54 protein-coding genes (2 of these 54 only partly in view) are annotated in these 56,374 nt (G+C 66.0%); 38 read left to right on the forward strand and 16 right to left on the reverse strand.

The window, feature by feature from the left end; genetic code table 11:
• Positions 1-588 carry the 3' portion of a pirin family protein gene (locus QX126_RS25140; protein ID WP_315784376.1) on the forward strand. The gene continues 330 nt to the left of window position 1, outside the view, so 588 of the gene's 918 nt are visible here — the last part of the coding sequence; its start codon lies beyond the left edge, outside the window; its stop codon occupies positions 586-588.
• Between the two features lie 42 nt (positions 589-630).
• Positions 631-1,545 carry a phosphoribosylaminoimidazolesuccinocarboxamide synthase gene (locus QX126_RS25145; RefSeq protein WP_315784379.1) on the forward strand — a complete coding sequence of 305 codons (915 nt, stop codon included), beginning with the start codon at positions 631-633 and terminating at the stop codon, positions 1,543-1,545.
• A gap of 1,146 nt (positions 1,546-2,691) precedes the next feature.
• Here QX126_RS25145 and QX126_RS25150 read toward each other — a convergent pair.
• The 4 genes from QX126_RS25150 to QX126_RS25165 all read right to left on the reverse strand — a co-directional run bounded on the left by QX126_RS25150 (position 2,692) and on the right by QX126_RS25165 (position 5,750).
• Positions 2,692-3,369, reverse strand: a complete 678-nt coding sequence (locus tag QX126_RS25150) for a nitroreductase (protein ID WP_315784381.1) — start codon at positions 3,367-3,369, stop codon at positions 2,692-2,694.
• 207 nt (positions 3,370-3,576) lie between these two features.
• On the reverse strand, positions 3,577-4,242 hold the full coding sequence (locus QX126_RS25155) for an HAD hydrolase-like protein (RefSeq protein WP_315784382.1): 666 nt from the start codon (positions 4,240-4,242) through the stop codon (positions 3,577-3,579).
• A 141-nt stretch (positions 4,243-4,383) separates the two neighbouring features.
• Positions 4,384-5,013 (reverse strand): glutathione S-transferase, encoded by a 630-nt coding sequence (locus QX126_RS25160; protein WP_315784383.1) that lies wholly within the window; start codon positions 5,011-5,013, stop codon positions 4,384-4,386.
• A 47-nt stretch (positions 5,014-5,060) separates the two neighbouring features.
• A complete protein-coding gene (locus QX126_RS25165; protein WP_315775800.1) occupies positions 5,061-5,750 on the reverse strand; it encodes a phytanoyl-CoA dioxygenase family protein in 690 nt (229 codons plus the stop codon).
• Between QX126_RS25165 and QX126_RS25170 the strand changes: the two genes are divergently transcribed.
• Positions 5,749-5,928 (forward strand): hypothetical protein, encoded by a 180-nt coding sequence (locus tag QX126_RS25170; RefSeq protein WP_315784385.1) that lies wholly within the window; start codon positions 5,749-5,751, stop codon positions 5,926-5,928. The genes QX126_RS25165 and QX126_RS25170 overlap by 2 nt on opposite strands.
• A gap of 141 nt (positions 5,929-6,069) precedes the next feature.
• Complete coding sequence (locus tag QX126_RS25175) at positions 6,070-6,672, forward strand: hypothetical protein (protein WP_315735555.1); 603 nt, start codon at positions 6,070-6,072, stop codon at positions 6,670-6,672.
• 17 nt (positions 6,673-6,689) lie between these two features.
• On the opposite strand, the gene QX126_RS25180 is transcribed toward QX126_RS25175, so the two are convergent.
• Positions 6,690-8,183, reverse strand: coding sequence for an NAD-dependent succinate-semialdehyde dehydrogenase (locus tag QX126_RS25180; RefSeq protein WP_315784387.1), 1,494 nt, complete (start codon positions 8,181-8,183; stop codon positions 6,690-6,692).
• A gap of 153 nt (positions 8,184-8,336) precedes the next feature.
• Entirely contained in the window at positions 8,337-8,657 is a 321-nt protein-coding gene (locus QX126_RS25185) for a hypothetical protein (RefSeq protein WP_315758115.1), read from the reverse strand.
• Between the two features lie 343 nt (positions 8,658-9,000).
• Here QX126_RS25185 and QX126_RS25190 point away from each other — a divergent pair, with 343 nt between their 5' ends.
• The gene (locus QX126_RS25190; protein ID WP_315784389.1) at positions 9,001-10,194 is read left to right on the forward strand and encodes a serine hydrolase domain-containing protein; all 1,194 of its coding nucleotides are present in this window, start codon (positions 9,001-9,003) and stop codon (positions 10,192-10,194) included.
• 186 nt (positions 10,195-10,380) lie between these two features.
• On the opposite strand, the gene QX126_RS25195 is transcribed toward QX126_RS25190, so the two are convergent.
• A complete protein-coding gene (locus tag QX126_RS25195; RefSeq protein ID WP_315784391.1) occupies positions 10,381-11,382 on the reverse strand; it encodes an adenosine kinase in 1,002 nt (333 codons plus the stop codon).
• A 70-nt stretch (positions 11,383-11,452) separates the two neighbouring features.
• Here QX126_RS25195 and murJ point away from each other — a divergent pair, with 70 nt between their 5' ends.
• The 16 genes from murJ (at position 11,453) to QX126_RS25275 (ending at position 26,981) form a co-directional block, all read left to right on the forward strand.
• Positions 11,453-13,012: a murein biosynthesis integral membrane protein MurJ gene (murJ, locus tag QX126_RS25200; RefSeq protein ID WP_315784393.1), complete on the forward strand. Its 1,560-nt coding sequence runs from the start codon at positions 11,453-11,455 to the stop codon at positions 13,010-13,012.
• Between the two features lie 48 nt (positions 13,013-13,060).
• Entirely contained in the window at positions 13,061-14,113 is a 1,053-nt protein-coding gene (gene trpS, locus QX126_RS25205; RefSeq protein WP_015663202.1) for a tryptophan--tRNA ligase, read from the forward strand.
• 190 nt (positions 14,114-14,303) lie between these two features.
• A complete protein-coding gene (locus QX126_RS25210) occupies positions 14,304-14,798 on the forward strand; it encodes a universal stress protein (RefSeq protein ID WP_315716941.1) in 495 nt (164 codons plus the stop codon).
• 108 nt (positions 14,799-14,906) lie between these two features.
• Complete coding sequence (locus QX126_RS25215) at positions 14,907-15,476, forward strand: NifU family protein (RefSeq protein ID WP_315784395.1); 570 nt, start codon at positions 14,907-14,909, stop codon at positions 15,474-15,476.
• A 438-nt stretch (positions 15,477-15,914) separates the two neighbouring features.
• Positions 15,915-16,616: a tRNA (adenosine(37)-N6)-threonylcarbamoyltransferase complex dimerization subunit type 1 TsaB gene (tsaB, locus tag QX126_RS25220; protein WP_315784397.1), complete on the forward strand. Its 702-nt coding sequence runs from the start codon at positions 15,915-15,917 to the stop codon at positions 16,614-16,616.
• Positions 16,613-17,095, forward strand: a complete 483-nt coding sequence (gene rimI / locus QX126_RS25225; RefSeq protein ID WP_315784399.1) for a ribosomal protein S18-alanine N-acetyltransferase — start codon at positions 16,613-16,615, stop codon at positions 17,093-17,095. Before tsaB ends, rimI begins: the two co-directional genes overlap by 4 nt.
• 43 nt (positions 17,096-17,138) lie before the next feature.
• Positions 17,139-17,591, forward strand: a complete 453-nt coding sequence (locus tag QX126_RS25230; RefSeq protein WP_315716937.1) for a Fur family transcriptional regulator — start codon at positions 17,139-17,141, stop codon at positions 17,589-17,591.
• Positions 17,584-18,303: an HAD family hydrolase gene (locus QX126_RS25235; protein ID WP_315775809.1), complete on the forward strand. Its 720-nt coding sequence runs from the start codon at positions 17,584-17,586 to the stop codon at positions 18,301-18,303. The genes QX126_RS25230 and QX126_RS25235 overlap by 8 nt, the downstream gene beginning before the upstream one ends.
• A gap of 55 nt (positions 18,304-18,358) precedes the next feature.
• A complete protein-coding gene (miaB, locus tag QX126_RS25240; RefSeq protein ID WP_315775810.1) occupies positions 18,359-19,756 on the forward strand; it encodes a tRNA (N6-isopentenyl adenosine(37)-C2)-methylthiotransferase MiaB in 1,398 nt (465 codons plus the stop codon).
• Positions 19,757-19,820: 64 nt separating this feature from the next.
• Positions 19,821-20,798 carry a PhoH family protein gene (locus QX126_RS25245; RefSeq protein WP_315735578.1) on the forward strand — a complete coding sequence of 326 codons (978 nt, stop codon included), beginning with the start codon at positions 19,821-19,823 and terminating at the stop codon, positions 20,796-20,798.
• Positions 20,799-20,860: 62 nt separating this feature from the next.
• A complete protein-coding gene (gene ybeY, locus QX126_RS25250) occupies positions 20,861-21,370 on the forward strand; it encodes an rRNA maturation RNase YbeY (protein WP_315735580.1) in 510 nt (169 codons plus the stop codon).
• Positions 21,371-21,372: 2 nt separating this feature from the next.
• On the forward strand, positions 21,373-22,542 hold the full coding sequence (locus QX126_RS25255) for a hemolysin family protein (protein WP_315735582.1): 1,170 nt from the start codon (positions 21,373-21,375) through the stop codon (positions 22,540-22,542).
• Positions 22,539-24,149 carry an apolipoprotein N-acyltransferase gene (gene lnt / locus QX126_RS25260; protein WP_315784401.1) on the forward strand — a complete coding sequence of 537 codons (1,611 nt, stop codon included), beginning with the start codon at positions 22,539-22,541 and terminating at the stop codon, positions 24,147-24,149. The genes QX126_RS25255 and lnt overlap by 4 nt, the downstream gene beginning before the upstream one ends.
• Positions 24,150-24,380: 231 nt before the next feature.
• A complete protein-coding gene (locus QX126_RS25265; protein WP_006615449.1) occupies positions 24,381-24,797 on the forward strand; it encodes a helix-turn-helix domain-containing protein in 417 nt (138 codons plus the stop codon).
• Between the two features lie 322 nt (positions 24,798-25,119).
• A complete protein-coding gene (locus tag QX126_RS25270) occupies positions 25,120-26,250 on the forward strand; it encodes a M20 family metallopeptidase (protein ID WP_315784403.1) in 1,131 nt (376 codons plus the stop codon).
• Complete coding sequence (locus tag QX126_RS25275) at positions 26,247-26,981, forward strand: tRNA (guanine(46)-N(7))-methyltransferase TrmB (protein ID WP_315784405.1); 735 nt, start codon at positions 26,247-26,249, stop codon at positions 26,979-26,981. Before QX126_RS25270 ends, QX126_RS25275 begins: the two co-directional genes overlap by 4 nt.
• Before the next feature lie 21 nt (positions 26,982-27,002).
• Here QX126_RS25275 and QX126_RS25280 read toward each other — a convergent pair whose 3' ends face one another.
• Positions 27,003-28,079, reverse strand: coding sequence for a DUF2336 domain-containing protein (locus QX126_RS25280; protein WP_315784407.1), 1,077 nt, complete (start codon positions 28,077-28,079; stop codon positions 27,003-27,005).
• Between the two features lie 417 nt (positions 28,080-28,496).
• Between QX126_RS25280 and rimP the strand changes: the two genes are divergently transcribed.
• The 11 genes from rimP to QX126_RS25335 all read left to right on the forward strand — a co-directional run bounded on the left by rimP (position 28,497) and on the right by QX126_RS25335 (position 41,487).
• Entirely contained in the window at positions 28,497-29,258 is a 762-nt protein-coding gene (rimP, locus tag QX126_RS25285; protein WP_315784409.1) for a ribosome maturation factor RimP, read from the forward strand.
• 14 nt (positions 29,259-29,272) lie between these two features.
• Positions 29,273-30,895, forward strand: a complete 1,623-nt coding sequence (gene nusA / locus QX126_RS25290) for a transcription termination factor NusA (RefSeq protein WP_315735594.1) — start codon at positions 29,273-29,275, stop codon at positions 30,893-30,895.
• An 80-nt stretch (positions 30,896-30,975) separates the two neighbouring features.
• A complete protein-coding gene (locus tag QX126_RS25295) occupies positions 30,976-31,689 on the forward strand; it encodes an RNA-binding protein (RefSeq protein WP_315773313.1) in 714 nt (237 codons plus the stop codon).
• A gap of 94 nt (positions 31,690-31,783) precedes the next feature.
• Positions 31,784-34,543, forward strand: coding sequence for a translation initiation factor IF-2 (gene infB / locus QX126_RS25300; protein WP_315735598.1), 2,760 nt, complete (start codon positions 31,784-31,786; stop codon positions 34,541-34,543).
• Between the two features lie 162 nt (positions 34,544-34,705).
• On the forward strand, positions 34,706-35,122 hold the full coding sequence (rbfA, locus tag QX126_RS25305; RefSeq protein WP_315735600.1) for a 30S ribosome-binding factor RbfA: 417 nt from the start codon (positions 34,706-34,708) through the stop codon (positions 35,120-35,122).
• Positions 35,122-36,228, forward strand: a complete 1,107-nt coding sequence (gene truB, locus QX126_RS25310) for a tRNA pseudouridine(55) synthase TruB (RefSeq protein ID WP_315784411.1) — start codon at positions 35,122-35,124, stop codon at positions 36,226-36,228. The genes rbfA and truB overlap by 1 nt, the downstream gene beginning before the upstream one ends.
• A 2-nt stretch (positions 36,229-36,230) precedes the next feature.
• The gene (gene rpsO / locus QX126_RS25315; protein ID WP_009025947.1) at positions 36,231-36,500 is read left to right on the forward strand and encodes a 30S ribosomal protein S15; all 270 of its coding nucleotides are present in this window, start codon (positions 36,231-36,233) and stop codon (positions 36,498-36,500) included.
• A gap of 362 nt (positions 36,501-36,862) precedes the next feature.
• Positions 36,863-39,019, forward strand: coding sequence for a polyribonucleotide nucleotidyltransferase (gene pnp / locus QX126_RS25320; protein ID WP_315784413.1), 2,157 nt, complete (start codon positions 36,863-36,865; stop codon positions 39,017-39,019).
• Positions 39,020-39,165: 146 nt separating this feature from the next.
• Entirely contained in the window at positions 39,166-39,636 is a 471-nt protein-coding gene (locus tag QX126_RS25325) for a GNAT family N-acetyltransferase (RefSeq protein ID WP_315784415.1), read from the forward strand.
• Between the two features lie 261 nt (positions 39,637-39,897).
• Positions 39,898-40,587, forward strand: coding sequence for a hypothetical protein (locus QX126_RS25330; RefSeq protein ID WP_315784417.1), 690 nt, complete (start codon positions 39,898-39,900; stop codon positions 40,585-40,587).
• 267 nt (positions 40,588-40,854) lie between these two features.
• Positions 40,855-41,487: a hypothetical protein gene (locus tag QX126_RS25335; protein ID WP_315784419.1), complete on the forward strand. Its 633-nt coding sequence runs from the start codon at positions 40,855-40,857 to the stop codon at positions 41,485-41,487.
• Positions 41,488-41,505: 18 nt separating this feature from the next.
• On the opposite strand, the gene QX126_RS25340 is transcribed toward QX126_RS25335, so the two are convergent.
• The 4 genes from QX126_RS25340 to fabA all read right to left on the reverse strand — a co-directional run bounded on the left by QX126_RS25340 (position 41,506) and on the right by fabA (position 46,484).
• A complete protein-coding gene (locus QX126_RS25340) occupies positions 41,506-43,491 on the reverse strand; it encodes an autotransporter domain-containing protein (protein WP_315784420.1) in 1,986 nt (661 codons plus the stop codon).
• A gap of 223 nt (positions 43,492-43,714) precedes the next feature.
• On the reverse strand, positions 43,715-44,515 hold the full coding sequence (fabI, locus tag QX126_RS25345; protein ID WP_315735608.1) for an enoyl-ACP reductase FabI: 801 nt from the start codon (positions 44,513-44,515) through the stop codon (positions 43,715-43,717).
• A gap of 147 nt (positions 44,516-44,662) precedes the next feature.
• Positions 44,663-45,886, reverse strand: a complete 1,224-nt coding sequence (gene fabB, locus QX126_RS25350) for a beta-ketoacyl-ACP synthase I (RefSeq protein ID WP_315716915.1) — start codon at positions 45,884-45,886, stop codon at positions 44,663-44,665.
• Between the two features lie 76 nt (positions 45,887-45,962).
• The gene (gene fabA / locus QX126_RS25355) at positions 45,963-46,484 is read right to left on the reverse strand and encodes a 3-hydroxyacyl-[acyl-carrier-protein] dehydratase FabA (RefSeq protein ID WP_315784422.1); all 522 of its coding nucleotides are present in this window, start codon (positions 46,482-46,484) and stop codon (positions 45,963-45,965) included.
• Between the two features lie 455 nt (positions 46,485-46,939).
• Here fabA and irrA point away from each other — a divergent pair, with 455 nt between their 5' ends.
• Positions 46,940-47,410 carry an iron response transcriptional regulator IrrA gene (irrA, locus tag QX126_RS25360; RefSeq protein ID WP_315716966.1) on the forward strand — a complete coding sequence of 157 codons (471 nt, stop codon included), beginning with the start codon at positions 46,940-46,942 and terminating at the stop codon, positions 47,408-47,410.
• Between the two features lie 107 nt (positions 47,411-47,517).
• Here the strand turns inward: irrA and QX126_RS25365 are convergent, their stop codons facing one another.
• Positions 47,518-48,003 (reverse strand): SH3 domain-containing protein, encoded by a 486-nt coding sequence (locus tag QX126_RS25365; protein ID WP_409997689.1) that lies wholly within the window; start codon positions 48,001-48,003, stop codon positions 47,518-47,520.
• 413 nt (positions 48,004-48,416) lie between these two features.
• On the opposite strand from QX126_RS25365, the gene QX126_RS25370 reads away from it, so the two are divergent.
• Positions 48,417-49,418, forward strand: coding sequence for a D-glycerate dehydrogenase (locus QX126_RS25370; protein ID WP_315735614.1), 1,002 nt, complete (start codon positions 48,417-48,419; stop codon positions 49,416-49,418).
• A gap of 285 nt (positions 49,419-49,703) precedes the next feature.
• On the opposite strand, the gene QX126_RS25375 is transcribed toward QX126_RS25370, so the two are convergent.
• Positions 49,704-50,510 carry a molybdopterin-synthase adenylyltransferase MoeB gene (locus tag QX126_RS25375; protein ID WP_315784424.1) on the reverse strand — a complete coding sequence of 269 codons (807 nt, stop codon included), beginning with the start codon at positions 50,508-50,510 and terminating at the stop codon, positions 49,704-49,706.
• Positions 50,511-50,661: 151 nt separating this feature from the next.
• Here QX126_RS25375 and QX126_RS25380 point away from each other — a divergent pair, with 151 nt between their 5' ends.
• Complete coding sequence (locus tag QX126_RS25380; protein WP_315784425.1) at positions 50,662-52,020, forward strand: peptidoglycan-binding protein; 1,359 nt, start codon at positions 50,662-50,664, stop codon at positions 52,018-52,020.
• Between the two features lie 451 nt (positions 52,021-52,471).
• Positions 52,472-53,275, forward strand: a complete 804-nt coding sequence (locus tag QX126_RS25385; protein WP_315784427.1) for a ParA family protein — start codon at positions 52,472-52,474, stop codon at positions 53,273-53,275.
• A 68-nt stretch (positions 53,276-53,343) separates the two neighbouring features.
• Here QX126_RS25385 and QX126_RS25390 read toward each other — a convergent pair whose 3' ends face one another.
• Together QX126_RS25390 and mutM are read right to left on the reverse strand one after the other, a co-directional pair.
• The gene (locus QX126_RS25390; protein ID WP_315775824.1) at positions 53,344-53,829 is read right to left on the reverse strand and encodes a cyclic nucleotide-binding domain-containing protein; all 486 of its coding nucleotides are present in this window, start codon (positions 53,827-53,829) and stop codon (positions 53,344-53,346) included.
• A 77-nt stretch (positions 53,830-53,906) separates the two neighbouring features.
• Positions 53,907-54,788, reverse strand: a complete 882-nt coding sequence (gene mutM, locus QX126_RS25395; RefSeq protein ID WP_315775825.1) for a bifunctional DNA-formamidopyrimidine glycosylase/DNA-(apurinic or apyrimidinic site) lyase — start codon at positions 54,786-54,788, stop codon at positions 53,907-53,909.
• A 105-nt stretch (positions 54,789-54,893) separates the two neighbouring features.
• On the opposite strand from mutM, the gene ubiE reads away from it, so the two are divergent.
• Both ubiE and ubiB read left to right on the forward strand, forming a co-directional pair.
• The gene (ubiE, locus tag QX126_RS25400; protein ID WP_315735623.1) at positions 54,894-55,655 is read left to right on the forward strand and encodes a bifunctional demethylmenaquinone methyltransferase/2-methoxy-6-polyprenyl-1,4-benzoquinol methylase UbiE; all 762 of its coding nucleotides are present in this window, start codon (positions 54,894-54,896) and stop codon (positions 55,653-55,655) included.
• Positions 55,652-56,374, forward strand: the start of a protein-coding gene (ubiB, locus tag QX126_RS25405; RefSeq protein ID WP_315758143.1) for a 2-polyprenylphenol 6-hydroxylase. The gene runs 852 nt beyond the window's last position; 723 of the gene's 1,575 nt are visible here — the first part of the coding sequence; it begins with the start codon at positions 55,652-55,654; the stop codon falls past the right edge of the window. The genes ubiE and ubiB overlap by 4 nt, the downstream gene beginning before the upstream one ends.

Consider the following 56,374-nt stretch of genomic DNA (forward strand, 5'->3'; position numbering starts at 1 on the left):
ACGGCGGGCCGCGGCATCGCGCATTCCGAGCGCACACCCGACCTGCAGCGGCAGAACGGGCAGAAGATGCTGGGCCTGCAGAGCTGGATCGCGCTGCCGGTCGAATCCGAAGAGATCGCGCCTAGCTTCCAGCATTATGCGGCCGACGCGCTGCCGACGGTCAGCGACACCGGCTTCTCCGCGCGCATCATCGCCGGCCGCGCGTTCGGCGCGGCCTCGCCGGTGACGATGGTCTCGCCCTGGTTCTATGTCGAGGTCACCGCGCAGGCCGGCACGGTCGTGCCGCTCGATCCCGACCACGAGGAGCGCGCGATCTATATCGTCGACGGCGAGGTCGAGATCGCGCGCGAACGCCACGAAGGACCGCGGCTGCTGGTCTTCCGCCCTGGGGACGCCATCAGCGTGCGCACGGTCAAGCCGACCCGGATGATGTTCCTCGGCGGCGACGCGCTGGAAGGGCCGCGCCACGTGTGGTGGAATTTCGTCTCCTCCAGCAAGGAGCGCATCGAGCAGGCCAAGCAGGACTGGAAAACCGGCCGCTTCGCCGCCGTTCCCCAGGAGCACGAGTTCATTCCGCTGCCGGAATAGGCTATTGAGAGCGCAACGCTCCCGTTTCGAAAGCCCCGCACGATGACCACGCTCCTCACCAGCAATCTGCCGCTCCCGAAAATCGGCCGCGGCAAGGTCCGCGACATCTATGCCGTCGGTGACGACCGCGTGCTGCTGCTCACCACCGACCGCATCTCCGCCTTCGACGTGGTGATGAACGAAACCATCCCGATGAAGGGCGCGGTGCTGACGCAGATCTCGGCCTACTGGTTCAATGCGCTCGAGGGCGTCGTGCATCACCACATGATCTCGGCCGACACCGACGAGATCATCGTCGAGGTGCCGACGCTGCAGCCGCATCGCGACGAGATCCTCGGGCGGGCGATGCTGTGCAAGCGCACCACCGTGTTTCCGATCGAATGCGTGATCCGCGGCTATCTCTCCGGCTCGGCCTGGAAGGAATACGCGGCGAGCGGCACGCTCGCCGGCGAGCCGTTGCCTGCGGGCCTGCTCGAAAGCCAGAAGCTGGAGCCCGCGATCTTCAGCCCGGCGACCAAGGCCGAAACCGGCCATGACGAGAACATCACGATCGCGCGGATGCGCGAGGTGGTCGGCGACGAGACGGCCTACACGCTGGAGAGCATGACGCGCGCGGTCTATACGCTCGGCGAGGCGCTCGCCCGCGAACAGGGCATCATCATCGCCGACACAAAATTCGAGTTCGGCCGCGACAAGGACGGCCACATCATCCTGATCGACGAGGTGATGACGCCCGACTCGTCGCGCTTCTGGGCGGTCGATGCCTATCAGCCGGGCCAGCCGCAGCCGAGCTTCGACAAGCAGCCGCTGCGCGACTATCTCGACGCGGAGCGCCGTGCCGGCCGCTGGAACGGCGACGCCCCGCCGCCGCCCTTGCCGCAGAGCGTGGTGGATGCGACCAGCCAGCGCTATCTCGAAGCGTTCCGTCGGGTGACGGGAAGCGAGCTGAAGATCTGAGGATCGCAGGTTCACGCCTCGACGTTCGCGCTTGGGTTTGAGCTATCTCGTAGGAGCTCATAACTAACAGAGTGCTTCGGGGACCCCCACCCCCGACCCCTCCCCGCAAGGGGGAGGGGCCAATCCGCGGCCGCGTTCTTCGCTGACACGAAACTTCTCCGCTCTTCTGCGAGTGAGTTTGGCGAGAGGCTCGCTCTCCTTCTCCCCTCCCCCTTGCGGGGAGGGGTCGGGGGTGGGGGACCACTCGACGAGACCATCATGATGCGCACAGACGCATCAACACATCCCGCGGCGCCATCGCGCCCGAGGTGATCGCATCAAGACCCTCGAAAATGCCGAGGGCGCAAGGAAGGCCGGGAGCTGGCTGCCCCCATGGCCCGCCTGCTCAAAAAAATGCAGGCGGCAGGTACCACAGGTTCAGCCGAGACATCCCGGCCCTCCCTGCGCGATGGGTTTAACCGCTGCTCCGTACTCTCCCCGGGGACCGGCTTGTTTGCCCCCGTCGCCCGCCACGACGCACGAACGTCATCGCGAGCTTGGCGCCAGCATCGGGGCGCCAGGACCATACGGCTTGACCGTCCGCGCGCTGCCGTTCGTCAGCGCAAGAGCGCCTGACAGGCACGCGGCCACCGCTCCCGCCTCTACGTATCGTGACGACGCGTACGTCCCCTCTGCATGAGGACGGGATGCGCGAATAGAAGCACGACTTCGGAAAAATAGCAACAACAAAATCCCGCAAGAGGAATTCGACGTCAAATTTTTCGATAGCTGACGCAAGACGTGTGCTCCTCGCCTCGATCGGCAGCGCCGAATGACGCCCTGACCAGGCTCGTTTTTGGCCGGAGTTTCTTCTGCTAGATCTCTTTGACGCGGAGCGGCACGACCATATCGGCCGAATGACCTCGTCCGGGCCAGTTTCCCCAGACCACTTCCGCGCGGAATGTCCGCCCGCGACAGTGCACGGTCAGAACCTCTCCGACGACCGGCGAGATACCTTCGCAATAATTTTCATCGCGACGGACCTCCTTCTCGGTAACGAGCTCTCCAGACTTGAGAAGTATCCGTCTGATCCAATAAGGCATCTGTGATTTTCGAGCTATCGAAGCCACGACGTCTGTTGTTCCCTGCGGTCCCCGAGGTGCCCGTCTAGTCCTCGAACCCGACGAACACCGTCGCTTCCTTCACCGACTTCCGCTCGGACACGACGGCATTGGCCGGGAAATCATGATCCGGCCAGCCGAGCGCGACGCTCTTCATGATGACCTGATCGTCGGCGATGCCGGCGTGCTCGCGGACCACCGGCGATTGCATGATGCCCTGGCTGTTGATGACGGCGCCGAGGCCGCGCGACCAGGCGGCGTTGACGAGCGCCGTGGTCACGGCGCCGCAATCGAACGGCGTGTCGTCGCTGCCGTCGAGCACGCGGTCATAGGTGACGATGATGCAGACCGGCGCATCGAACTGGCGGAAGCCGCGCAGCACCCAGTCCTGGCGCTTCTCCTTGTCGTCCCGCGCGATCCCCATCGCGGAGAACAATTGCTTGGCGACGCCGATCTGGCGCTCGCGGTGCGCGCCATCGAACGGCTGGCCGATGCGAAACTCGCGCGACTGCGGCACGCCGGCCACCATCCGCTCGGTGTTGCCGGCCCGGATGCGATCGAGCGGCTCGCCGGTGATGACGTAGAAATTCCACGGCTGGGTGTTCATCGACGACGGCGCGCGCATCGCCAGAGTAATGATTTCCTCGATCAGCGCCCGCGGCACCGGATCTGGCTTGTAGCCGCGGATGCTACGGCGGCCGAGGATGACGTCGTCGAACTGCATGTGCGTGGTAGTCCTATGATGACTGCTGTGCTGCCAGGAATATTCTCGGCTTTCCGGTTCCAGTGCAAGATTGACCAATCGGGCCGTCGAGGCCATTGCAAGTCCCGCAGACTCGACCCGGTCCCCAACTCATCCTCCTGCGTGTCGGGATTGCGGGTTCAAGGCCTGCGGCCTTGCCCCGGAATGACGGGAGGCTTGGCCACAGAACTATCCCTTCAGTATCGTCAGAACCACGCGCGCGAGATCGGCGGGACTTTCCACGAGCCGGTCCGCGCCGGCCGTCTCGAGTTCGTCGCGACTGCCATAGCCCCAGAGCACACCCAGGCTGCGCATCCTGACAGCGTGGGCGCCAGCAATGTCATGGCGGCGGTCGCCGACCATGATCCCGTGGGACGGCGCGATATTCCGCTCAGTGAGAATATGCGTGAGCAGCTCCGGCTTGTGGTCCAGCATGCCTGACGGCACCGAGCCGTGGATGGCGTCGAACAGCGACGCAAGATCGAGATGCTCGAGGATGCGGCGCGCAAACACCTCCCGTTTGGATGTCGCGAGATAGAGCCGCAAGCCCGCGCCATGCATCTCGTGCAGCGCGTCGCGAATGCCGGGATAGAGTTCGCTGCCGAACAGCCCGCTCTCGCCGTAATGCTGGCGATAGGCGGTCACCGCTTCGTCGACCCGGTTGTCGTCATAGGCCAGCAGCAGCGTCCGCAACATGTCCTGCAGCGGCGGCCCGATGACACTGCGGATATCGAGCGTCTCGTCCGGCGCATGCCCGAGCGCGCGCAACGCGGCCAGGGTGCTCGCGGCGATGCCGGGCTGGGAGTCGATGAGGGTGCCGTCGAGGTCGAGCAGGACAGAGTGAACCGAAGACATGTCCAATCATAGCGGCGGGCGTGAGAGGCGTAAACGCCCGCTCCGTCCTGCGCACACGCACGGCGTTCGAGAGCGTGCTACGGGACCTCAAATCCCGGCGCGCGAACCTGCCGCTGCGGTCTCGCGCGCCGCACGGCCGGCCTAAGCCTTTGCGCTCGGACGGCTCGACACCTCGCCGTACCATCGCTTGAGATGGCGGAGATGATCCGGCGGGTCGAGCTTGGCGCGGGCCGCGAAATCGACCGTCACCATGGCGCTGATGTCGGCAATGGTGAAGTCCGGCCCGCAGACGAAGGCGTGATCGGCCAGCCGCGCGTCGAGCCAGGCGAAGTAGTGCGCGACGCGCAGACGCCCCCGCTCGGCGAGCGCCGGGATCTGCTCGAGCGGCAGCGGGCCGGGCAGTGCGCGGCTCTCCAGCCCCGGCGCACTGTTTCGGAACGCTTCCTGAATGGCATAGATGCCGTCCCACTCGATCCGCCGGACCCAGCATTCGATCACGGCGCGCTCCTCCGCATTGCGTCCCATCAGAGCCGGCTCGGGATGCAGCTCCTCGACGTAGCGGCAGATCGCGATGATGTCGGTGATCGCAGCGCCGCTGTCGAGCTTCAAGACCGGCACCGTGCATTGCGGGTTCAGCGCGCGAAATTCCGGCCGAAACTGCTCCCCGGCGCGCAGGTCGAGCTGAACGGTGGGAATCGTGAGGCCCTTCTCCGCAAGGAAGATGCGCACGCGGCGCGGGCTTGGCGCGGTGGCGGAATCATACAGCCTCATGAGCGTCCTCTCTGCGTGATTTGGCTGGAAGCAGCGGGATGGTGCCGCTACTCGGCGCCGAAGATCTCGTCCTGATCCATGCGCACCGCACGCAAGGCGCGGGTCCGGCGCCACTCGTCCAGCTGCACCCATGTGGCGTAGGTGATCAGCAGTGAGCGGCGGCGCGCGCCGCTGCGGTTGCGCGTCGCACCGTGCAGCATGTTGACGTCGAACAGCAGGATGTCGCCGGCCTCGCCCGCCGTGACGAACGCCGAGGACGCGGCCTGCGCATCGTCCGTGTCGGGGCGATGCGAGCCTGGCGCCACTTGCGTGGCACCATTGTCGGGGCCGAAGGAATCGAGAAAGGCCAGCGCGGAGACGGAATCGGTGCGCCGGCGCTCGACGCTGTCGCGATGCAGCGGCTGCGCGCCGCCATCGGCACACGGCTCGCGCCCTTCGACCTGGCCGAGGAAGAACGGCGCCTTCAGGACATGATGCACGGCGGCAAGCATCACCGGCAGGCGGCAGACCTGTTGCACCGTCGCATCGAGATCGACCATGGCGTGCCGCCAGTCGCGGCCGCGCGGCACCGGCCATTGCTCCGAGGGCAGCGTGCCGGACTCGAACGCATCGCGCAGTGGCGCGATCCAGTCCGCCGGGATCGCACCGCGCAGCAGCAGATAGCCGTCCTCCTCCAGCCGATGCGCATCGGCTTCAGAAAGCCGGCCGACGCCGGTGCGCGCGGGTGCCGCGGTCATGGTTGAGCTCGCAATCTCGAGGTCAGTGGCAACATTCGGCATGGTCGATGATCAGACGGCTCTCGGCAAGCGGCTGTCCTGGATGGGCACGGCGCGTGGCGGCGCGCGCTTGCGTTCATCCGGATACGGCCGTGACATGACGGCGCGACGGCTGAGCCTGAAGGAGATCCCGCACTGAGGCGATAGGTCGCGCGCGGCGCATCGGCCCGGCAAGGCGCCCTTAATCACCCGTTAACCTCATCGACCTACGTCTTCTTGCAACAGACGGCAACGATCAGAAACATAGAGAAGAGAGCGTTCAGACTTTTCGGAAGAGCACATGGCGATCGTCCAAAGCACCAGCCAGATCTCTCCCGCGATGGAGCGGGTCTATCACCAGAGCAACCTGCTCGGCGAATGGAAAGGCAGCTGGACCGCCAGTGGCCAGGCGGTGAGCTTCAAGGTCGTCAACATTCGCGGCGCCGCGGCGACGGTGGAATACACCCACAATGGACGGACCGAGCGCGGCATCGGCCAGGTCAACGGCTCGACCATCGACTTCGGGTCCGTCACGCTCGGCACCAAGAACGGCAAGAACGCGGTGCTGCTGTTCTCGGCCGGCGGCGGCAAGGCCACGGCGATGCTGGAAAAGCAGGCGCCTCCCGCCGAACAGAGCAACCTGACCGGGAGCTGGGCCGGCTATTCCGGCGAGAACGGCATGAGCGCGAGCTTTCGCGTGCTCTCCGTCAACGGCAAGGAGGCGCAGGTCAGCGTCACCGCCAATGGCGTGACGCGCCAGGGCACCGGCATCGTCTACAAGAACGTCATCATGTTCGGCCAGACGCAGATCTCGACCGACGACGGCAAGACCGGCAAGGTCATCTACCAGGTCGGCAACAAGTCCTACATGGTGCCGGTGGACAAGCTGCCGAAGACGGCCTGAGCGCAGGCGTCCAAAGTTCACACCCCCGCCATCATCACATACTTGATCTCGAGATATTCCTCGATGCCGTGGTGCGAGCCTTCGCGTCCGAGGCCGCTCTCCTTGACGCCGCCGAACGGCGCCACCTCTGTCGTGATCAGGCCGGTGTTGACGCCGACCATGCCGGACTCCAGCGCCTCCGCGACCCGCCAGACCCGGCCGAGATCGCGGGCGTAGAAGTACGACGCCAAACCAAATGGCGAGGCGTTGCACATCGCGATGACGTCGGCCTCGTCCTTGAACCGGATCACCGGCGCGAGCGGGCCGAACGTCTCCTCCTGCGCGACCAGGGCATCGGCCTTCACGTCCGAGAGCACGGTCGGCTCGAAGAAGGTGCGGCCGAGCGCATGGCGTTTGCCGCCAGTAACGATCCTGGCACCGCCCTTGGCCGCATCGGCGATGTGGCGCTCGACCTTCTCGACCGCTTCCTCGTTGATCAGCGGGCCCTGCGTCACGCCGGCCTCGGTGCCGTCGCCGATCTTCATCGCCGCGACCTTGGCGGCGAGCCTCTCGACGAACTGGTCGTAGATGCCGTCCTGCGCATAGAGGCGGTTGGCGCAGACGCAGGTCTGACCCATGTTGCGGTATTTCGAGACGATGGCGCCTTCGACCGCCGCATCGATATCGGCATCGTCGAACACCACGAACGGCGCGTTGCCGCCGAGCTCGAGACCGAGCTTCTTCACCGTGCCGGCGGACTGGCGATACAGGATCTTGCCGACCTCGGTCGAGCCGGTGAAGCCGACGAAGCGCACGGACGGATGCTCGCACAGCACCTTGCCGATCGCAGGTGCATCGCCGGTGATGATGTTGAGCGCGCCCTTCGGCAAGCCGGCGCGTTCGGCCAGCACGGCGAGCGCCAGCGCTGACAGCGGTGTCTCGTTGGCCGGCTTCAGCACCACGGTGCAGCCGGCGGCGAGCGCGGGAGACACCTTGCGGGTGATCATCGAGTTCGGGAAATTCCACGGCGTGATGGCGCCGCAGACGCCGATCGGCTGCTTCAACGCCAACAGGCGCGCATCCGGCTTCTGGGTCGGGATGGTCTCGCCATAGACGCGGCGCGCCTCCTCGGCGAAGAACTCGATATAGGCGGCGCCGATATCGACCTCACCGAGCGCCTCCGTCAGCGGCTTGCCCTGCTCGGAGGTGAGGATCAGCGCGAGGTCCTCGCGGTTGGCCGTGATCAGCTCGAACCATTTGCGCAAGGTATTGGAGCGCTGCTTGGCGGTCAGCCGGGCCCAGGCCGGGAACGCGCGTGCCGCAGCCTCGACGGCTTGCGTGGTCTCCGCCGCACCGAGCTGCGCGACCTTGGCGAGCTCGGCGCCGGTGGCTGGGTTGACGACGGGGAACACCGGCGAGCCGACCCAGGCACCATCGATGTAGCACTGCTCGCGCAGCAGCGACGGATCCTTCAGGCGGTCACGCAGGCTCGGGGCGGCAGTGGAGGCGCGAGCGGCGGCGGGCGGTGTCATCGGGTTCCTCCTCGAAAGCGAGCGATCTTTCCCCCGAATATAGCCACGCGCCGGCCGAGGCGCACGGCTCGTGCCCCTCCTCAACGGTACATTCGATCCGACGATCCGTGCCTGTACGGCACCAAATGCTGAATGACGAGGAGTCGACCAGGATCAGGCCGCGCCGCTCAAATAAGTCTCGCGGCGGCCGATCATGCGCTCCGCCGCCGCCTTGGCGTCGGCCTTGGTCGAGGTCGCGCAGGTGCGATATTCGAGATCGGGCAAGGAGGCGGGATCGCGGCGCCCGAACCACGATTTGTGGCCGACGGGCAAGAGCGCCAGCGCCTGCGCCACATTGTCGACCGCTCCGAACGAATACAGCGCACCGGTCGCAGCGATGCGCACCTCATAGATGCCGGGCGTGATCGGTGCCTCGATATTGTCACCGCGCCCCGGGCGGGGATACCGCTTCCACTCGCTCCACGTCGAAATCATATCGCCCCCAACGGCGGACATTGCCGCCAAAAACACGTCATCGGCTCGAAAAAGCCGATCCTTCAACCCTTTAATGCAAAAATGGTTGCAACTCACAACAGTCGCAAGCCCATGGTGGGAACATGGCCCCCATGTGTCGGCCCCGCGGCTGGGGGGAACTAATCATGATTCTGGCGAAAAATTGAAGCGCTGTGGCCTTGCCGCGGCGCTGTTGTCCCCGCCTGCTTCGTCCGCGCCGCATCATCACGAGATCGCGACCGGCCGTTCGACCGACTGTCCTTGCTGGCCGGGCCGGCCCGAGGAACAATCGCCTACCGTCATCAAGAACGGAACGGAGGAGACCATGCAGAACAAGACCGACATCGACGGCGTGCTGCGGCAGAAGGCGGAGGCGGGAGAGATTCCCGGCGTCGTCGCCGTCGCCGCTGACAGCAACGACATCATCTATGAAGGCGCCTTCGGCAAGCGCGACCTCGGCCGCGACGATCCGATGACCGCCGACAGCGTGTTCTGGATCGCCTCGATGACCAAGGCCATCACCTGCGCGGCCGGGATGCAGCTGGTCGAGCAGGGCCGGCTGTCGCTGGATGCCCCGATCGGCGCGGTGCTGCCCGACCTCGCCGCGCCCAAGGTGCTCGACGGTTTCGACGCCAATGGCGAGCCGATCCTGCGGCCGGCCAAGACCGCGATCACGCTGCGCCATCTGATGACCCACACCGCCGGCTTCTGCTACGACATGTGGAACGGCGACATGGCCACCTATGTGCAGAAGGCCGGCACGCCCGGCATCATCACCTGCAAGAACGACGCTCTCAAATTGCCGCTCGCCTCCGATCCCGGCACGCGCTGGGAATACGGCATCAACATCGATTTCGTCGGCAAGGCGATCGAGGCGGTCAGCGGCTCGAGCCTCGACGCCTATCTGCGCGACCATCTGTTCGCGCCGCTCGGCATGGACGATACCGGCTTCAAGCTCGGCCCGTCGCAGCGCGCCCGCCTGGTCGGCATGCATGCGCGCGGCGAGGACGGCACCCTGGCGCCGATCCCGTTCGAGCTCGAGCAGGAGCCGGAATTCCACATGGGCGGCGGCGGGCTCTACGGCACGGCCGGCGACTACGTCCGCTTCACCCGGATGATCCTCAACAACGGCCGCGGCAGCGGCAACCAGGTGCTCAAGCCTGAGACGATCGCGGCGATGCGCGACAACCATATCGGCGAGCTGGAGATGACGAAGATGGCCGCGGCGGTGCCCGGCGTGACCAACGACGTCGATCTCTATCCCGACATCGTCAAGAAATGGGGCTTGAGCTTCATGATCACGACGGCGCAGACGCCGGAAGGCCGCAGTGCCGGCAGCCTCGCCTGGGCCGGCCTCGCCAACACCTACTACTGGATCGATCCGGCGCGCGACGTCACCGGCGTGATCCTGATGCAGCTCCTGCCGTTCGCAGACCGGCTGTGCCTGGAGACGTTTGCAGGCTTCGAGCGCGGGGTCTATGCTGGACTCGATGCCGCGGGCGGACAGAAGGCGGCGTGAGCAGACTGCCAACTGACCGGAGTGAGCTCGTAATGAGTTAGTTGGCGTCATGCCCGGGCTTGGCCCGAGCATCCACGTCTTCGGTCCCGCAGCTCAATAAAACGTGGATGGCCGGGTCAAGCCCGGCCATGACGGTGGAGAGAGTTGTGTCTCCGGTGAAAAATAACGCGTGACCACAGCTTCGACCTACACCTTCAGTCCGTTCTGGGCCGCCAATTCCTTCAGCGACACCTGGGGCCTTGCGCCGATGTGCTGGATCACCTCGGCGGCGGCGAGGCCGCCGAGGCGGCCGGCCATCTCGTAGCCGGTCTTGCGCACCAGCCCGAACAGGAAGCCGGCGGCGAACAGATCGCCCGCGCCGGTGGTATCGACCAAGCTCTCGATCGGATGCGCCGGCACCGAGATCACGCCGTCGTTCGACACCACGACGCAGCCCTTTTCGCTGCGGGTGACGATGCCGAGCGTGGCGTCCTCACGCAGCTGCTTCAGGGCGCCGTCGAAATCCGAGGTCTGGTACAGCGAATGCAGCTCGGCCTCGTTGGCGAAGACGAGATCGACGGTGCCGCCGCGCATCAGGTCGAGAAACTCCTCGCGATAGCGATCGACGCAGAACGAATCCGACAAGGTCAGCGCGACCTCGCGTCCGGCGTCATGCGCGATCGCCGCCGCCTTCACGAACGCATCCTTGGCGTCCTTCGGGTCCCACAGATAACCTTCGAGATAGATGAAGCGCGCCGCCGCAATCTGCGCGGGATCGATGTCCGCGGCGGTGAGATTTTGCGCGGCGCCGAGATAGGTGTTCATGGTGCGCTCGCCGTCCGGCGTCACCAGGATGTAGCAGCAGCCGGTCGCCGGGCCGTCGGCAGCGGGCACGGTATCGAAGGTCACGCCAGCGGCGCGGATATCATGCCGGTACATCCGGCCGATCTGGTCGTCCTTGACCTTGCCCACGTAAGCGGCACGCGCGCCCAGGCTGGCGAGGCCAGCGATGGTGTTGGCCCCCGAACCGCCGGACATCTCGGTGGCCGGACCCATATCGGCATAGATCGCGGCCGCGCGGGCCTCGTCGATCAGCGCCATGCTGCCCTTGGTCATGCCGTGCCGGGCGAGAAAGGCTTCATCGGCATGCACCAGCACGTCGAAGATCGCGTTGCCGATCCCGAGAACATCGTATTTCGCGTCAGTCATCCACTGGCCCCGTTTACGGCGTTTTGCAAACGCTGCGGCCTATCACAAGCAGCGCTGCTATAGAAGCCTGATGATCCGCTCATTCGTGACTGTGTTGTCAGGAACACTGGCCTCGCGCCTGCTCGGCTTCATCCGGGATGCGCTGATGGCCGCGCTGCTCGGCGCCGGTCCGGTCGCGGACGCATTTCTCGCGGCGTTTCAGCTCGTCAACGTCATCAGGCGATTGCTGACGGAGGGCGCGCTCAATGCAGCTTTGGTGCCGGCCTGGCTGCGAATATACCAGCACGGTGGCACAATGCAGGCGGCAGCCTTTGCCGGGCGCGTGCTCGGCACGGTCAGCGCCGGCCTGCTCGCGGCAACGCTCGTGCTGGCGCTGCTGATGCCGTTCGCGATGACGGTGCTCGCACCAGGCTTCGCCGGTGAAGAGACGCTCACCCTGGCCGTCAATGATGCCAGGCTGATGCTGCCTTATCTCGCCTTCGCCGGTCCCGCGACCGTGCTGCTCGCACTCTCCAGTGCACGAGGCCGCTTCGCGCTGGCCGCGTTTGCGCCGCTGCTCTTCAACGTCGCGCTGATCGTCGTGACCATCGTGCTGCTGATGCAACATCCGGATCCTGCGAGCGCCGCGCTGCTGCTCGCCGCTACGATCGGCGTCGCTGGGCTGCTGCAGCTCGCCGTCCTCGCGCGGCGAGGCCGCGATGGCCCCCTCGCCTCGCCGGTGCGCGTCACCTTCCATGCGGAAATGCGCGGCTTCTTCGCCAAAGCGCTGCCCGGCATGGTCGCCAGCGCCGGCCCGCAACTGATCGCGGTCGGCGGCGCGATCATCGCCTCCGCCTCGCCTTCCGCGGTCTCGTGGCTGTATTTCGCCAACCGCCTCATCGAGCTACCACTCGGGCTCGTCGGCGTTGCCATGGGCACGGTGCTGGTGCCGGAGCTGACGCGCGCGCTGCACGAGGGCAACAAGCAGGCGCTGGCGGAAGTGCAATCGCGCGGCCTCGAACTGACGATCGGGCTCGCGCTGCCTGCGGCGCTCGGACTGATGATCCTGAACGAGCCGATCATTCGTTTGCTGTTCGAACATGGCGCGTTCAGCTCGGACGATGCCGCCGCGACGGCGCAGGTGCTCACATGGCTCGCGGCGGCATTGCCGGCGCAAGTACTGACCAAGGCGCTGCAGCCTGCCTTCTTCGCGCGCGAGGACACGCAGACGCCGCTGCGCGCGACGCTGATCGGATGCGGTGTCGCGATCGCGCTGGCGTTCCTGCTCGCACAATTGTTTGCGGCAAGTGGCATCGCGGCAGGGCTCGCGCTCGGTGCCTGGGCCAATGCGGCGGTCCTGATCCGGCGTGGCGCCGCGAGCTTCGGCTTCGCGCTTCCTCCCGCCTCGCGGCGCCGGCTGCCGCGCATCACCCTGGCCACCGCGATCATGGGCACCGTCCTCTGGACCGTCGCCGGACGCTTCGCCGGCACGTGGAGCAGCAGCCATCTCGGCGCGGCCGTGCTGCTCGCCGCCCTGATCAGCGGCGCCATCATCCTCTACGGAGTGCTTCTATTGTCCCTCGGCGCCGTAAGCTGGCGCGAAACCGTCCGGGCGATCCGGCAAAAGCCCGCCGGCGACTTGCACCTTTGAGGCGCTCGTGCCAAACGACCCTCAAAATCATCATCCGGAACAGTGACCATGGCTTTCGTGGAACGGGTTTTCTCGGGCGTCCAGCCGACCGGCAACCTGCATCTCGGCAACTACCTCGGCGCGATCGTCAACTTCGTGAAGATGCAGGAGACGCACAACTGCATCTATTGCGTCGTCGACATGCACGCGATCACCATGCCGATCGATGTCTGGGGCGGCCCGGCCGAGCTGGCGCGCAACACCCGCGAGGTCACCGCGGCGTTCATCGCCGCCGGCATCGATCCGAAGAAGCACATCGTGTTCAACCAGAGCCAGGTCTCCGGGCATGCCGAGCTCGCCTGGATCTTCAACTGCGTCGCGCGCATCGGCTGGCTGAACCGCATGACGCAGTTCAAGGAGAAGGCCGGCAAGGATCGCGAGAACGCATCGGTCGGCCTCTACGACTATCCGGTGCTGATGGCCGCCGACATCCTGCTCTACCGCGCCACCCATGTTCCGGTCGGCGAGGACCAGAAGCAGCATCTCGAGCTCTCGCGCGACATCGCGCAGAAGTTCAACAATGACTACGGCGACTCGATCCGCAGCCACGGCTTCGGCGACGGCCTGTTCTTCCCGCTTCCGGAACCCTTCATCACCGGTCCCGCGACGCGCGTGATGTCGCTGCGCGATGGTACCAAGAAGATGTCGAAGTCCGATGCCTCGGACTATTCGCGCATCAACCTGACCGACGATGCCGATACGATCGCGCAGAAGGTCCGCAAGGCCAAGACCGATCCGGAGCCGCTGCCGACCGAGGAAAAGGGGCTGGACGCACGTCCCGAGGCCGACAACCTCGTCGGCATCTACGCCGCACTGTCGGACCGCAGCAAGGCCGACGTGCTCAGGGATTTCGGCGGCGGCCAGTTCTCCAGCTTCAAGAACGCGCTGGTCGAGCTGTGCGTCACCAAGCTCGGGCCGATCGCCGCCGAGATGAAGCGCCTGACCGCCGATCCCGGCTACGTCGAGTCCGTCCTGGTCGACGGCGCCGACCGCGCCCAGGCCATCGCCGCCGAGACCATGAAGACGGCCAAGGACATCGTCGGCTTCATCCGCAAGCCCTGAGCAGCACGGCCCGCGCTCCGGAGTCGGCCTTGCGGCCGTAGCCAGGATGAGCGAACCGACATCCGGGCTACTAGGAGCCGCACCACTGGTGTCATTGCGGGCGCGATGGAACCCGCAGCCCTCTCCCCAACGGAGGCGGGCTGTGGCAGCATCGCGGCCGGATCGACTTGCAGCAGCAGGCGGGAACGCGATGGCGGCGCAGCGGCAGAGCTACCAGACCGGCCATGCGCCGAAATGCCTGGTCGTAGTCGACGACAGCGAGGAATGGGACCGCGCGGTCCGCTATGCCGGCCGCTGGGCGGTCCGTTCCGGCGGCCGTATCGTCATGCTGCACGTCATCGAGACGGAGGACCAGAACCAGCAATGGCTGGGGGTCGCCGATCTGATGCGGGCCGAGGCGCAGGAGCAGGCGCATGCCGAGCTCGACCAGGCCGCGGCGCTGCTGTCGGCGATCGGCGTGACCGCGCCGGAACGGGTGATCCGCGAGGGTGAGCCGACGGCGCAGATCCTGGAGACGATCGAGCACGACAGCGACATCGCGCTGCTGGTGCTCGCCGCCCATTCCGGCCCCGAGGGCCCCGGCCCGCTGGTCACCCATGTCACCAAGACGAGCGGTGCCTTCCCGATCCCGCTGGTGATCGTGCCGGGCGATCTCGGTGACGCCGATCTCGACGCTCTTTCATAGGCTTAGATCGGAAACGCCGGCCATGCCCCCTTGATCGTGCGCGCGTTCGCGCCATCTGCTATGAGGAGACCACAGGCCGGCCTTGAACCGGCGCTGCCGGAGAAAACCATGTTCATCCAGACCGAAGCCACCCCCAATCCCGCCACCTTGAAGTTCATCCCGGGCCGCGTCGTGCTGCCTGCTGGCACGATGGAGTTCGGCAGCCGCGACGCCGCCGCGCGCTCCCCGCTGGCCGAGCGCCTGTTCGCCGTCGACGGCGTCACCGGCGTGTTCTACGGCGCCGATTTCATCACCGTCACCAAGAGCGACGGTGAGTGGCAACACCTCAAGCCGGCGATCCTCGGCGCGATCATGGAGCACTACATGTCGGGAGCGCCGCTGCTCGCCGATGGCAGCGCCGCCAATGACGAATCCGCCGACGAGGACGACGAGTTCTACGACGAGGCCGACACCGAGACGGTCGGCATGATCAAGGACCTGATCGAGAGCCGCGTCCGCCCGGCCGTAGCCAATGACGGCGGCGACATCACCTTCCGCGGCTTCAAGGACGGCATCGTCTATCTCAACATGAAGGGCGCCTGCTCCGGCTGCCCGTCATCGACCGCGACCCTGCAGCACGGCATCCAGAACCTGCTGAAGCACTTCGTGCCCGAGGTGGTCGAAGTCCGGCCGATGTAGCAAGCCAATGGCGAATGGGGTTGGCGAATAGACCTGCGCGCCAATCGCCATCTGCCTCTGCTCACGCTGCGTTGCCGACGGTGGCGGCCACGGCCGCCGCCCGCCGAATGCTCCACGATACCTCGCCGGTTACCGCGCTCTGCGCGCCATGCCGTCGGTGCCGATCCTGAGCACGGGCTTGCGAGCGATTGATCGCCTCGACCTGGACCGTCGGGCATGGCCTTTGCGACCGGATGGCGCGGCGGCCTGAACGTCGAACGGGACGATCATTCCAATAGCCCGGAAAGATTTGCTTAAATGAGCGCCAATTCAGTAGTTTGCGTTCTCGGTCGTGCGTGTTGATGCGTTTTTCCCGATCAGGATGTAAGAAAGCGGCAACCGACTTTCTCAAAGCCCCAAAAAGGTATTCGGCGCTCCCTTCAATGCGAATCTGACCGGATGTTGATCCTCGCCATCGATACTGCCCTCGACCATTGCGCGGCTGCCGTTCTGGACACTGATTCGGCCGCGATGCGCGCCGAGGAAACGCTGCCGATGAAGCGCGGCCACGCCGAGGCGCTGATGCCGCTGATCGCGCGCGTGATGCGCCAGTCGGGCGTCGGCTTCCACGAGCTAGACCGCATCGCGGTAACGACGGGTCCTGGTAGTTTCACCGGACTGCGCGTCGGCCTCTCCGCCGCGCGCGGCATTGCATTGGCGGCGCACAAGCCGGTCGTCGGCGTCACCACGCTCTCGGCCTACGCCGCACCCATCGTCAGCGAAGACCGTACCAACCCGGTGATCTCGGCGATCGATGCCCGGCACGACCATGTCTACTACCAAGTCGTGAGCGGCAGCGGCGAAGAGCTGGTCGCGCCTCAGGTCGCTGCGATCGACGACGTCTTGGCGGTCGCGCGGCTCGGCGCCCCGCACCTCGTCGGCAACGCCGCAGCGCTGCTGGCCGAACGGTGGCCTCCGGAAGCCGCCGCGCCAGTTGCGGTCGACTCGCAAAACGGACCCGACATATCCTGGGTTGCCTGGCTCGGCGCGGCCGCGGACCCGGCGCACGCGCCGGCGCGGCCGTTCTATCTGCGCGCGCCCGACGTCAAGCCGCCTGCCGGCGCGGCGCGCGCGCCGGCGCAGACGGCCGTCTCGTCATGAACATGTTCTTCCGCTGGCTCGGCAGCCCCAAACCGTTGATCGAAGCGGCCGCGCCGCGCGACGCCGCCAGGCTCGCCCAGATCCACGCCGCCTCGTTTCACCGCGGCTGGGGCGAAGGCGAGTTCGAGGCCATGCTGGCCGAGCGCAACACCATGATCCATCGGCTGCGGCTCGGGCGGAAACTCGTCGGCCTCATCGTCTCGCGAATCGGCGCGGACGAAGCGGAAATATTGTCGGTTGCACTTGACCCAAATCAGCGCGGCCGCGGATTTTCTCGTGATCTGTTGCTGCAGCATCTCGGGCACCTCGCGGGGCGCCGGGTCCGGACGGTGTTTCTCGAAGTGGAGGAAAACAACCAGCCGGCCCGCCGACTCTATGAACGCGCCGGATTTGCGACCGTGGGCCGTCGGGAACGCTATTACCTTCAGCCCGGCGGGGAACAGTTGAATGCGCTTCTGATGCGCCGGGACTTGTCGTAACCTGCGCTTGGTGGCAGAAAGCGCATCCTTGAGGCGAGACACGATGACCTCCTTGAAAACCACGCCAGCGCTCAATTCCACCGGAATCGAGGCCCGCTGTGCCGCCACCGGCATGCGCATGACCGAGCAGCGCCGCGTCATTGCCCGCGTGCTCGCGGAAGCCTGCGACCATCCCGACGTCGAGGAGTTGTACCGGCGCTGCGTCGCCGTCGACGACAAGATCTCGATCTCCACGGTCTATCGCACCGTGAAGCTGTTCGAGGATGCCGGCATCATCGAGCGCCACGATTTCCGCGAGGGCCGCGCCCGCTACGAGCAGATGCGCGACAGCCATCATGATCATCTGATCAATCTGCGCGACGGCAAGGTGATCGAGTTCACCTCCGAGGAAATCGAGAAGCTGCAGGCCGAGATCGCCCGCAAGCTCGGCTACAAGCTGGTCGACCACCGGCTTGAGCTGTATTGCGTGCCCCTCGACGAAGAGACGAATGGCTGACGCAGCGCCGGCTTCCAGCTTCGATCTCGTCATTTTCGATTGCGATGGCGTGCTGGTCGACAGCGAGGTGATCTCCTGTCAGACCCACGCCGACGTGCTCAGCCTGTGCGGCTATCCGATCACGACCGAGCAGGTGTTCGCGCGGTTCCTGGGCCGCTCCCTGAAACAGGCGAAGCTCGAGGTCGAGGCCGAGCTCGGCCACAGCCTGCCCGACGATTTCAACCCGAAACTGCAGGACCGCCTGTTCCGCGCCTTCGAGCAGGACCTCGCGGCGATCGACGGGATCACGGAGGCGCTCGACACCATTGACGTGCCGGTCTGCGTCGCCTCCTCCGGATCGCACCAACGCATGCGCGTCAGCCTTGGCGCCACCCGGCTCTACGATCGCCTCGCCCCGCACATCTTCTCGTCCTCCCAGGTCGAGAACGGCAAGCCCGCGCCCGATCTGTTCCTGTTCGCCGCAGCGCAGATGAGGGCGCGTCCCGGGGCCTGCGTGGTGGTCGAGGATAGCTTGGCCGGCATCCGGGGCGGTGTCGCCGCCGGCATGACGGTGCTCGGGTTCCATGGCGGCAGCCACTGCCGGCCTGGGCACGCCGACAATCTGCGCGCGGCCGGCGCCACCCTGGTTTTCGACGACATGCGGCAGCTGCCGGCGATTCTGGGCCGGCTGTCCGAGAAAAAGCCCGCGGTCGCTGGATTTTCGGCCCCCTAGCCTATATTTGAGCGCGGCGTCGCATTGGCGCGCCTCCGACTGCATGCAAGGGTTCATGACGCCGCCGCGCAAGCTGCACATCAAGTCCTATGGCTGCCAGATGAATGTCTACGATGCCCAGCGCATGGTGGACACGCTGGGCTCCGAGGGCTTCGTCGAGACCGCTGAGGCCGGCGACGCCGATCTCGTGATCCTCAACACCTGCCACATCCGCGAGAAGGCCTCCGAGAAGGTCTATTCGGAGCTCGGGCGGCTGCGGGTCGCGAAGGAGGACGCCGCAAGGGCCGGCCGGACGATGCAGATCGCCGTAGCCGGCTGCGTGGCTCAGGCGGAAGGCGAGGAGATCATCGCCCGCGCCCCCACCGTCGACGTCGTGGTCGGCCCACAGAGCTACCACCATCTGCCGCAGCTCCTGGCCCAGGCCCGCCGCGGCGAGCGCGCCATCGAGACCGAATTCCCGGCCCAGGACAAGTTCGGCTTCCTGGCGAAGCCCAGCCGCGAGGCGATCCGCGCCCGCGGCGTCTCGGCCTTCGTCACCGTGCAGGAGGGCTGCGACAAGTTCTGCACCTTCTGCGTGGTGCCGTATACACGCGGCAGCGAGATGTCGCGCGCAGTGGCGCGCATTGTCGACGACGTGACGCAGCTCGCCGAGAACGGCGTTCGCGAGATCACCCTGATCGGCCAGAACGTCAACGCCTATCACGGCGAAGGCCCTGACGGCCGGCCCTGGACGCTGGGGCGGCTGCTCTACAGGATCGCCGAGATTCCGGGCGTGGCGCGGCTTCGCTACTCGACCAGCCATCCCAACGACGTCGACGACAGCCTGATCGCGGCGCATCGCGATCTCGGAGCGGTGATGCCGTTCGTGCATCTTCCGGTTCAGTCGGGATCCGACCGAATCCTGAATGCCATGAACCGCAAACACACTGCGTCCGATTACCGGGATGTCGTCGACCGTTTTCGCGCCGCCCGTCACGACATTGCATTCTCTTCGGATTTCATCGTCGGGTTCCCGGGCGAGACCGAGGAAGATTTTCGCGCCACCCTCGCGCTGATCGATCAAATCGGATACGCTGCAGCCTATTCATTCAAGTATTCGCCGCGTCCGGGAACTCCGGCAGCGGACATGCAGGAGATGGTGTCAGCGACCGAGATGGACGAGCGATTGGAGCGCCTCCAGAGCTTGATCGACAGCCAGCAAGCAGCCTTCAACAAGGCCGCGATCGGCCAGGTTGTCGACGTGCTGTTTGAGCGCGCGGCGCGCAAGCCCGGACAGCTGGTCGGACGGACCGCGTATCTGCAGCCGGCCCACGTCATGGCCTCCGACGACATCATCGGTCAGGTTCTGCCGGTGCGGATCGACAGCCTCGAACGCTACAGCCTGCTCGGCGAGCTCATCACGGCCGCGCCGGCAGCGATCTCCCCCACGCCCCTTGTATCCATCGGAGGCTGAGCACTTGCCCAAGAGCGCATCGGATTCGTCTTCCCTCGCTCCCAGCCGCAAGTTCGATCGCGACATGTCCATGCCTCCCGAGACCCAGGTCGTCATCGATTTCGACGACAACCGCGCCGCTTCCGCCCTGGTCGGCCCCTACGGCCAGAATCTGGCCCTGGTCGAGCGAAGGCTCGGCGTCGTCGTCGATTCCCGCGGCAACCACATCACCATCGGCGGCAGCCGCGACGGCTGCGATGCCGCGCGGCGCGTGCTCGAATCGCTCTATGCGCAGGCCGTCAAGGGCCAGGATCTGGCGCAGGGCGACGTCGAGGGCGCGATCCGCGCCGTGGTGGCGCAAGGCTCGCTGTTCGAGTTCGACGCCAAGAACGCCAAGAACGCGTTCGAGAGCATCAACCTGCGCAAGCGCCCGGTGCGCGCCCGCACCGCCGCGCAGGATTCCTACATCCGCGCGCTGAAGCGCCACGAGCTCGTGTTCGGCATCGGCCCGGCCGGCACCGGCAAGACCTGGCTTGCGGTCGCGCATGCGGCGCAGCTGTTCGAGCGTAAGGAAGTCGACCGCATCATCCTCTCGCGCCCGGCGGTCGAAGCTGGCGAGCGGCTCGGCTTCCTGCCTGGTGACCTCCGCGAGAAGGTCGATCCCTATCTGCGTCCGATCTACGACGCGCTGTACGATCTGATGGATGCGCGCATCGTCGAACGCGCGCTGCAGGCCGGCGAGATCGAGATCGCGCCGCTCGCCTTCATGCGCGGGCGCACCTTGACCAATGCCGCGATCATTCTCGACGAGGCGCAGAACACGACGTCGATGCAGATGAAGATGTTCCTCACGCGTCTGGGCGAGAACAGCCGCATGATCATCACCGGCGATCCGTCCCAGATCGATCTGCCGAACGGCCAGACGTCGGGCCTTGCCGAGGCCGCGCGGCTGCTCGACGGCGTCGAAGGGATCGCACAGGTCAGGTTCACCGGCGAGGACGTCATTCGCCACGAATTGGTGGCGCGTATCGTCGCCGCCTATGAGAGCCCAAAGGCGCGCTGACCCCCGGAGCAAGCTCGCCGATCGGCGCATGATCCGAGCGCCATCCGCACAGAACGACCAGGATGCCACAAAGTCCCATTCCAACCACCGAGGTGATCGTCGCAGCCGACTGCTGGCAGGACCAGCCCGACGCCGAGGAGGTCATACATCGCGCCATCGTCGCCGCCGCTGAGACGGTCGACGCGGACGTCGGAGACGCCGAGATCGCGGTGATGCTGACGGACGACGACGGCATCCGCACCCTGAACAGCAATTGGCGCGGCATCGACAAGCCGACCAACGTGCTGTCGTTTCCGGCGCTGCAGCCGACCGGGCCGCGCGGCGAGGACGACGCACCGCGCATGCTCGGCGACATCGCCATCGCCTACGAGACGATGCGGCGCGAGGCCGACGAGGAGCAGAAGCCGTTCGCGCACCATTTGAGCCATCTGACCGTACACGGATTCCTGCATCTCGTCGGCTACGATCACGAGACCGATGACGAGGCCGAGGAGATGGAAGCGCTCGAGCGCGAGATCCTCGCCCATCTCGGCATCCCCGATCCCTATGCCGACCGGGAGCGGACGAATTGATCATGGCCGACTCCGAACCCATTCACGACAATCCGCGCAACACGCGCAATCTTCCGGCCGTGGTGCCGGCATCCGAGCTCGGCCGCTCGCCGAGCGAGAATTGGCTCCTGCGCGCGCTGCGTAATCTGTTCGGATGGAAGGGCGGCGGATCGGTGCGCGACGATCTGCAGGTCGTGCTCGACGCCTCGACACCCGACGACATCGGCTTCTCCGCGGTCGAGCGCACGCTCCTGCGCAACATCCTCGATCTGCACGAGCGGCGGATCGCCGACGTCATGGTGCATCGCGCCGACATCGTCGCGGTCAGGCGCGACATCACGCTCGGCGAGCTGATGAGCCTGTTCGAGAGCGCCTCGCATTCACGGCTCGTGGTCTACAACGACACGCTCGACGATCCCGAGGGCATGGTGCATATCCGCGACCTGCTCGCCTTCACCACCGCGCAGGCGCGCGTCTCGGACGAGGTGAAGGCGCGGCGCAAGAAGCCGCTGCCGGCCGGTCTCGACCTGAAGGCCGTCGACCTGTCGATGCCGCTGTTCGAGGCCAACATCATCCGCAAGCTGCTCTATGTGCCGCCGTCGATGCGCGCGATCGACCTGCTCGCGCAGATGCAGGCCTCGCGCATCCATCTGGCGCTGGTCGTCGACGAATATGGCGGCACCGACGGGCTGGTCTCGATCGAGGACATCGTCGAGCAGATCGTCGGCGAGATCGACGACGAGCACGACAGCGACGAGCCGCCGGCGATCGTGCGGCAGGCCGACAACGCCTTCATCGCGGACGCCCGCGCCAGCCTCGACGACGTGCGCCGGGTGATCGGCGAGGAGTTCGTGACCGGAGAGGCAGGCGAAGGGGTGGAGACGCTCGGCGGATATCTCGTCAATCATGTCGGCCGGCTGCCGGTGCGCGGCGAGTTGATCTCCGGCCCCGGCAATTTCGAGGTCGAGGTGCTCGATGCCGATCCGCGCCGGGTCAAGCGGCTGCGCATCGCGCCGCGCAAGGAGCGTCCCACACCCCGCCCGCCGCGCGAGAGCCGGCGCCGCGAAATGGCGCCGGAAGCGACCCCGCCGGACACGGACGTCCCGGCCGAGCCGCCGCCGGCAGAGGCCGGCCCGGCGCCGGGCCATGACGATAGCAGCCCGCCACGCGGCGACGGAGCCAGCTCACAGTGATCCGCCCATCGACGATTCGCGGCCTCGCCATCGGCGTTGTCCTGGCCTGGGGCTGGAAGCGTGCGGCGATCGCGCTCGCCGCCGGCGCGCTCTCCTCGCTTGCGATGGCTCCGTTCAACGCCTGGCCGGTGCTTGCGATCACCTTCCCGGTGCTGGTCTGGCTGATCGATGGTGCGGCGGCGGGACGGCGGCGCGGCATCCCGGCTGCCGCCTTCACCGGCTTCTGCTTCGGCATGGGCTATTTCGTGCCCGGCCTGTACTGGATCGGCAACGCGTTCCTGGTCGATGCCGACACCTTCGCCTGGCTGATGCCGTTCGCCGTGCTGGGCCTGCCGGCCTATCTCGCGCTGTTTCCGGCACTGGGCTTCGCATTGGCGCGGTTGATCTGGACGCGTGGTGCAACCCGTATCCTGGCGCTCGCCGTCTGCCTGACCGCGAGCGAATGGCTCCGCGGCCACGCGCTGACCGGCTTCCCCTGGAACACGTTCGGCTATGCCCTGTCGCAGCCGCTCGCGCTGGCGCAGGCGACATCGCTGATCGGGATCTGGGGCATGACGTTCCTGGCGATCGCGATCTTTGCCAGCCCTGCGGTGCTGATCGACGGCAAGACCTGGCGCGAGCGCTGGCGGGCGCCGGCCGCGGCGGCCGCCTTGCTGGTGGTGATGGGCGTGTTTGGCGTCATCCGGATCGGCCTGCATCCGACCGCCTTCGTCGCCGATCTCAAGCTGCGGATCATGCAGCCGAACCTGCAGCAGGACGTCAAATTCAACTATGGCGCCAAGGCCGACGTCATGCGCCGCTATCTGGCGCTGTCGGATCGCGCCTCCGGTCCGACAGCCACCGGTGTCCGCGACACCAATATCCTGATCTGGCCGGAATCGGCGTTCCCGTTCTTCCTGACCCGCGAGGCGGACGCGATGGGCCAGATCGCCGACCTGCTGTCGCCGGGCGCGGTGCTGATCACCGGTTCGGTCCGCGCCCCCGACGTGCCTCGGAACGTTCCCATCACCCGGGCCTACAATTCGATCTACGTGATCGACCACGACGGCACCGTGCTGTCGGTCTACGACAAGCTCCATCTGGTCCCGTTCGGCGAGTTCCTGCCGTTCCAGACTCTGCTGGAGCGGATCGGGCTCGAGCAGCTGACGCGGGTGCAGGGCGGTTTCATCCCGGGCACGGCGCGACGCAATCTGGACGCGCCACACGCTCCGCGTGTTCTTCCTTTGATCTGCTACGAGGCGATCTTTCCGAGTGACAGCGTGCCGAGCGAAGAACGCCCGGGCTGGATCGTCAACTTGACCAACGACGGCTGGTTCGGCATTTCGACCGGTCCTCATCAGCATCTGCAGCAGGCGCAGTGGCGCGCGATCGAGCAAGGACTTCCATTAGTTCGATCTGCGAACACCGGCATCTCTGCAGTGATCGATCCTGTCGGCCGTATCGTTAAGCAATTGCCACTCGGTGCAGAGGGCGTGCTGGATTCCGCGCTGCCTGTTGCGTTGCAGCCGACAGTCTATGCAAAGCTCGGCGACATTCCGGTTGCGATTCTGTTAGTGATCGCCCTGAGCACCGTCGTTCGCAGACGTGTTGCTCAAAAGCTTCCCTGACGACAGCAAGATCTCGATTCTTTCCGGGTCCGTAAGATTTTTTTTGACAAGCAAAACCCCAAGTGTTGACAGATAGCTGCTGCAATTCGCATTCTCGCGCGGCAGCATGAGCCGTCCAGATCGTTGCTCGGCCGTCTTCGTTAGTACGCATGCGAACAGAAATTGACGGTGTGAGCGCCTGAGGCATACTGCGACCGCCTCGTTCCGAGGCCCATTCTAAGGAGTTGAGAGATGTCGACGAAAGCGCCCAACCCTGTTGACAAGCATGTCGGCAGCCGGGTGCGGATGCGCCGTATCATGTTGGGCATGAGCCAGGAAAAACTTGGTGAGGCTCTCGGACTCACGTTCCAGCAGATACAGAAGTACGAAAAAGGCACCAATCGAGTCGGCGCCAGCCGGATTCAGCAGATCTCGGAGGTTCTGCAGGTCCCGGTCTCCTTCCTGTTCGAAGGGGTCCCGAGTGGCGGGACCAACGGTGAAGCTTTCGGCGAAGGCGCTTCGCCCGCCTATGTGTCTGATTTCCTGGCAACCTCAGAAGGACTGGCGTTGACCCGCGCATTCACGCGGATCCACGATTCAAAGCTTCGTCGCAGCATCGTCGACCTGGTCGAGCAGATCGCTGATCGCGAAGCTCCGGAAGAAGGCTAGCTGATGCGCCGGCGCTGACATTCCTATCGCGATTTCCTCTCATATGAATGTCAGCGCCTCGGGGGGCCATTAGCAGAACGCGTTTTGCGAGCGTCGCGCTGGGCATGCAACGCTTCGCAGGACGAATGGGCCGATAGACAACTTCGATTGCGACCAATAGAGCGCGATGGCTCCCCTTCGGGAAACGCTATCGCGCTCTAAATCGTTTTATGCACATGTGGCCTGGAACTCCGGCGTCCCAGCCGCCAACCCGCCCCGCGACGCGCCAACGCGTCCACCGCCTGCTACCACTTCGTAACCATCGAGAACGATTTACAAAGCTATGACCACCAGCATCAGCCCGTTCGATAGTCGCACAATTCTCGAAGGCATCCGCCAATGGGTCGAGATCGAGACCCCAACCGAGGCGCCTGATCAGGTCAACAAGCTGGCTTCCCTTGTCGCGGATGGCTATCGGGGGCTCGATGCCACGATCGAACGGATCGCCGGACGCGACGGCTGCGGCGACCATCTCATCGCGCGCTCGTCATGGGGACAGGCCGAGCCCGGAATTCTGGTCCTCAGCCATCTCGATACGGTGCACCCGATCGGGTTCATCGCGCGGCTGCCGTTTTCGGTCGACGGTGACGTCGCGTACGGTCCGGGGATCTACGACATGAAGGGTGGCGCGTATCTCGCCTTTCACGCCTTTCGTCAGCTCTGCGCAGGCGGTGAAAAATCGCCGCTCGGCATTACTCATTTGTTCGTCTCGGATGAAGAGATCGGCAGCCCGACCTCGCGCGCGCTGATCGAGGATGAGGGCCGCAAGGCCAAATACGTCCTCGTCACCGAGCCGGCGCGTGACGGCGGCAAGATCGTGACCGGACGCAAGGGCGTGGCGCGGTTCGACGTGGCCATCCGCGGCGTGCCCGCGCATGCCGGCGCGCGTCCACAGGATGGACGCAGTGCGATCCGCGAACTCGCCAACGTCATCCATGCGCTCGAAGCGCTCAACGACCCCGCGCGCGGCATTACCGTGAATGTCGGCGTGGTGCGCGGCGGCACACGTCCCAACGTCATCGCAGAGGAAGCCCATGCGGAGGTGGATGCGCGGCTACCGACGCCAGCCGATGCAGAGGAAATCCTGCCCAAGATCCTGGGGCTGACCTCGCGCAGCGATGGCGTCACGGTTGAAGTCAGCGGCGAGGTGAACCGGCCGCCTTACGTCAAGGGCAACGCCGGCGCGGCCTTGTTCGAGCATGCGAAATCACTGGCCGAAGAGATCGGATTCGAGCTCGTCGACACCCACACGGGCGGCGGTTCCGACGGCAATTTCACCGCACCGTTCACGGCGACGCTCGATGGGCTCGGCGTCGACGGCAAGGGCGCGCATACGCATTACGAGCAGATGTACATCTCCTCGATCGAGCCGCGGACAAGGCTGCTCTACCGTCTCTATCAAACCCTGCGATGAGCACCGCGATCAACATGCCTGTCGACGACGATCACGCCAGCACCGAGGCCTTGCATGGTCAGGGCTCGTTCTTCGGCCGGCGCAAGGGCCACAAGCTGCGGGCGCATCAGGCCGGCCTGGTCGACAACCTGCTGCCGCACCTCGCGCTCGATCTCGCCGCGCCCGCGGAAGCCGTGCTGCCCACGCTGTACCATCCGCCGGTCGACGCGCTGCGGCTGGAGATCGGGTTTGGCGGCGGCGAGCATCTTGCCGCCGAAGCAAAGGCGTTTCCGACCACCGGCTTCATCGGCTGCGAGCCCTATGTCAACGGCATGGCCAAGATCCTGTCGGCCATCGAGGCCGACAACATCGGCAATATCAGGCTGCTGGCGGGCGATGCCGCCGAGCTGCTGGCCTGGCTGCCGCCGCAGTCGCTGCAGCGGATCGACCTGATCCATCCCGATCCCTGGCCGAAGCGGCGGCACTGGAAGCGGCGTTTCGTGCAGGATGCAACGGTCGCCGCGATGGCGCGCGTCCTGAAGCCCGGCGGCGAGTTCCGCTTCGTCAGCGACATCGCCGACTATTGCGCCTGGACGCTGTGGCATCTGCTGCGTTCGCCCGACTTCGCCTGGACGGCCGAGCGCGCCGACGACTGGCGCCTGCCCTGGCCGGGCTACACCATGACGCGCTACGGACGGAAGGCGACGCGCGAAGGCCGCGTCGCCAACTATCTGATCTTCCGCCGGCGCTGACCGCTATGCCGGCGACGTCGTTCAATGTCGTGTCTTCCAGAACGCGACGATACGCTCGGCGGTCGATGGCAGCAGGCGCGCGTAGTTGACCCTGATCGCATCGATGTCGCGCTGCGCCGGCACGCGTTTCGGTCCGAGGCGCAGCAGGATCAGTGCATGCACGGTGCGCCAGTCGAGCCCGATCGTGCGCCCCAGGATCAGAAGCGGATCGTGACGATCGCCCGACACCAGCCGGTCGAGCGTCGCGATCTTAAGTCCGGTCATTGCGGCGAGCGCCGCGATGACCTCTTCGTATTTGTGCTCGGATGCGAAGCGGAACAGCGCCGACTGGTCCAAGCCGCTGGCTTCATACAGCGACAGGATGGTCCGCTGCGCGGGCACGAAATTGCGCGTGCTGTTCGTTGCGTGCGCCGCATCGGTAAGCTCGGCGAGAGCCTGCTTGATCCTCGCCTGCTTGTCCGGCTGCACGACATCGAACAGCCGCCGCCTGACGACATCGAGCGAGCCGGCCAGCAGTTGTTTCAGATGATCGTCGGAAACATCGTCGCGCCGACCGACCGTGAGGGTCAGCACGCCGTCGGAACTCGCGCGGTGGATCAGCGCGGCATAGCCGCGCGGGGAAAACGCTGCGCCGTCATTGGCAGCGGTCCGCCGCACCACGTCGCGATCACCACGGCGCACCAGCACGTCCGTCATATCAGCCGACAGGCGCGGCCGCTCCGCCATCGCGAGCAGATGACCCTGGCTCTTGTCGTGCGCAATGTCGATGAGCGCGGGATCGTCGAGCACGAGCGAGCGGCGCAACAGCGGACCCGCCACCCCAACCTCGTCGTCGCGCGCGAGCCGGCCGACGACGGCACGTGGCGCCCTGAGGAGCCGCGACAACCGCTCCGCCAGATCGATCCGCGTCGGCAGATCCGCGAACGGGACCAGATCGATCAGGAGACCGTCGAACAGATTGATGTGCTCGGGACGCAGCTTCGTCGCATCCTCGAAGAACAGGTCGGCGATGCGGCGCGTGGCCTCGAGGCCGCGTTCAGCATTGCCCTGCCTGACGATCCCGCCGAGGCCGGGGATCAGCGCGGTAGCGGGGGTCATGACGTCTACTCGATACGCAACACGACACGTTTCCGTCCGCTCCGCTCCTTGCGGCACGGGGCGAAAAGCGCGAACTCAGCTCATTTTTAAGCGATCTTGGTGAATGAAGGGTTAGACCCTGCGGCATTCACCCGTTGCCGGTCGGGGAAAACGATCCGATCCGCGGTCTCGGCGCGGAGTGAATTCCCGGTTCCAGGCCCCGTTTGAGCCGACACGACCCTTGCCGTCAGGCGGCAAAGCGGCTATATGAGCGCCATCAAACATCATCTCATATACGATCGCGTAGTGAGGGTGGGCCCTTCCGGACCCGCTCTTTTTTGTTACCTGGATCGCTCCGCCGCGGGCGGGATCGGTCCGGTGAGCGCGATCGAACAGGCCCCACGGCCCAACCAAGCAAGACACGCGATCGACGCCTCGATGACGGAACCTACGTTCGCAGCCGCTGACACCGACCTCCTGACCGAGCCCCGTCTCGTCGTCGAGCCGGGCGTTGCGGCGCGCGTGGCGGCGGTGGCCGACCCGGTGCTGCAGGGAATGGGGTACCGCCTGGTGCGGATCCGCATTTCGGGCGAAGGTGGTTGCACGGTCCAGGTGATGGCCGAGCGTCCCGACGGCACGATGCAGATCGAGGATTGCGAGGCGGTGTCGCGGGCGCTGTCGCCGGTGCTCGACATCGCCGACCCGATCGACCGCGCCTACCGGCTCGAGATCTCCTCGCCGGGCATCGACCGGCCGCTGGTCCGCCGTTCCGATTTCGCCCGCCACGCCGGTCATCTGGTCAAGATCGAGATGGCGGCGGCACATCAGAACCGCAAACGCTTCCGCGGCATCATTGCCGGGGTCGAAGGCGACGGCGTGCGCATCATCCGCGACGACGTGGCCAAGGACCAGGAGCCGGACGTCGTGCTGCCGATGGCCGACATCGGCGACGCCAAGCTGGTGCTGACCGACGAGCTGATCGCCGAATCCATGCGCCGCGGCAAGGCCGCCGAGCGCGAGAAGAAGCGCGACCTCGGGCTGGCGCCACCGTTGGCGCCGCACGCCAAGCCGGCGGCCCAGGCCAAGCCAAAACCGAAATCGAAGGACAAGCAGCCGGTCAAGAAGCCGCTGCCGACCAACACCAAGAAACATCGCCTCGCCGCCGACCGCGCGCGCAGAGGCGAGATCGATCCTGATTAGAGGAGATTTGAGCCATGGCCGTCAGCGCCAACCGGTTGGAACTGCTGCAGATCGCCGACGCCGTCGCGCGCGAGAAGTCGATCGACCGCGGCATCGTGATCGCTGCCATGGAAGACGCGATCGCCAAGGCCGCCCGCGCCCGCTACGGCAGCGAGACCGACGTTCATGCCGAGATCGATCCGAAGAAGGGTGAGCTGCGTCTGTCGCGCCACATGCTGGTGGTCGAGAAGGTCGAGAACCCCTCCAACCAGATCTCGCTGGATGATGCCCGCCGCGCCAATCCGGGCGCGCAGATCGGCGACACCATCGCCGACACCCTGCCGCCGCTGGAATATGGCCGCATCGCCGCACAGTCGGCCAAGCAGGTCATCGTGCAGAAGGTGCGCGAAGCCGAGCGCGACCGGCAGTATCAGGAGTTCAAGGACCGCATCGGCGACATCGTCAACGGCGTCGTCAAGCGCGTCGAATATGGCAGCGTGATCCTCGACCTCGGCCGCGGCGAGGCCATCATCCGCCGCGACGAGATGTTGCCGCGCGAGGTGTTCCGCAACGGCGACCGCGTCCGCGCCTATGTGTTCGACGTCCGCCGCGAGACCCGCGGCCCGCAGATCTTCCTGTCGCGCACCCATCCGCAGTTCATGGCCAAGCTCTTCGCGCAGGAAGTGCCGGAAATCTATGACGGCATCGTCGAGATCAAGGCGGTCGCTCGCGACCCCGGCTCGCGCGCCAAGATCGGCGTCGTGTCGCGCGATTCCTCGGTCGATCCGGTCGGCGCCTGCGTCGGCATGCGCGGCTCGCGCGTGCAGGCCGTGGTGAACGAGCTGCAGGGCGAGAAGATCGACATCATCCCGTGGTCGCCCGACATCGCGACCTTCGTGGTCAACGCGCTGGCGCCGGCTGAAGTCGCCAAGGTCGTCATCGACGAGGACCGCGAGCGCATCGAGGTCGTGGTGCCCGACACCAACAACCAGCTCTCGCTCGCCATCGGCCGCCGCGGCCAGAACGTCCGCCTCGCCTCGCAGCTGACCGGCTGGGACATCGACATCCTGACCGAGCAGGAGGAATCGGAGCGCCGTCAGGCCGACTTCGAGAATTCCACCCGCGTATTCATGGAATCGCTGAACGTCGACGAGGTCGTCGGCCAGCTGCTGGCGTCCGAAGGCTTCACCTCGGTCGAGGAGCTCGCTTTGGTCGACCTCAAGGATCTCGCCGGCATCGAGGGCTTCGACGAGGAGACCGCGACCGAGCTGCAGACCCGCGCCCGCGAATTCCTCGAGCAGCAGGAAGCCGAGCTCGAGGCCAAGCGCAAGGAGCTCGGCGTCGAGGACGCGGTGAAGGATGTGCCCGGCGTGACCACCAAGATGCTGGTCAAGTTCGGCGAGAACGACATCAAGACGGTCGAGGATCTCGCGGGCTGCGCCACCGACGATCTGGTCGGCTGGACCGAGCGCAAGGAGGGCGGCGAAGCCACCAAATTCGCCGGCATTCTCGACGGTCTCGATGTCTCCCGCGACGACGCCGAAGCCATGGTGATGCAGGCTCGCGTCAAGGCCGGCTGGATCAGTGAGGCCGACCTCGCCAAGACCGAAGCGGAAGCCGAGAATGAGGACGAAGCGACCGAAGGACAGCCCGCCTGACCCGTTTGGCTCGCCCCATGGACGGCACGATGACCCCCACCCTGACCCAGCTCGCTTGAGATGAGGAGCCGCATCACCGCATGCTCGCTTTGGCCGACCCCGAGCTCGACAATGGACCGCGGACCGAGAAGTCCGCGACCATGCGCATGTGCGCGGTCAGCCGCGACGTGCGGCCGATCGGCGAGCTGATCCGCTTCGTCGTCGGCCCGTCGGGCGAGGTCGTGCCCGACATCAAGCGCAAGCTGCCCGGTCGGGGATTGTGGATCACCGCCTCGCGCCAGGCGGTTGCGGAGGCGGTGCGGCGTCACCATTTCAGCCGAGGCTTCAAGACCAACGTCCGCGTCCCGCCGACCCTTGCCGAAGACCTGGAAGCCTTGCTGGCCCGCAGCGCGATCGAAGCGCTGGGGATTGCCGCCAAGGCCGGCCAGGCCGTCTCCGGTTTCTCCAAGGTGGAAGCGGCGCTGTCGCAGCGGCAATCGCGGTCGACATTGGCTGCCCTCGTCCATGCCGCGGATGGCGCAGCCGACGGGATCCGCAAGCTCGACGCGCTGGTGCGGCCGAACGACGGGGACCAGGGCCAAGCCCCGACAATTCCGATCATCTGCTGTCTCACTTCGGCAGAATTGGATTTGGCACTTGGGCGCTCAAATGTGATACATGCTGCCGTGCTCGCAGGCCCGGCGAGCAGGACATTCCTGTCGCGCAGCCAGACACTGGTCCGATACCGGTCGGCCGACGCTGACAAGATTGCCGGAACCGCGGCCACGAAATCTGCTTCGACTTCGAAGACATAGCACTTTGAAGCCATAGCTACGAAGACATCGCGACGATTGCACGAATGAGACGGTGCGGTAGCCCGCACGCTGGTAACGAGATTAGGACGACTGAATGGCCGACAACAACACTCCGGGCGACAAGAAACTGAGTGTCCCGAGCAAGACCTTGACGCTGAAGCCGCGCGTCGAGACCGGCACGGTACGCCAGAGCTTCCCACATGGCCGGAGCAAGCAGGTGGTGGTCGAGAAGCGCGGCAAGCGCCGCGTCGGCGATGGGGGGCCCGATGCTCCGCATGCGCCGGAGCCGACCGTCGCCAAGGCGCCGCCGCCCCCGCCATCGCCGCGCTCATCCGGACCGCGCCCATCCGGCTCGTCGCAGCGCGGCGGATCCGGGGTCGTGTTGCGCACCCTGACGGAGGACGAGCGGTCGGCGCGCGCCAGCGCGTTGGCCGATGCCCGCGTGCGCGACATCGAGGAACGCCGCCAGGCCGAAGAGGAAGCGCGCCGCCGTGCCGAGCGCGAAGCCGCCGAACGCGCCGAGCGCGAGGCTGCCGAGGCGCGCCGCAAGGCCGAGGAAGAGCGGCACCGCCACGAAGAGGAAGCCAAACGCAAGGCCGAGCTCGAGGCCAAGAAGCGGTTCGGCGAAGGCGAGGCGCCCCGTCCGGCGACATCCGCGCCGCAGCCCGCGGCGACCGCACCGGCCCGCTCGACGCCCGCCCCCGGCAGGCCCGTCGGCGCACCGGGCAGCCGGCCGCAGCAGATTGGTGGTCCGAGCTCGCGGCCCGGCGGCGCTCAGCCGGCGGGCGCACGCCCGGCCGGCGCCCGTCCTGCCGCCGGCGGTCCGCTCGGCCGCGCGCCGGCGGCAGTTGCCGCCGGTCCGGACGAGGATGAGGGTCCGCGCCAGATCCGCAGGGGTCCCGGCGGAGCCGCACGTCCTGCACCGCCGCCGAAGACCACGCACAAGCCGGGTCCGCAGAAGCAGCGCGGCCGCCTGACGGTGGTCACGGCACTGACGGCCGACGATGTGCGCGAGCGCTCGATCGCCTCGTTCCGCCGCCGCACGCAGCGCCTGAAGGGCCATGCCGCCAACGAGCAGAAGGAGAAGCTCGTCCGCGAGGTGACGATTCCGGAAGCCATCACCATCCAGGAGCTGGCGAACCGCATGTCGGAGCGCGCGGTCGACGTGATCCGTCTGCTGATGCGCCAGGGCGCGATGCACAAGATCACCGACGTGATCGATGCCGACACCGCGCAGCTGATCGCCGAGGAGCTCGGCCACAGCGTCAAGCGCGTCGCGGCGTCCGACGTCGAAGAGGGTTTGTTCGACGTCGTCGACGATTCGACCGACACCGAGCCGCGCTCGCCGGTCGTGACCGTGATGGGCCACGTCGACCACGGCAAGACCTCGCTGCTCGACGCGCTGCGTCACGCCAACGTGGTCTCGGGCGAAGCCGGCGGCATCACCCAACACATCGGCGCCTATCAGGTGACCGCGCCGGATTCCGGCAAGAAGATCACCTTCATCGACACGCCCGGCCACGCCGCGTTCACCGCGATGCGCGCCCGCGGCGCCAAGGTCACCGACATCGTGGTGCTGGTGGTCGCGGCCGATGACGGCGTGATGCCGCAGACGATCGAGGCCATCAACCACGCCAAGGCGGCGAAGGTGCCGATGATCGTCGCGATCAACAAGATCGACAAGCCCGACGCCCGTCCCGAGCGCGTCCGCACCGAGCTGCTCCAGCACGAGGTGCAGGTCGAATCGCTCGGCGGCGAGGTCGTCGACGTCGAGGTGTCCGCCAAGAACAAGACCAACCTCGATCGTCTGCTCGAAATGATCGCGCTGCAGGCCGACATTCTCGACCTCAAGACCAATTCGGATCGCCCGGCCGAAGGCACCGTGATCGAAGCCAAGCTCGATCGTGGCCGCGGCCCGGTCGCCACCGTGCTGGTCCAGCGCGGCACGTTGCGGGTCGGCGACATCATCGTCGCCGGCGCCGAGATGGGCCGCGTCCGCGCGCTGATCTCGGATCAGGGTGAGACATTGCAGGAGGCAGGCCCGTCGGTGCCGGTCGAGGTGCTCGGCTTCAATGGTCCGCCGGAAGCCGGCGATCGTCTCGCCGTCGTCGAGAACGAAGCCCGTGCCCGCCAGGTCACCAGCTATCGCGCGCACCAGAAGCGCGAGAACGCGGCAGCCTCGATCTCCGGCATGCGCGGTTCGCTCGAACAGATGATGTCGCAATTGAAGACTGCGGGCCGCAAGGAATTCCCGCTGGTCATCAAGGCCGACGTGCAGGGCTCGCTGGAAGCCATTCTCGGCTCGCTGGAGAAGCTCGGCACCGAGGAGGTCGCCGCCCGCATCCTGCATGCCGGCGTCGGCGGCATCAGCGAGTCCGACGTGACGCTGGCCGAAGGCTTCAACGCCGCGATCATCGGCTTCTCGGTACGAGCCAACAAGGAAGCGGCCGCGCTCGCCAAGCGCAACGGCATCGAGATCCGTTACTACAACATCATCTACGACCTCGTGGATGACGTGAAGAAGGCGATGAGCGGTCTCCTGGCCCCCACGCTTCGGGAAACCATGCTCGGCAATGCGCAGATCCTGGAGGTGTTCAACATCTCCAAGGTCGGCAAGGTCGCCGGCTGCCGCGTCACCGACGGCACCGTGGAGCGCGGCGCCAATGTCCGCCTGATCCGCGACAACGTCGTGGTTCACGAGGGCAAGCTGTCGACCCTGAAGCGCTTCAAGGACGAAGTGAAGGAAGTGCAGGCCGGCCAGGAATGCGGCATGGCCTTCGAGAGCTACGGCGACATGCGTGTCGGCGACGTCATCGAGTGTTATCGCGTGGAGACCATCCAGCGCTCGCTGTAAGTCCGAATCCTACAGAGCGCGCTGCAATTCGAGTGAGCAGCGATTCCGTGCGCATGCGGAATCGCTGCGTCCCTTGAACTTAACGAAGCGTCGTTGAACTCAATCAGAATGATCCTCTCGCCCGTGCTCACGCCGGGCGACGATCCATTGGATTTTTGAAAAATGCCTCGCCATCACCAGAGGGGAAGCGCCGCTTCCGGCGGCTCGCAGCGTCAGTTGCGCGTGGCCGAGACCGTGCGTCACGCTGTCGCCGACATTCTCAGCCACGGTGACGTGCACGACCCGGACCTGGAGGGACACATCATTACGGTGCCCGAAGTCCGCATGTCGCCCGACCTGAAGCTCGCCACGATCTACATCATGCCGCTCGGCGGACAGGATACGGACGTCGTGCTCGCTGCGCTGGAGCGCAACAAGAAGTTCCTGCGCGGCGACATCGCGCGGCGCGTTAACCTGAAATTTGCACCTGACATCCGCTTCCGCGTCGACGAGCGATTCGACGAAGCGGAACGGATCGAGAAATTACTGCGAACACCCGCGGTGCAGAGAGACCTCAATTCGGATTCGGAAGAGAGCTGATGACCATTCCCCCCGAAACCGGCACTGTCGACGCGCCGAGCGCCGAACCGACCGCCGCCAAGACGATCCATTCTGCCGACGGACGCCCGCCGCGCGACAACAATGATCCGCGCAACAAGCAGCGCCAAGGAAACGGTCAGGGCAACCAGCCACGCCGCGATCGCCGCGACGTCCATGGCTGGGTCGTGCTCGACAAGCCGATCGGCATGACCTCGACCCAGGCCGTGGCGGTGGTGAAGCGCCTGTTCCAGGCCAAGCGCGCCGGCCATGCCGGCACGCTCGATCCGCTCGCCTCCGGCGGCCTGCCGATCGCGCTCGGCGAAGCCACCAAGACCGTCCCGTTCGTGATGGACGGCCGCAAGCGCTACCGCTTCACCGTGACCTGGGGCGAGGAGCGCGATACCGACGACACCGAAGGACGGGTCGTCGAGACCAGCCAGAGCCGGCCGGATGCCGCGGCGATCCGGGCACTGCTGCCGCAATTTACCGGCCGGATCGAGCAGACGCCGCCGCGCTATTCCGCGATCAAGGTCCAGGGCGAGCGCGCCTATGATCTCGCCCGCGACGGCGAGGTCGTCGAGCTCCAGCCGCGCCCGGTCGAGATCCATGAACTGACCCTCGTCGACCAGCCCGACCCGGACCATTCGGTGTTCGAGGCGGAATGCGGCAAGGGAACCTATGTCCGGGCGCTGGCCCGCGACATGGGCCGCCTCCTCGGCTGTTACGGCCATATCAGCGCGCTCCGGCGGACCCTGGTGGGTCCGTTTACCGAGAACGACATGATTCCGCTGGAACAGTTGGAGGCTTTGTGCAATAGAGCCGCGTCCGGTGAGGGAAGCCTCGCCGACGCACTCTTGCCCGTTGAGACCGCGCTGGACGACATCCCGGCACTGGCCGTCACTCGGGCTGATGCGGCAAGGCTCCACAGGGGTCAGGCCGTCTTGTTGCGCGGACGGGATGCGCCCAATAGTAGCGGCACAGTCTATGTCACGGTCGCAGGCCGCCTTCTGGCGCTTGCCGAAATTGGCAATGGCGAACTCATCCCCAAGCGCGTGTTCAACCTGACCGGACTGACTGCCAGCTCCGGTCGCAACGAAAGAGACTGACGATGTCGGTGACCGCAGAGCGCAAGGCGGAAATCATCAAGGCGAATGCCACCAAGGCCGGTGATACCGGTTCTCCCGAGGTGCAGGTTGCGATCCTCTCGGAACGCATCAACAACCTGACCAGCCACTTCAAGACCCATGGCAAGGACAACCACTCCCGCCGCGGCCTCCTGAAGCTGGTCTCGACCCGCCGTTCGCTGCTGGACTATCTGAAGAAGAACGACGAGGCGCGCTACAAGGCGCTGCTCGAGAAGCACAACATTCGCCGTTGAGCTTCGACTGGGAATGAGCGCGCGCGGTGTTGCGCGCGTTGATGGCATGATGCCGAGGACGCCGCTTCGATCGCGGCGTTCGCGAATCCGGGATCATGCGGTCTGGCTGGATCTGGAAAGAGGCAGATACGCCCTTCGACTGATCCTGCCCGGACCGTGCAGTACGCCTCAGCAGCAATCCGGCCGCTGGGCGTGACGGGCAAGGTGCCCGTTACTTACGAGAAGGATGGACGCCATCCGAAATAAGAAAACCATGGCAGGATCGCAGGGCGCTGATCGCAATCCAGCGCCCTGCAATCTTGCGCATGGTTTTTTTGTTTCTGCGGGGTCCGCCTTCGATCATCTCATGAAAGAAGATACCCATGTTTACCAAGCATTCCGTCGAGATCGACTGGGGCGGGCGTCCGCTCAAGCTTGAAACCGGCAAGATCGCCCGCCAGGCCGACGGCGCCGTCGTCGCCACTTATGGCGAGACCGTCGTGCTCGCCACCGTCGTCGCCGCCAAGGCGCCGCGCGAAGGCGTCGACTTCCTGCCGCTGACGGTCGACTACCAGGAAAAGACCTACGCTGCGGGGCGCATTCCCGGCGGCTATTTCAAGCGCGAGGGCCGTCCGACCGAGAAGGAGACGCTGGTCTCCCGCCTGATCGACCGCCCGATCCGCCCGCTGTTCGTCGACGCCTGGCGCAACGAGACCCAGGTCATCGTGACCGTGCTGTCGCACGACATGGAGAACGATCCGGACATCGTGGCGCTGGTCGGCGCGTCGGCCGCGCTGACCTTGTCGGGCGTGCCGTTCAAGGGCCCGATCGGCGCCGCCCGCGTCGGCTTCGCCAATGACGAATACATCCTCAATCCCACCCTCGACGAGATGGCCGACACCCAGCTCGACCTGGTCGTCGCCGGCACCTCCGACGCGGTGCTGATGGTGGAATCGGAGGCCAAGGAGCTCAACGAGGACATCATGCTCGGCGCGGTGATGTTCGGTCACCGTCACTTCCAGCCGGTGATCAATGCGATCATCGAGCTCGCCGAGAAGGCCGCCAAGGAGCCGCGCGACGTCGCGATCATCGACAACGGCGCGATCGAGAAGGAGATGCTTGGGATCGCCGAGCAGGACCTGCGCAAGGCCTATGCGATTCCCGTGAAGCAGGAGCGCTACGCCGCCGTCGGCGCCGCCAAGGAAAAGGTGATGGCGCACTTCTTCCCGGAAGGGCAGGAGCCGAAATACGACAAGCTCCGCCTCTCCGGCGTGTTCAAGGAGCTGGAAGCCAAGATCGTTCGCTGGAACATCCTGGACACCGGCAAGCGCATCGACGGCCGCGACGCCAAGACCGTGCGCAACATCGTCTGCGAAGTCGGCGTGCTGCCGCGCGCTCACGGCTCGGCGCTGTTCACCCGCGGTGAGACCCAGGCGCTGGTCGTGACCACGCTCGGCACCGGCGAGGACGAGCAGTACATCGACGCGCTGTCGGGAACGTACAAAGAGACGTTCCTGCTGCACTACAACTTCCCTCCCTACTCCGTCGGTGAGACCGGCCGTCTCGGCGGCACCAAGCGTCGCGAGATCGGCCACGGCAAGCTCGCCTGGCGCGCCATCCACCCGGTGCTGCCGCCGCACCACGAGTTCCCCTACACCACGCGCGTGGTGTCGGAGGTGACGGAGTCGAATGGCTCGTCGTCGATGGCCACCGTCTGCGGCTCGTCGCTGGCGCTGATGGATGCCGGTGTGCCGCTGAAGCGGCCTACCGCGGGCATCGCGATGGGCCTGATCCTCGAAGGCAGCCGCTATGCGGTTCTCTCCGACATCCTCGGCGACGAGGACCATCTCGGCGACATGGACTTCAAGGTCGCGGGCACCGAGAGCGGCATCACCTCGCTGCAGATGGATATCAAGATCGAGGGCATCACCGAGGAGATCATGCGGGTTGCGCTGGGCCAGGCCCGCGACGGCCGCATCCACATCCTGGGCGAGATGTCCAAGGCGCTGACCGCCGCGCGCGCCGAGCTCGGCGAATACGCGCCGCGCATCGAGACCTTCAAGATCCCGACCGACAAGATCCGCGAAGTGATCGGCACCGGCGGCAAGGTGATCCGCGAGATCGTCGAGAAGACCGGCGCCAAGGTCAACATCGAGGACGACGGCACCGTCAAGGTCGCCTCCAACGACGGCGAGGCGATGAAGGCCGCCATCAAGTGGATCAAGTCGATCGCCTCCGATCCGGAGGTCGGCCAGGTCTATGACGGCACCGTCGTCAAGGTGATGGAGTTCGGTGCCTTCGTGAACTTCTTCGGCACCCGCGACGGCCTCGTGCACATCTCGCAGCTCGCCGACAAGCGCGTGCAGAAGACCTCCGACGTCGTCAAGGAAGGCGACAAGGTCAAGGTCAAGCTGCTCGGCTTCGACGACCGCGGCAAGACCAGGCTGTCGATGAAGGCGGTCGACCAGACCACTGGCGAGGATCTCGAGGCCAAGCAGAAGGACGCGCCCGCCGAGGCGCGCGAAGCCGCCGGCGAGTAAAGCCGGCGCACCCTTCGAATGAAATACAAAGGGCGGCTTTCGGGCCGCCCTTTTTTGTTGTCCTATTGGTCGCGCACCCTCACGCGTCCCAGGTCACGGCTGCGGATGCAGAGGCCAAGCCGTCACCTCGCTTCAGGTCACCACACATGCTCCATCCTATCATCCGCCCTGCCCGCCCGGACGAATACGACGCCGTCGCCAGGCTCTGGATGGAGAGCTGGTGCTCGACCGGATTGGAGACCCCGAGCGAGAGGCTGCTCGCGCTCCTCAGGGAGCGCGTGCCGCGTGAAATTGCTGGCGGCTGGAGCCTGTATGTCGCCGACGACGGCGGCCGCCTCGCCGCGATGCTCGCGATCAACGTCCCCACGCTCTATCTCGACCAGCTGATGATCGCCCCGTCCCATCAGGGCCGCTCGCTCGGCCGCCGGCTGCTCACCTTCACCCGCGAGCTGCTGCCGGACGAAGTGTGGCTGCGCTGCGCAAAGGGCAATGACAAGGCTTGGCGCTGGTATGAGCGCGAGGGCTTCGTGCTGGAAAAGGAGGAAGCCGACCCGCTGCACGGCCGGATCATGAAATATTATCGATGGAAGCGTGACGGTCAGGCGGCGGGCTCCTGATCGCAGGGCGTGCAAGTGCAAATCTTACGCGTGGCGACCGGAAACCATTGCGTGCGCCTTCGCAGGCGAACTAAGTTCGAGTTCGCGACGACCTCGCATTCTCGAACCGTACCCATGTCCGTGCCGCTCCTGTCGATCCGCCGCCTTGCGCTCGTCGCCCTCGCCGCTGCCTTCGCAACCGGGGCTTGGGCCCAGGCTCCGTCAACAACGGCGCCCAAGGCCGCGCCCGCGGTCAAGAAACCCTCTGGAAAGACAAGGGCGATGGCGAAACCAGGCGCCATCGAAAGCGGTCCGTGCCGTCTTGGCGTCATTTCCGCACTTGGCGACCAGCTCGCCGTCAGCAAGTTCGGTCTCACCGTGTTTGAAACCGAAGAGGACGAAGTCACGTTGCCGGGATGGGGACTGGACGACCTCGCCATGGCGCGCGTGCGCGCGGCTACCGGCGGCGATCCGACCGTGCGCAGGATCGGCTATCCGAAAGGCGCGTTCGAGGTCTACTACCACCCGACATCGCGCTTCCTGCCCGATCCGAAGGAGAGCCTGACCGCGATCGTGCGCAATGTCACGACGAATGCGAGCTGCGCGCGCTATCTCGTCGTCACCAGGTTCGAGACGACCATTCCCAACACCACCCTGAGGCTCAGAGGCATCGGCGCCTACAATCAGGGGGTCGGATCGATCCTCAGGCACTCGCATCTGTTTGCGAACGTCAACATCACGCTCATCGACGGCCAGTCCTACGAGAAGATCAGCTCGTTCTCGGCCGACACCGGCGCCAGGCTTGCCGAGACCATGAGGCTCACCGAAGACCCTCTCAACAAGCTCGACAATGCCGACTTCCCCGAGCCTCTCGCGGCTGCGGCCTCCAGCACCGTCCTGCGCGAGCGGCTGCGCACCTTGGTCGCGGCGAAGCTCGATCGCGACCTGCCGAGCTATCTGAAGATCGAATGATGCGGGCGCAGACTTCGGACGACTCGAACGAACTCCCTTCGAGCTCCCTTGGCTTGATCCTTTTCCTCCCTGCGACGAGCTCTCCCATTGACCATCTCTCGCCGATTTGCTGCGCTCATCATTGCCATGCTCTGGTCCTCCACCAATGCCCTGGCGCAATCGGCCCCGGCGCCGCTGAATGCTAAGCCCGCGAAGCCAGCAGGCAGCAATGCCAAGGCCGCCAAGCCGGCGATGGCCCTCCGCGAGGGCGGACCGTGCGACATCGGGGTGATCGCCGCGCTCGGCGATGTCTTCACGGTGCAGAAGAACGGCATGACCCGCCTGGGCAACGAGTACGCCGAAGTGCCGGTGCCCTGGGGCTTCGACGACATCGTCTACGCGCGTGTGAAGGCAGCCGCGGGTGATGCCGGAATCCGCCGCATCGGCGTCCCCAAGGGCGCATTCGATCCGTTCTATCAGTCGCCCCCGATCAAGGCTGAGAACGGGAAGCTCACGCCCATCGTCCGGAAGGTGGCCGGCACGGCGGGTTGCGCTCGCTACCTCGTGATCACGCGCCGGACCGACAGCGAACCGTCGACAAACGACGAGGTTACCGGCGTCGGTGTCATCAACAGGGGCGAGGGATTTGGCCGGATCAGCCACGTCTTCATCATGCTCGATATCCAGCTCTACGACGGGGCGACGTTCGAGACGCGCGAGCCTGGCATGAGCTCGAAGTCGCTGCTCTCACGGCTGACCTCCGGCGTCGGCCCGCCGTCTCACGCCGGAGACGTCGACAACTCCGCATTCCCCGCCTCGCCGCCAGAGGCTGCGAACAACAATGTGCTGCGTGACATGGCGCGTTCGATGCTCAAGTTCCGGCTCGACCAGCGCTTGCCGGCCTATTTCGGGCGCGAATAGAACGACGAGCCAGGCGCGTCACAGCCTGATCTTCAGCACCGCGTGGCCCGACTGCTGGAGGAGACCGGACGATGTCGCGTTGATGCCGTAGCGGATGCTGAGGTCGAGCCGGTCGTTGCCGGCGGCCACAAGACCAAGGCCGGCCGAATAGATCCATGGCGACAGGCCGAGGCCGTGGGTGACGAAGCTCTCGCCGCCGCCCGAGAACGCCGCGCGGATCTGCAATGGCTGATTCAGCGCGTTGTAGCCGACGCCGATATCGCTGGTCAGACGAATCTGCCTGGTGGGCGCGTAGACAGCTTTCAGCTGCGCCGTCGTCACGAGCTCCTGATAGATCTGAGGATCGACGTTGAGGCTGAAACCGCCGGCACCGTTCTCGCCGTAGGAATTGCTGCGAACCGTGCCGTAGTCCAGGCGCAGTGCTGGAACGAGGGCGAAGCCATCTTGCAGCGGAATGCGCGTCTTGATGCCTGCGCCGGCATGGCCGCTATAGGAACGATAGCTGCCGCCGGCGGATGTACCCATGAAGCTCAGCGACCGGTTTTCGCCGTTATCGGTCGATCCGCCATCGAGCTGATAGTCGAAGGTGACATCACGGGTGATCGCGTAGGCCCCATAGAGCCCGAGCTGATAGGAGGCGAGAGCGAGACGGTTCGGCACGGCGGCGTCGCTGCCGGCGATCGTATGATGAGAATAACCGAGAACGCCGCCAATGATGGCGCGGGACGAGACTGCGACGTCGGCGCCGAACGCCAGACCGCCGCCGGAGGCGCCATAGCCGGGAACGCCATCGCGCCCCGCCTGCTGCGCGGTGCCGCCGAGAGGCTGCATCCAGACATTGCGACCAGCGGCCCAGCCGACGCTGCTGACATCGTCGAGCCTGTTGGTCATCGTCTGCCGGAACACCTGCTGGCTGACATGGGTCGCCTGCGAGGCCGCCCCGGTCAGCACCGGCAACGTCTGCTTCACGGCAGCGCTGAGAGATGGACCGCTGAGATTATCGAGCGCGGCAAAGCCCGAGACCATCGATCCAGTCCAGCCGGCCGAGGTCATCGACAGCCGGTACAACACGTCAGCCGCTTCCAGGCCGACGCGGCCGCCTGCAGACCGCAGCGTTTCCGCGTAAGGCTGGATCAGCGACATCGTCGCCAGTCCTCCAGTCAAATTCCCGGTAAGGTCGTAGGTCGACACCAGCATCTGCGCGCCCGCGGCGTTGCCGCTCGCCGTGCCATAGAGGCTGGTCAGGGTGCCGCGCGAGAGGGTGTTGAACAGTACGCTGCCCTCGGGCGTCACCGAGCCGAGCAGCGTGAAGCCCGCCGCGGCGCTGCCGGGCGGTGCGACGCCCGCACCCCAGAAATAGCCGTTCTGATAGTTGGTGATGACGAAACGGCCCGGCGCCTGCGTGCCGAACAATGTCGGACTGACGATCCGCCAAGGCGTGCCGGCGGTCCACGCCCATTGCGGCACGGAGTTGGCCGGCACCGGTGTCGACGGCGGCGGCGTGAAGGTCGCGGGATCATAGGGCAGCATGTAGGCCCAATGCGTCACCAGCAGGCTGTCGCCGGTGATCATCTGCATTTCCATGCTGGTCACGCCGTTGACGTTGCGCATATAGCCAAGTCCGACCGTCACGGTGCCGCCGCCGGTCGGCGTGAACAGCATGGTGATCTGGCCGCTGGTGGTGACGAAGCCCTGGATGGTCGAGGTGTCCGTCAGCAGCGCCAGGCCGATCCTGAGCTGCGCGACGCTGGTCCCGGTGAAGGCGCCGTTGCTCGCGGTGCCCAAGGTCCACAACGTCTGGTCACCGATCGGGACCGGATTGGAGAAGCCGGTCTTCGGCGACATGTAGGCGAGCAGTTGCGCCGTCGGCACATACCAGTTCGTGTTGGAGATCGTGGAGTCCCAGACGCTCGATTGCGCCTGCGCCGGCCCGGCGTTCCCCGCCGCAAGCACAATGCCGGTCATCGCGCAGAGAGCGATGACACGGGCCTTCGAACGCAGCATCAATCGCCCCCACGACTTGTCTTGCTGCCGGCGCGAGCGGCTGGTTGACGGCCGCGGCCGATGCACCGGTCATGATGCATCGCAGCGTCGTCGCAACAACCAACAAGAGTTGCGCCAATGCTTCCTGATTAGCCGTTCAGGAACATTGTCTTCAACTGGGAAAATTTGGGTCGATCGGGGACGGAGTCTCGCGTTCCCCTGATACCGCCGATACGCGCGGAGGTCAGTCCGCCTTGAGATCCTCGGGGCGCGGCATCGAGATCACGTTGTAGCCGGAATCGACGTAGTGGATCTCGCCGGTGACGCCACCGGACAGCTCCGACAGCAGATAGAGCGCCGAGCCGCCAAGCTCCTCCAGGGTCACGCCGCGACCGAGCGGCGAGTGCTTCTGCTGGAACGCGAACATGAAGCGGGCATCGCCGATGCCCGAGCCCGCCAGCGTGCGCACCGGTCCGGCCGAGATCGCGTTGACGCGGATGCTGCGGCGGCCGTAGTCGGCGGCGAGATAGCGCACCGAGGCTTCGAGCGCGGCCTTGGCGACACCCATCACGTTGTAGTTCGGCATCACCCGGTTGGAGCCGTCGAAGGTCAAGGTGATCATGCTACCGCCGCTCTCCGGCATCAGCTCGGCGGCGCGCTTGGCGATCTCGGTGAAGGAGAAGCAGGAGATCAGCATCGTGCGCGCAAAATTCTCGCGCGAGGTGTCGGCGTAGCGGCCCTTGAGCTCGTTCTTGTCGGAGAAGGCGACGGCGTGGACGACGAAGTCGAGCCCGCCCCAGGCCTCCCGGAGCGCCGTGAATACACTGTCGACGCTGGCGATGTCCTCGACGTCGCAGGACAGCACGTGCTTGACGCCGAGCTCGTCGGCGAGCGGACGGACGCGCTTGCCGAGCGCGTCGCCCTGATAGGTGAAGGCCATCTCGGCGCCATGCGCCGCCAGCGTCTTGGCGATGCCCCAGGCGATCGAATGGTCGTTGGCGATGCCCATGACCAGGCCGCGCTTGCCTGCCATCAGACCCTGCATGATGTCTCTCCTTCGTCATGCCGGGATCGGCCCAGCCAGGATGATCGTTCCGCCTTCGAGACGCCGATGGCCGGACATCGGTGCGAAGAATGAGCTTCGCGCTGCTGCCCGGCCATGATGCCGACGAAACCAGTGCTGTTGGAAATCTTAAGCGTCGAGCTGCTTGAACACCAGTGTCGCGTTGGTGCCGCCGAAGCCGAACGAGTTCGACAGCACGGTGCCGAGCTTGGCGTTGTCGATGCGCTTGCGGACGATCGGCATGTCGGCGAAGGCCGGGTCGAGCTCGGTGATGTTGGCGCTCTCGCAGATGAAGCCGTTCTTCATCATCAGCAGCGAATAGATCGCCTCCTGGACGCCGGTGGCGCCGAGCGAGTGGCCGGTCAGCGCCTTGGTCGCCGAGATCGGCGGACACTTCTCGCCGCGGCCGAACACTTTCCGGATCGCCTCGATCTCCGGCGGATCTCCGGCAGGTGTCGAGGTCGCATGCGGATTGATGTAGTCGATCTTGGTCTTCACGGTCGACAGCGCGAGCTGCATGCAGCGCTCGGCGCCCTCGCCGGAAGGCGCAACCATGTCGTAGCCGTCGGACGTTGCGCCGTAGCCCACGATCTCGCCGTAGATCTTGGCGCCGCGCGCTTTGGCGTGCTCGAGCTCTTCCAGCACGAGGACGCCGGCGCCGCCGGCGATCACGAAGCCGTCGCGCGTGACGTCATAGGGCCGCGACGCGGTCGCCGGCGTGTCGTTGTGCTTGGACGACATCGCGCCCATCGCGTCGAACAGCACCGACAGCGTCCAGTCGAGCTCCTCACAGCCGCCGGCGAACATCACGTCCTGCTTGCCGTACTGGATCATCTCGTAGGAATTGCCGATGCAATGATTGGAGGTCGCGCAGGCCGAGGAGATCGAGTAGTTGACGCCCTTGATCTTGAACCAGGTCGCCAGCGTCGCCGAGGCCGTCGACGACATCGCCTTCGGCACGGCGAACGGACCGACGCGCTTCGGGCCCTTGGTGCGGGTGATGTCGGCCGCTTCCACCAGCGTGCGCGTCGATGGCCCGCCTGAGCCCATGATGATGCCGGTGCGGACGTTGGAGACGTCGGTCGGCTCCAGCCCGGAATCGAGGATCGCCTGCTCCATGGCGACATGATTCCACGCCGCCCCCTCGCCGAGGAAGCGCATGGCGCGGCGGTCGACCACGTCGGCGGGATTCAGCGTCGGCGCACCTTGCACCTGCGAACGAAAACCAAGCTCGGCATATTTCTCAGCACGGGAGATGCCGGACTTCGCCTCGTACAGGCTGGCGAGCACCTCCTGGGTGTTGTTGCCGATCGATGAGACGATGCCCATGCCCGTGATGACAACCCGCCTCATGATGTCCGCCTCACTTTGCTCGTGTGTTCTGTTGCAGCCGTGCCTGCTGCACTGTCTGTGGTCGCAGCGCGCTGGTTCAAGTCGGCGCGGCGTCCTGCTTGAACAGGCCGACCTTCAGGTCCTTGGCGCGATAGATAATCTCGCCATCCATCGAAAGCCACCCGTCGGCAATACCGAGCACCAGCTTTGAGCGCATCACGCGCTTGATGTCGACATTGTACACAACCTTGCGCGCGGTCGGCAGAACCTGGCCGGAGAACTTGAGATCGCCGAGGCCCAGCGCACGGCCGCGCCCGGCGCCGCCGGTCCAGCCGAGGTAGAAGCCCACCATCTGCCACATCGCATCGAGGCCGAGACAGCCCGGCATCACCGGATCATTCTTGAAGTGGCAGCCGAAGAACCAGAGATCCGGCTTCACGTCGAGCTCGGCGCGGACGACACCCTTGCCGAACTCGCCGCCGGTCTCGGAGATCTCGACGATCCGATCGAACATCAGCATCGGCGGCAGCGGCAGTTGCGCATTGCCGGGGCCGAACAGCTCCCCGCGGCCGCAGGCCAGCAGGTCCTCGTATCCATATGCGCTGCGCCGATCCAGCATGCTTGGTGGCCTTTCTCAACGATCCCCGGTGGAATTTGTGCCGCGCGACATGGACCCTTCCCGCGCGCCGCCCCCTTCCGCGCCGCGCTGGCCGGTCATCGCGTCGGCACGAAGGCTGGGCCATCGCACCTGGCGAACATGACCGCTGTCAGCGGCGGGCCTAACGACGCCTGGATTCGCGCACATGGCCATCACGGCCGCCGGCGCTCACCATGGCAGGGCAAATCGGGTCCGGGCGCTCTCTAACATAGAGGATTGCGGCGTCAATGCGCGCATCCAGGTAAATCGACGCAGCACCGGGGCCCGCGCCCGAACCGGGCGGTAAATGCAGTTTAGGGGCGTTCTAGATACGTTAGTTGCGATAAGCTTGCATCTGAATGGGTTTCTTCCTATATCGATTATAGATGAGAGCGAATTGTGCGGTGCTTGAAGTGGATGTCAGCAACAACGCCTCGATGAGTGGTCATGATCGCGGCAACCCGGATCTCGGGAACGGCCGGCAGCCAGCCCTCAACGGCTGCCCATGGCACGACGTCAACGAGATGCTGCAGGCGGCCGGGCTGCGCCCGACCCGCCAGCGCATGGCCCTTGGCTGGCTGTTGTTCGGCAAGGGTGCGCGGCATCTGACGGCGGAAATGCTCTACGAGGAAGCGACGCTGGCCAAGGTTCCGGTCTCGCTCGCCACGGTCTACAATACGCTGAACCAGCTGACCGATGCCGGCCTGTTGCGTCAGGTCAGCGTCGACGGCACCAAGACCTATTTCGATACCAACGTCACGGCCCACCATCACTTCTATCTCGAGAACAACCACGAGCTGGTCGATATCCCTGACCAGCATCTGGCGTTGTCGAAGCTGCCGGAGGCGCCCGAAGGTTACGAGATCGCCCGGATCGATATGGTCGTCCGGCTGCGCAAGAAGCGCTGAGCCTCCGGAACATCTTCATCGAGGCATCATGCCCGCGCCCGCTGCGGGCATTTTTGTGTCGGAAGCGCGTCAGGATGGAGGTCAGCGCCTTGCACTGACCTGGGCCTTCAATTGACCTGTTCGTCGGCGTAGACGCCCCACAGCCGCTGCTGCTGGATCCAGCCTTCGAAACCATTGCCGAGCACGCGGCACCAGCCATTGCCGCATTTCTTCACCTGCGCGACGACGCCGGCCTGCAGCCGCGCCGTGACCGCGCTCGCCGCGTCGGCGCTCTCATAGATCGGGGCGAGATCGTCCTTGTTCTTCATCGTGACCACCGCCGTGCGGCGCCCCGACAGCAACGAGTGATAGACCCACCCCTCCGAGCCCTCGGAATCGCGCACGCGGCGCCAGTTCTCATATTCCGCGGTGATCTCGACCGGCAGGCCGGAGCGTGTATAGACCCAAGCCACGTCGTTGTCCTTGGTCGGACCGGCGCGAACGTTCACATGATCCGACTTCAGGCTGACATAGCGCGGCACCGGCAGGCCACTGGTGGTGAGAACGGAGTCCTTCGCCGCAACGCCCCCTCTGCCGACGGCAACGTCGAACAGACAGACCAGCAGCACCACGACTGCACCGAAACGCCACAACGTCAATTTACTCAACTCACTCTCCCTCGAAAGGACCGACGCGCGCTCCGATCAAAGCGGATTGCGTTGCGATCCTTCGCCCGATCCCCATCGAACTGCCCGGCTGCCCCCCTTCGTGCACAGAGAGGGCTTGCCGAAAGCGCCAGTCCCGACCCGCCGTTGGCTTCTTGTCTTGGCCCGGCCTTCTGCTAGACAGGACCGAACACAAGCGGCCAGGAAGCGCCTGAGAATCGCTCGCGAAGCCCTGTCAGGAACGGATCGGCCCACCTGCGAGATCCGACACGACCAGTCCAGGGAAGCGCCGCTCTCAGGCGACGACGGTAGTTTCGGCGAACCCGGTTAATGAGGTCTGAAGGATCTCATGAGAGCAGCATATGTCAGGTAGGAAAAAGCCCCTCGTCGTGGTGACACGCAAGCTGCCGGACTCGGTCGAGACCCGCATGCGCGAGCTGTTCGACGCCAGGCTCAATCTCGACGACGAGCCGTTGAGCCAGGAACAGCTCGCCGACGCCGTGCGCACCGCCGAGGTGCTGGTTCCGACCGTCACCGACCACATCAGCGCCGACATTCTCAATCAGCCCGATTGCAAGCTGCGCATGATCGCCAACTTCGGCAATGGCGTCGACAATATCGACGTTGCGGCGGCGGTGGCGCGCGGCATCACCGTCACCAACACGCCGAAGGTCCTCACCGAGGACACCGCCGACATGACCATGGCGCTGATCCTCGCGGTGCCGCGGCGGCTGATCGAGGGCGCCTCGATCCTGACCGAGGGCAAGAACTGGGCGGGCTGGTCGCCGACCTGGATGCTCGGCCACCGCATCGGCGGCAAGCGCTTGGGCATCATCGGCATGGGCCGCATCGGCCAGGCCGTGGCACGGCGCGCCCGCGCCTTCGGCCTGCAGATCCACTATCACAACCGCCGCCCGGTCGCTCCCGTGATCGCCGACGAGCTCGGCGCCACCTACTGGGAAAGCCTCGACCAGATGCTGGCGCGGATGGACATCATCTCGGTCAACTGCCCGCACACGCCGGCGACGTTCCATCTCTTATCGGCGCGTCGGCTGAAGCTGATCCGCAAGGACGCCTACATCGTCAACACCGCGCGCGGCGAGGTGATCGACGAGGAGACGCTGACGCGGCAGATCGAGGCCGGCGACATCGCCGGCGCCGGTCTCGACGTGTTCGAGCACGAGCCCGCGGTCAATCCGCGCCTGGTCCGCCTCGCCAAGGCCGGCAAGGTGACGCTGCTGCCGCACATGGGCTCGGCCACCATCGAGGGCCGCGTCGAGATGGGCGAGAAGGTCATCATCAACATCAAGACCTTCCTCGACAACCACCGCCCGCCGGACCGCGTGCTGCCGAGCATGCTGTAGGCCGATCGATCCGCCAGCCTCTTAGTCGGTGTCCCCGACGCGATCGCGCTGCACCTTGTCCACGACGGCAGCGGAGTGGGTGTCAAGCCCGGCACCTCATCACATGTGTCGTCCCCGCGAACGCGGGGACCCATACCGCGTGATATCTGAAACAGGCAGGCCGCACGTTCCGCGCATATCACCGAATGCGGTGGCTATGGGTTCCGGATCGGCGCCCGCCGACGCTCTCGCGTCGCCGGGCTTGTCCGGGACGACAACGGAGGACTTGGCGCGGTTCTCACCGCATTACGGCTTCTGATGCGCACCCAAATCCGCAATCACCGGCCCATCCCCGTTCAGCGGATTCGTCGGATCGCGGCCATAGCGCAGGGTCTCGAAGCGCATCGTCCGCGCGTCCAGCATCAGCAGCCGGCCGACCAGGCCCTCGCCGAAGCCGACGATCTCGCGGATCGCCTCCAGCGCCATCATCGACCCCAGCATGCCGGCGAGCGCCCCCATCACGCCAGCCTCGGCGCAGGCCGGGACGGTGCCGGGTGGCGGCGGCTCCGGGAACAGGCAGCGATAGGTCGGATTAAACTGGCCCTTCTCATCCCGCTCATGCGCCCGGATCGTCGTCAGCGACGCATCGAAGGTGCCGAGCGCGCCGGTGATCAGCGGCCGCGCGGCCAGGAAGCAGGCATCGGAGACGAGATAGCGGGTGTCGAAATTGTCGGAGCCGTCGAGCACGAGATCATAAGCGCCGATCAGATCGAGCGCGTTGTCGGCATTGAGCCAGGTCCGATGCGCCATGACGCTCACATGCGGATTGAGCGCGTTGATGCGCTCGGCGGCGCTCTCGACCTTGGGTCTGCCGATGTCGGGGGTCGCATGGATGACCTGGCGCTGCAAATTCGACAGCGACACCACGTCATCGTCGACGACGCCGATCGTGCCGACGCCGGCAGCGGCGAGATACATCAGCGCCGGCGCGCCGAGGCCGCCTGCGCCGACCGCCAGCACCGCGGCGCGCTTCAGCGCCGCCTGACCGGGACCGCCGACGTCGCGCAGCACGATGTGACGGGCATAGCGCTCCAGTTCTTCGTCGCTCAGCATCGTTGCACCGTCCTTCCGCTGCCGCACCGCTGTCAGCCCATTGTCGGCCCGTAGCGAAGACGGCGGATCTCCGCACTGAACCCTCGCCGGATTGTGACCGACCAAGCAGATGTGCTTATTTATGTCAGCGGCAAGAGCATCGGGATTTGTCATGAGACGGCTGGCCTCGGCAACCTTCATCTGCGCCATCGCCGCGTGCGCATCGGCGCAGGCACAGACGCCGCAGGGCGCGTTGCCGGGCGCCAAGCCCAAGCCTGTCGCGACCCAGCCGGTGCGCCCGGGCGTGCAGGCTCCCGCCGACACCGCCAATGCGATGAGCCAGGCCGAGCGGCTCGCGCTGCAATCCGATCTCGCCTGGGTCGGCCAGTACAATGGCGCGATCACCGGCGACGTCAGCGAGCGCATGGTCAACGCGATCAAGGAGTACCAGAAGCTCGCCGGCGGCAAGCCGACCGGCGTGTTGAACCCGCAGGAGCGCGCCGTGCTCGCCGACACCGCGCGCCGCAAGCAGGAGGGCGTCGGCTGGAAGCTCGTGACCGAACCGGTCAGCGGCGCGCGGCTCGGCATTCCCACCAAGCTGGTGCCGCAACAGACCAGCGACGGCACCGGCTCGAAATGGACCTCGCCCACCGGCACCGTGCAGGTGGCGCTGTCACGCCGCAAGGAAGCCAACCCGACCACCGCGACGCTCGCCGACCGCGAGAAGAAGGAGCCCGGCCGCACCGTCGATTACAGTGTGGTGAAGCCCGACTTCTTCGTGCTCTCGGGCCTGCAGAACCTGAAGAAGTTTTACATCCGCGGCACCTTTCGGGGCGACGAGGTGCGTATCCTGACCATCCTCTACGACCAGGCCACCGAGAACACGGTCGAGCCGGTCGTGATCGCGATGTCGAGCGCGTTCACCGCGTTTCCGTCGACATTGGCCGCGCAGCCCGCGCCACGGCGCAGCGTCGATTACGGCACCGGCATCATCGCGAGCCAGGACGGCGCCATCATCGCCGATCGCGAGGTCACCGACAGCTGCGTCGCGATCACCGTTCCCGGCTTCGGCCATGCCGAGCGCGTCGCCGAGGACAAGGAGCGCGGGCTCGCGCTACTGCGCATCTACGGCGCGCGCGGCCTGAAGCCGCTGGCGCTGTCGGGCGGCCGTGCGAAATCGTCGGTCGACATCGTCGGCATCGCCGATCCGCAGAGCCAGGGCGGCGGTGCCGCGATCAGCACCGTCAAGGCCCAGCTCGCCGCCAACGGCGCGGGTGACGCCTCGCTGGCGCCGGCGCCGGGCCTCGGCTTCTCCGGCGCGGCGGCGCTCGACGGCGATGGCAAGTTCGCCGGCGTCACCCTGCTCAAGCCAGGAATCATGGCCGGCACGGCGCTCATCCCGTCCACACAGGTCGTGATGGTGAGCGCCGATGCGACGCGCGCCTTTCTCGCCACGCATGGCGTCAAGCCCGACGGAACCTCGCTCGACGCCAAGGCGGCGACGGTGCGCGTGATCTGCGTGCGGAAGTAAAGCCTGCGCCAAACCGGTTCGGCATCGCGATCATGCCGCTGCGCACTGCGGCGCGGCAGCGTTTACGCAATGTTAAGCATGTCGTTTTAGAAAAAATTAAGGGCCCAACGGCGGCCGGCGGGGATCGGACGTGCAGCATCGCGACTGCATGGGATGATGCTCGGCGATGCCGATCGCTTGCCCGCGGCTCGCTGCCACTCAACTTCCTAGCACCTTGCTATCAACTCGGAACGGCTCCCGCCGTAGTCAACCGGTCTGTGCAGGCACAGGCCGAGCGTGAGATGGTTCGAACAGTTTTGTCGGCGTGCTGATTCGGACCACCGCGATCGCTCTTCATGAGTTGGATCGGGCCGGGACTGTCCTGAGCGAGAATAGCTCTGCACCGCGATCGCGATGCACTCAGCTTTGGCGTTCTCATAAGTTCCGTCAACATCCGAAGGACTGTCTCCCGATGTACACGATCGTTTTGGCCACGCAGAAGGGCGGCAGCGGCAAGAGCACGCTGGCGATTGGTCTGGCCGTGGCGGCCCAGCAGGCCGGCCACAAGGTGCGCGTGATCGAAACCGACCGTCAGGGCACGCTCACGAAATGGCAGGCGCGCCGCGCCGCGGGCGAGCCGATCGTCGAAGCCGTCTACGATGCCAAGACGATCGAGCCTCGCCTCGATGCGCTGGCCCGCGACGGCGTCACCCTCTGCGTGATCGACACCGGGGCCGGCATCACGGCATCCACGACGGCCGCGATCCGCCACTGCGATCTGTGCCTCATTCCGGCGCGGCCGAGCGTCGCCGACATCGAGGCGACGGCACCGACGCTCAGCGTCGTCAAAGCCTGGCGCAAGCCGTTCGCCTTCGTGCTCAACCAGGCCCCGATCCGCGGCGGCCACCGCGTCACCGACGCGACGACCGCGCTCGACGCCGACGCTCCACGCGACATCGCCGAGGTGCTGGCGCAACCCTTCATCATGATGCGCAACGACCACCAGGACGCGCTCGCCGCCGGTCTCGGCGTCAGCGAGTTCGACGCGGCCGGCAAGTCGGCGCAGGAGATTCGCAGCCTGTGGCGCTGGACCGCGGGCAAGCTCGCCGGCGACCACGTCATGCACGACGCGGGCGAGCTGAAGGACGCGAGCGAGCACGCCGAGGTCGAATTCCCGATCATGCTGACGCCGCAGGCCGAGGAGGCCAAGGTGCCGGTGGCGCGGGCCTATCCGACCTGGGCCGACAACGGCATCAACTGGAAGGCTGGGTTGTAGTTGGAATTTGCTCTGAGCTTTCACGGCGCGGGCGGTGCGCTCCCTCTCCCCGCAAGGCTGGGAGAGGTTCAGAAACCCGACGACCGCGCGCCCGTCTCCAGCGCCTTGATCCGCGCATCGGCGCGACGCAGGCGGCGGCACAGCTCGCGATTGATGTTTTGCATCACGATCACATAGGCCTGGATGTCGGCCTTGTAGAACGCGTAGAGATTCTGTGCCGTCAGCTCATACAAGATGGTCGGCGTCTCCGCGACCACCGTGGCCGACCTGTTCTGCATTTCGAGCAAGGTCATCTCGCCAAAGAAATCGCCGGGCGCGAGAGACGACATGCGGATCGCAATGCCCGTCTCCAAGCGCTCGCTCACCTCCAGCGTGCCGCTGTGCACGACGAACATCGAGCGGCCCGCCTCGCCTTCGGCGACGACCACGGCGCCCCTATCGAAGCGGCGCTCCACCAGCATCGAGACCAGCAGATCGAGGCTCGCGTCGGGCAGGCCGCCAAAGAACGGCGTCGCGAGCAGGAATGCTTTCAGATCGGGCGAGCTGACAGCCATGGCCGCAGTATACGCCCACCCTCGTCCGTCACAAGCGGACCCGCGCAGCCGGCCATGCCGGCGCGTCGGCTGCTACATCACTTCTGGCACTTCGGACACCAGAAGGTCGAGCGTCCGTTCTGCACGAAACGCTTCACCACGCCGCTGCAGCCATCCGTCCGGCACGGCTCGCCTTCGCGGTCATAGACCTGGAACGAATGCTGGAAATAGCCGAGCTCGCCTGATGTCTGGCGGTGATCGCGCAGCGATGAGCCGCCCGCGCGGATCGCCTCGTTGAGCACGGTGTGGATCGCTTCCACCAGACCCCTGGCGTGATCCGTGGGCTCGCCCTTCTTCGTGGCGAGCGTCGCCGCCAGCCGCCGCGGCGACAGGTGCGCGCGGAACAGCGCCTCGCAGACATAGATGTTGCCGAGCCCGGCGACGACGCGCTGGTCGAGCAGCGCCGCCTTCAGGCTGGTCTTCTTGCCGGCACAGGCGCGCGCCAGCATGCCGGCATCGAATTCGTTGCCGAGCGGCTCGGGCCCGAGATCCTTCAGATGCGGCTCGGCCTCGAGCTCGCCGCGGGCGATGATCTTCATGAAGCCGAAGCGGCGCGGATCGTTGAATACGATGTCGGCACCTGACGACATGTGAAACACGACATGGTCGTGCACGCTGTCCTTGCCGCGCGGAGTGTGAAACTCGCCCGGCGTCTCCTCGTGCTCCGGCTTGATCACCCGGAACGAGCCGGACATGCCCAGATGCATCAGCAGCACGTCGCCGGAGCCGAGGTCGGCCAGCAGATATTTGGCGCGCCGGCCGAGCCCCCTGACGGTCTGGCCCTGCAGGCGCTTCGCAAAATCGGGCTGGAACGGAAACCGCAGGTCGCCACGCCGGGCCTCGGCTTTGACGATGACCGCGCCTTCCATGACCGGCTGCAGCCCGCGCCGGACGGTCTCGACTTCGGGCAGCTCAGGCATTCCTGTTCATTTCACCTTTTGCATCCGCGACCATTCACCTTGTCCGGCTGACGTGATAGCGCCTTGGCCGCATCGGCGCTATGGTGCTGTATCGGAGTAAGGGTGATGGATCAGCCGGACCAAACCACTCATTTCGGCTTCAGGGATGTGCCTCTGGGCGAGAAGCAGACGCTGGTGAACGACGTGTTTCACAGCGTGGCCTCGCGCTATGACCTGATGAACGACCTGATGTCGGGCGGACTGCACCGCGTCTGGAAGGACATCATGATCAACACGCTCAACCCGCCGAAGAGCGATGCGCCGTTCGCGCTGCTCGACGTCGCCGGCGGCACCGGCGACATCTCCTTCCGCGCCGCCAGGAAGGCCGGCTCAGGCTTCCATGCCACCGTCTGCGACATCAATGGCGACATGCTCGAGGTCGGCCGCCAGCGCGCGCTGAAGCAGGCTCTCGAGGACAAGGTCTCGTTCGTCGAGGGCAATGCCGAAAAGCTCGCCTTCCCCGACCGCTCCTTCGACGCCTATACGATCGCGTTCGGCATCCGCAACGTGCCGCAGATCGAGTTGGCGCTCGCAGAAGCCCATCGCGTGCTCAAGCATGGCGGCCGCTTCCTGTGCCTGGAGTTCTCGACCGTCGAGGTGCCCGGGCTCGACAAGCTCTACGACCTGTTCTCCTTCAACGTGATCCCGCAGCTCGGCCGCGCCGTCACCGGCGATGCCGAGTCCTACCGCTACCTCGTCGAATCGATCCGCCAGTTTCCGCGCCCCAGCGCCTTCGCCGAGATGATCTCGGCCGCCGGCTTCTCCCGCGTGTCCTGGCAGACTCTCTCCGGCGGCATCGTCGCGCTTCATTCCGGCTGGCGTTTGTGATCTCCGCACTCACTCACATTACGCGGCTCGCCCGGGCCGCCTTCGTGTTCGCGCGCGAGGGCGTGTTCGGCGCTGTCGATCCGAGCCTGGCGCCGCCGCCGGGCCAGCTCGCGCTCAAGCTGGCGCGGCTGGTCGAGCGCCCCGGCGCCAAATCCGGACCAAGATTGTCGCGGGCGCTGGAGCGCATGGGCCCGGCCTATCTCAAGCTCGGCCAGTTCCTGGCGACGCGGCCCGACGTCGTCGGCGTCATCATGGCGCGCGACCTCGAATCGCTGCAGGACCGGCTGCCGCCATTCCCGCAGGCCGAGGCCGAGGCGGTCATCGCCACCGCCCTCGAACGTCCGATCAGCCAGCTGTTCACGCATCTCGGCCCGCCGGTCGCCGCCGCCTCGATCGCGCAGGTGCATCGCGGCGAGGTCGAACACGACGGCATTCGTCGTCCGGTCGCGGTGAAGGTGCTTCGGCCCAACGTCGCCGCGCGCTTCCGCCGCGACCTCTCCGATTTCTTCTTCGTCGCCGAAAAGGCCGAGGCGCATTCGTCGGAAGCGCGGCGGCTGCGGCTGGTCGAGGTCATCAACACGATGTCGCGCTCGGTCGCGATGGAGATGGACCTTCGCCTGGAGGCCGCCGCGCTCTCGGAGATGGCGGAAAACATCAAGGACGATCCGGACTTCCGCGTGCCCGCGGTCGACTGGGATCGCACCGCCAACACCGTGCTC

Origin of the sequence: Bradyrhizobium sp. SZCCHNPS1003, from assembly GCF_032381555.1 — a bacterium.
In the GTDB taxonomy this organism is placed as follows: Bacteria; Pseudomonadota; Alphaproteobacteria; order Rhizobiales; family Xanthobacteraceae; genus Bradyrhizobium.

Bases quoted from the DNA above. Each gene is read 5' to 3' on its own strand.
- rimI (WP_315784399.1), top strand. From the start codon at position 16,613: ATGAACATGTTCTTCCGCTGGCTCGGCAGCCCCAAACCGTTGATCGAA.
- QX126_RS25160 (WP_315784383.1), bottom strand. From the start codon at position 5,013: ATGAGGCTGTATGATTCCGCCACCGCGCCAAGCCCGCGCCGCGTGCGC.
- infB (WP_315735598.1), top strand. From the start codon at position 31,784: ATGGCCGACAACAACACTCCGGGCGACAAGAAACTGAGTGTCCCGAGC.
- fabB (WP_315716915.1), bottom strand. From the start codon at position 45,886: ATGAGGCGGGTTGTCATCACGGGCATGGGCATCGTCTCATCGATCGGC.
- QX126_RS25385 (WP_315784427.1), top strand. From the start codon at position 52,472: ATGTACACGATCGTTTTGGCCACGCAGAAGGGCGGCAGCGGCAAGAGC.
- irrA (WP_315716966.1), top strand. From the start codon at position 46,940: ATGAGTGGTCATGATCGCGGCAACCCGGATCTCGGGAACGGCCGGCAG.
- fabA (WP_315784422.1), bottom strand. From the start codon at position 46,484: ATGCTGGATCGGCGCAGCGCATATGGATACGAGGACCTGCTGGCCTGC.
- QX126_RS25295 (WP_315773313.1), top strand. From the start codon at position 30,976: ATGCTCGCTTTGGCCGACCCCGAGCTCGACAATGGACCGCGGACCGAG.
- tsaB (WP_315784397.1), top strand. From the start codon at position 15,915: ATGTTGATCCTCGCCATCGATACTGCCCTCGACCATTGCGCGGCTGCC.
- truB (WP_315784411.1), top strand. From the start codon at position 35,122: ATGACCATTCCCCCCGAAACCGGCACTGTCGACGCGCCGAGCGCCGAA.
- QX126_RS25210 (WP_315716941.1), top strand. From the start codon at position 14,304: ATGGCGGCGCAGCGGCAGAGCTACCAGACCGGCCATGCGCCGAAATGC.
- QX126_RS25235 (WP_315775809.1), top strand. From the start codon at position 17,584: ATGGCTGACGCAGCGCCGGCTTCCAGCTTCGATCTCGTCATTTTCGAT.
- QX126_RS25325 (WP_315784415.1), top strand. From the start codon at position 39,166: ATGCTCCATCCTATCATCCGCCCTGCCCGCCCGGACGAATACGACGCC.
- nusA (WP_315735594.1), top strand. From the start codon at position 29,273: ATGGCCGTCAGCGCCAACCGGTTGGAACTGCTGCAGATCGCCGACGCC.
- fabI (WP_315735608.1), bottom strand. From the start codon at position 44,515: ATGCAGGGTCTGATGGCAGGCAAGCGCGGCCTGGTCATGGGCATCGCC.
- QX126_RS25195 (WP_315784391.1), bottom strand. From the start codon at position 11,382: ATGACTGACGCGAAATACGATGTTCTCGGGATCGGCAACGCGATCTTC.
- QX126_RS25215 (WP_315784395.1), top strand. From the start codon at position 14,907: ATGTTCATCCAGACCGAAGCCACCCCCAATCCCGCCACCTTGAAGTTC.
- ubiE (WP_315735623.1), top strand. From the start codon at position 54,894: ATGGATCAGCCGGACCAAACCACTCATTTCGGCTTCAGGGATGTGCCT.
- QX126_RS25375 (WP_315784424.1), bottom strand. From the start codon at position 50,510: ATGCTGAGCGACGAAGAACTGGAGCGCTATGCCCGTCACATCGTGCTG.
- rbfA (WP_315735600.1), top strand. From the start codon at position 34,706: ATGCCTCGCCATCACCAGAGGGGAAGCGCCGCTTCCGGCGGCTCGCAG.
- QX126_RS25190 (WP_315784389.1), top strand. From the start codon at position 9,001: ATGCAGAACAAGACCGACATCGACGGCGTGCTGCGGCAGAAGGCGGAG.
- QX126_RS25150 (WP_315784381.1), bottom strand. From the start codon at position 3,369: ATGCAGTTCGACGACGTCATCCTCGGCCGCCGTAGCATCCGCGGCTAC.
- QX126_RS25390 (WP_315775824.1), bottom strand. From the start codon at position 53,829: ATGGCTGTCAGCTCGCCCGATCTGAAAGCATTCCTGCTCGCGACGCCG.
- QX126_RS25330 (WP_315784417.1), top strand. From the start codon at position 39,898: ATGGCGAAACCAGGCGCCATCGAAAGCGGTCCGTGCCGTCTTGGCGTC.
- QX126_RS25170 (WP_315784385.1), top strand. From the start codon at position 5,749: ATGGTTGAGCTCGCAATCTCGAGGTCAGTGGCAACATTCGGCATGGTC.
- miaB (WP_315775810.1), top strand. From the start codon at position 18,359: ATGACGCCGCCGCGCAAGCTGCACATCAAGTCCTATGGCTGCCAGATG.
- trpS (WP_015663202.1), top strand. From the start codon at position 13,061: ATGGCTTTCGTGGAACGGGTTTTCTCGGGCGTCCAGCCGACCGGCAAC.
- QX126_RS25175 (WP_315735555.1), top strand. From the start codon at position 6,070: ATGGCGATCGTCCAAAGCACCAGCCAGATCTCTCCCGCGATGGAGCGG.
- QX126_RS25265 (WP_006615449.1), top strand. From the start codon at position 24,381: ATGTCGACGAAAGCGCCCAACCCTGTTGACAAGCATGTCGGCAGCCGG.
- rimP (WP_315784409.1), top strand. From the start codon at position 28,497: ATGACGGAACCTACGTTCGCAGCCGCTGACACCGACCTCCTGACCGAG.
- ybeY (WP_315735580.1), top strand. From the start codon at position 20,861: ATGCCACAAAGTCCCATTCCAACCACCGAGGTGATCGTCGCAGCCGAC.
- murJ (WP_315784393.1), top strand. From the start codon at position 11,453: ATGATCCGCTCATTCGTGACTGTGTTGTCAGGAACACTGGCCTCGCGC.
- QX126_RS25255 (WP_315735582.1), top strand. From the start codon at position 21,373: ATGGCCGACTCCGAACCCATTCACGACAATCCGCGCAACACGCGCAAT.
- QX126_RS25155 (WP_315784382.1), bottom strand. From the start codon at position 4,242: ATGTCTTCGGTTCACTCTGTCCTGCTCGACCTCGACGGCACCCTCATC.
- rpsO (WP_009025947.1), top strand. From the start codon at position 36,231: ATGTCGGTGACCGCAGAGCGCAAGGCGGAAATCATCAAGGCGAATGCC.
- QX126_RS25145 (WP_315784379.1), top strand. From the start codon at position 631: ATGACCACGCTCCTCACCAGCAATCTGCCGCTCCCGAAAATCGGCCGC.
- pnp (WP_315784413.1), top strand. From the start codon at position 36,863: ATGTTTACCAAGCATTCCGTCGAGATCGACTGGGGCGGGCGTCCGCTC.
- QX126_RS25165 (WP_315775800.1), bottom strand. From the start codon at position 5,750: ATGACCGCGGCACCCGCGCGCACCGGCGTCGGCCGGCTTTCTGAAGCC.
- QX126_RS25380 (WP_315784425.1), top strand. From the start codon at position 50,662: ATGAGACGGCTGGCCTCGGCAACCTTCATCTGCGCCATCGCCGCGTGC.
- QX126_RS25275 (WP_315784405.1), top strand. From the start codon at position 26,247: ATGAGCACCGCGATCAACATGCCTGTCGACGACGATCACGCCAGCACC.
- QX126_RS25180 (WP_315784387.1), bottom strand. From the start codon at position 8,183: ATGACACCGCCCGCCGCCGCTCGCGCCTCCACTGCCGCCCCGAGCCTG.
- QX126_RS25185 (WP_315758115.1), bottom strand. From the start codon at position 8,657: ATGATTTCGACGTGGAGCGAGTGGAAGCGGTATCCCCGCCCGGGGCGC.
- QX126_RS25340 (WP_315784420.1), bottom strand. From the start codon at position 43,491: ATGCTGCGTTCGAAGGCCCGTGTCATCGCTCTCTGCGCGATGACCGGC.
- mutM (WP_315775825.1), bottom strand. From the start codon at position 54,788: ATGCCTGAGCTGCCCGAAGTCGAGACCGTCCGGCGCGGGCTGCAGCCG.
- QX126_RS25370 (WP_315735614.1), top strand. From the start codon at position 48,417: ATGTCAGGTAGGAAAAAGCCCCTCGTCGTGGTGACACGCAAGCTGCCG.
- QX126_RS25245 (WP_315735578.1), top strand. From the start codon at position 19,821: ATGTCCATGCCTCCCGAGACCCAGGTCGTCATCGATTTCGACGACAAC.
- QX126_RS25270 (WP_315784403.1), top strand. From the start codon at position 25,120: ATGACCACCAGCATCAGCCCGTTCGATAGTCGCACAATTCTCGAAGGC.
- QX126_RS25280 (WP_315784407.1), bottom strand. From the start codon at position 28,079: ATGACCCCCGCTACCGCGCTGATCCCCGGCCTCGGCGGGATCGTCAGG.
- QX126_RS25230 (WP_315716937.1), top strand. From the start codon at position 17,139: ATGACCTCCTTGAAAACCACGCCAGCGCTCAATTCCACCGGAATCGAG.